Source organism: Postechiella marina (assembly GCF_039538365.1).
GTDB lineage: Bacteria > Bacteroidota > Bacteroidia > Flavobacteriales > Flavobacteriaceae > Postechiella > Postechiella marina.
Window position 1 is genome coordinate 634,385 of sequence record NZ_BAABCA010000001.1, and the last position, 57,671, is coordinate 692,055.

The 57,671-nt window shown below is 30.9% G+C and carries 50 protein-coding genes (2 of these 50 running past the window's edge); 25 read left to right on the forward strand and 25 right to left on the reverse strand.

The window, feature by feature from the left end:
• The 5 genes from ABD715_RS02570 to ABD715_RS02590 form a co-directional block, all read right to left on the reverse strand.
• Positions 1 to 2,109, reverse strand: the 5' portion of a protein-coding gene (locus ABD715_RS02570; protein ID WP_344786503.1) for a TonB-dependent receptor. The gene continues 309 nt to the left of window position 1, outside the view; 2,109 of the gene's 2,418 nt are visible here — the first part of the coding sequence; its start codon is at positions 2,107 to 2,109; its stop codon lies beyond the left edge, outside the window.
• Positions 2,110 to 2,192: 83 nt separating this feature from the next.
• The gene (gene arsC, locus ABD715_RS02575; protein WP_344786504.1) at positions 2,193 to 2,534 is read right to left on the reverse strand and encodes an arsenate reductase (glutaredoxin); all 342 of its coding nucleotides are present in this window, start codon (positions 2,532 to 2,534) and stop codon (positions 2,193 to 2,195) included.
• Positions 2,534 to 3,151, reverse strand: coding sequence for an HAD family hydrolase (locus tag ABD715_RS02580; protein ID WP_344786505.1), 618 nt, complete (start codon positions 3,149 to 3,151; stop codon positions 2,534 to 2,536). Before ABD715_RS02580 ends, arsC begins: the two co-directional genes overlap by 1 nt.
• Positions 3,148 to 4,254, reverse strand: coding sequence for a peptide chain release factor 2 (gene prfB / locus ABD715_RS02585; RefSeq protein ID WP_344786506.1), 1,107 nt, complete (start codon positions 4,252 to 4,254; stop codon positions 3,148 to 3,150). Before prfB ends, ABD715_RS02580 begins: the two co-directional genes overlap by 4 nt.
• Before the next feature lie 37 nt (positions 4,255 to 4,291).
• Positions 4,292 to 6,766 (reverse strand): TonB-dependent receptor, encoded by a 2,475-nt coding sequence (locus tag ABD715_RS02590; RefSeq protein ID WP_344786507.1) that lies wholly within the window; start codon positions 6,764 to 6,766, stop codon positions 4,292 to 4,294.
• A 145-nt stretch (positions 6,767 to 6,911) separates the two neighbouring features.
• On the opposite strand from ABD715_RS02590, the gene ABD715_RS02595 reads away from it, so the two are divergent.
• Positions 6,912 to 7,928 carry a threonine aldolase family protein gene (locus tag ABD715_RS02595; RefSeq protein WP_344786508.1) on the forward strand — a complete coding sequence of 339 codons (1,017 nt, stop codon included), beginning with the start codon at positions 6,912 to 6,914 and terminating at the stop codon, positions 7,926 to 7,928.
• A 3-nt stretch (positions 7,929 to 7,931) separates the two neighbouring features.
• Here the strand turns inward: ABD715_RS02595 and ABD715_RS02600 are convergent, their stop codons facing one another.
• Entirely contained in the window at positions 7,932 to 8,243 is a 312-nt protein-coding gene (locus ABD715_RS02600; protein WP_344786509.1) for a YbaB/EbfC family nucleoid-associated protein, read from the reverse strand.
• A gap of 160 nt (positions 8,244 to 8,403) precedes the next feature.
• Between ABD715_RS02600 and ABD715_RS02605 the strand changes: the two genes are divergently transcribed.
• From ABD715_RS02605 to capB, 3 genes are all read left to right on the forward strand, one after another.
• Positions 8,404 to 10,461, forward strand: coding sequence for a S9 family peptidase (locus tag ABD715_RS02605; RefSeq protein ID WP_344786510.1), 2,058 nt, complete (start codon positions 8,404 to 8,406; stop codon positions 10,459 to 10,461).
• A gap of 79 nt (positions 10,462 to 10,540) precedes the next feature.
• Positions 10,541 to 11,581 carry a cysteate synthase gene (gene capA / locus ABD715_RS02610; RefSeq protein WP_344786511.1) on the forward strand — a complete coding sequence of 347 codons (1,041 nt, stop codon included), beginning with the start codon at positions 10,541 to 10,543 and terminating at the stop codon, positions 11,579 to 11,581.
• A gap of 230 nt (positions 11,582 to 11,811) precedes the next feature.
• Positions 11,812 to 13,071: a cysteate-C-fatty acyltransferase gene (gene capB, locus ABD715_RS02615; RefSeq protein WP_344786512.1), complete on the forward strand. Its 1,260-nt coding sequence runs from the start codon at positions 11,812 to 11,814 to the stop codon at positions 13,069 to 13,071.
• Positions 13,072 to 13,162: 91 nt separating this feature from the next.
• On the opposite strand, the gene ABD715_RS02620 is transcribed toward capB, so the two are convergent.
• On the reverse strand, positions 13,163 to 14,284 hold the full coding sequence (locus ABD715_RS02620) for a GTP cyclohydrolase (protein ID WP_344786513.1): 1,122 nt from the start codon (positions 14,282 to 14,284) through the stop codon (positions 13,163 to 13,165).
• A 32-nt stretch (positions 14,285 to 14,316) separates the two neighbouring features.
• Positions 14,317 to 15,339 (reverse strand): transporter, encoded by a 1,023-nt coding sequence (locus ABD715_RS02625; protein WP_344786514.1) that lies wholly within the window; start codon positions 15,337 to 15,339, stop codon positions 14,317 to 14,319.
• A gap of 159 nt (positions 15,340 to 15,498) precedes the next feature.
• Between ABD715_RS02625 and ABD715_RS02630 the strand changes: the two genes are divergently transcribed.
• The 4 genes from ABD715_RS02630 (at position 15,499) to ABD715_RS02645 (ending at position 21,025) form a co-directional block, all read left to right on the forward strand.
• On the forward strand, positions 15,499 to 15,780 hold the full coding sequence (locus tag ABD715_RS02630) for a DUF4834 family protein (RefSeq protein ID WP_344786515.1): 282 nt from the start codon (positions 15,499 to 15,501) through the stop codon (positions 15,778 to 15,780).
• Positions 15,781 to 15,857: 77 nt separating this feature from the next.
• A complete protein-coding gene (locus ABD715_RS02635; RefSeq protein WP_344786516.1) occupies positions 15,858 to 18,266 on the forward strand; it encodes a YfhO family protein in 2,409 nt (802 codons plus the stop codon).
• A gap of 24 nt (positions 18,267 to 18,290) precedes the next feature.
• Entirely contained in the window at positions 18,291 to 19,571 is a 1,281-nt protein-coding gene (locus ABD715_RS02640) for a glycosyltransferase family 4 protein (RefSeq protein ID WP_344786517.1), read from the forward strand.
• A complete protein-coding gene (locus ABD715_RS02645) occupies positions 19,571 to 21,025 on the forward strand; it encodes a lipopolysaccharide biosynthesis protein (protein ID WP_344786518.1) in 1,455 nt (484 codons plus the stop codon). The genes ABD715_RS02640 and ABD715_RS02645 overlap by 1 nt, the downstream gene beginning before the upstream one ends.
• Positions 21,026 to 21,107: 82 nt before the next feature.
• Here ABD715_RS02645 and ABD715_RS02650 read toward each other — a convergent pair whose 3' ends face one another.
• On the reverse strand, positions 21,108 to 22,271 hold the full coding sequence (locus tag ABD715_RS02650; protein ID WP_344786519.1) for a hypothetical protein: 1,164 nt from the start codon (positions 22,269 to 22,271) through the stop codon (positions 21,108 to 21,110).
• A 354-nt stretch (positions 22,272 to 22,625) separates the two neighbouring features.
• Between ABD715_RS02650 and ABD715_RS02655 the strand changes: the two genes are divergently transcribed.
• Together ABD715_RS02655 and ABD715_RS02660 are read left to right on the forward strand one after the other, a co-directional pair.
• A complete protein-coding gene (locus tag ABD715_RS02655) occupies positions 22,626 to 23,300 on the forward strand; it encodes a hypothetical protein (protein ID WP_344786520.1) in 675 nt (224 codons plus the stop codon).
• Positions 23,301 to 23,395: 95 nt separating this feature from the next.
• The gene (locus ABD715_RS02660) at positions 23,396 to 24,874 is read left to right on the forward strand and encodes an FG-GAP repeat domain-containing protein (RefSeq protein ID WP_344786521.1); all 1,479 of its coding nucleotides are present in this window, start codon (positions 23,396 to 23,398) and stop codon (positions 24,872 to 24,874) included.
• 1 nt (position 24,875) lies between these two features.
• Here the strand turns inward: ABD715_RS02660 and uvrA are convergent, their stop codons facing one another.
• Positions 24,876 to 27,659: an excinuclease ABC subunit UvrA gene (uvrA, locus tag ABD715_RS02665; RefSeq protein WP_344786522.1), complete on the reverse strand. Its 2,784-nt coding sequence runs from the start codon at positions 27,657 to 27,659 to the stop codon at positions 24,876 to 24,878.
• A 297-nt stretch (positions 27,660 to 27,956) separates the two neighbouring features.
• On the opposite strand from uvrA, the gene ABD715_RS02670 reads away from it, so the two are divergent.
• Complete coding sequence (locus ABD715_RS02670; protein WP_344786523.1) at positions 27,957 to 28,541, forward strand: RNA polymerase sigma factor; 585 nt, start codon at positions 27,957 to 27,959, stop codon at positions 28,539 to 28,541.
• Between the two features lie 56 nt (positions 28,542 to 28,597).
• Entirely contained in the window at positions 28,598 to 28,744 is a 147-nt protein-coding gene (locus ABD715_RS02675) for a hypothetical protein (protein ID WP_344786524.1), read from the forward strand.
• Between the two features lie 29 nt (positions 28,745 to 28,773).
• On the opposite strand, the gene ABD715_RS02680 is transcribed toward ABD715_RS02675, so the two are convergent.
• On the reverse strand, positions 28,774 to 29,433 hold the full coding sequence (locus ABD715_RS02680) for an endonuclease III domain-containing protein (RefSeq protein ID WP_344786525.1): 660 nt from the start codon (positions 29,431 to 29,433) through the stop codon (positions 28,774 to 28,776).
• Between the two features lie 34 nt (positions 29,434 to 29,467).
• Here ABD715_RS02680 and bcp point away from each other — a divergent pair, with 34 nt between their 5' ends.
• Positions 29,468 to 29,920: a thioredoxin-dependent thiol peroxidase gene (gene bcp / locus ABD715_RS02685; protein WP_344786526.1), complete on the forward strand. Its 453-nt coding sequence runs from the start codon at positions 29,468 to 29,470 to the stop codon at positions 29,918 to 29,920.
• 59 nt (positions 29,921 to 29,979) lie between these two features.
• Here the strand turns inward: bcp and ABD715_RS02690 are convergent, their stop codons facing one another.
• Positions 29,980 to 31,455 carry a TonB-dependent receptor gene (locus ABD715_RS02690; protein WP_344786527.1) on the reverse strand — a complete coding sequence of 492 codons (1,476 nt, stop codon included), beginning with the start codon at positions 31,453 to 31,455 and terminating at the stop codon, positions 29,980 to 29,982.
• A 96-nt stretch (positions 31,456 to 31,551) separates the two neighbouring features.
• On the opposite strand from ABD715_RS02690, the gene ABD715_RS02695 reads away from it, so the two are divergent.
• Complete coding sequence (locus tag ABD715_RS02695; protein WP_344786528.1) at positions 31,552 to 32,313, forward strand: MBL fold metallo-hydrolase; 762 nt, start codon at positions 31,552 to 31,554, stop codon at positions 32,311 to 32,313.
• Between the two features lie 11 nt (positions 32,314 to 32,324).
• Positions 32,325 to 32,825, forward strand: a complete 501-nt coding sequence (locus ABD715_RS02700) for a hydrolase (protein ID WP_344786529.1) — start codon at positions 32,325 to 32,327, stop codon at positions 32,823 to 32,825.
• A 3-nt stretch (positions 32,826 to 32,828) separates the two neighbouring features.
• Here the strand turns inward: ABD715_RS02700 and ABD715_RS02705 are convergent, their stop codons facing one another.
• Together ABD715_RS02705 and ABD715_RS02710 are read right to left on the reverse strand one after the other, a co-directional pair.
• Positions 32,829 to 33,200, reverse strand: coding sequence for a DNA topoisomerase IV (locus tag ABD715_RS02705; protein WP_344786530.1), 372 nt, complete (start codon positions 33,198 to 33,200; stop codon positions 32,829 to 32,831).
• A gap of 37 nt (positions 33,201 to 33,237) precedes the next feature.
• Complete coding sequence (locus tag ABD715_RS02710) at positions 33,238 to 33,624, reverse strand: helix-turn-helix domain-containing protein (protein WP_344786531.1); 387 nt, start codon at positions 33,622 to 33,624, stop codon at positions 33,238 to 33,240.
• A gap of 301 nt (positions 33,625 to 33,925) precedes the next feature.
• Between ABD715_RS02710 and ABD715_RS02715 the strand changes: the two genes are divergently transcribed.
• The 7 genes from ABD715_RS02715 to ABD715_RS02745 all read left to right on the forward strand — a co-directional run bounded on the left by ABD715_RS02715 (position 33,926) and on the right by ABD715_RS02745 (position 40,840).
• Complete coding sequence (locus ABD715_RS02715) at positions 33,926 to 35,083, forward strand: M14 family zinc carboxypeptidase (RefSeq protein ID WP_344786532.1); 1,158 nt, start codon at positions 33,926 to 33,928, stop codon at positions 35,081 to 35,083.
• Positions 35,084 to 35,140: 57 nt separating this feature from the next.
• Complete coding sequence (locus ABD715_RS02720) at positions 35,141 to 35,620, forward strand: Lrp/AsnC family transcriptional regulator (RefSeq protein WP_344786533.1); 480 nt, start codon at positions 35,141 to 35,143, stop codon at positions 35,618 to 35,620.
• Between the two features lie 274 nt (positions 35,621 to 35,894).
• Positions 35,895 to 37,583 (forward strand): carbamoyltransferase family protein, encoded by a 1,689-nt coding sequence (locus ABD715_RS02725; RefSeq protein WP_344786534.1) that lies wholly within the window; start codon positions 35,895 to 35,897, stop codon positions 37,581 to 37,583.
• 26 nt (positions 37,584 to 37,609) lie between these two features.
• On the forward strand, positions 37,610 to 38,329 hold the full coding sequence (locus ABD715_RS02730) for a class I SAM-dependent methyltransferase (protein WP_344786535.1): 720 nt from the start codon (positions 37,610 to 37,612) through the stop codon (positions 38,327 to 38,329).
• A gap of 21 nt (positions 38,330 to 38,350) precedes the next feature.
• Positions 38,351 to 39,082, forward strand: coding sequence for a class I SAM-dependent methyltransferase (locus tag ABD715_RS02735; protein WP_344786536.1), 732 nt, complete (start codon positions 38,351 to 38,353; stop codon positions 39,080 to 39,082).
• 104 nt (positions 39,083 to 39,186) lie between these two features.
• Positions 39,187 to 40,152, forward strand: a complete 966-nt coding sequence (locus ABD715_RS02740; RefSeq protein ID WP_344786537.1) for an ATP-grasp domain-containing protein — start codon at positions 39,187 to 39,189, stop codon at positions 40,150 to 40,152.
• The gene (locus ABD715_RS02745) at positions 40,145 to 40,840 is read left to right on the forward strand and encodes an HAD family hydrolase (protein WP_344786538.1); all 696 of its coding nucleotides are present in this window, start codon (positions 40,145 to 40,147) and stop codon (positions 40,838 to 40,840) included. The genes ABD715_RS02740 and ABD715_RS02745 overlap by 8 nt, the downstream gene beginning before the upstream one ends.
• On the opposite strand, the gene ABD715_RS02750 is transcribed toward ABD715_RS02745, so the two are convergent.
• Positions 40,837 to 41,499 (reverse strand): acetyltransferase, encoded by a 663-nt coding sequence (locus ABD715_RS02750; protein ID WP_344786539.1) that lies wholly within the window; start codon positions 41,497 to 41,499, stop codon positions 40,837 to 40,839. The two genes, ABD715_RS02745 and ABD715_RS02750, sit on opposite strands and share 4 nt — an antisense overlap.
• 63 nt (positions 41,500 to 41,562) lie before the next feature.
• Positions 41,563 to 42,696: an acyl-CoA synthetase family protein gene (locus tag ABD715_RS02755; RefSeq protein ID WP_344786540.1), complete on the reverse strand. Its 1,134-nt coding sequence runs from the start codon at positions 42,694 to 42,696 to the stop codon at positions 41,563 to 41,565.
• A 429-nt stretch (positions 42,697 to 43,125) separates the two neighbouring features.
• On the opposite strand from ABD715_RS02755, the gene ABD715_RS02760 reads away from it, so the two are divergent.
• Positions 43,126 to 44,577, forward strand: coding sequence for an MBOAT family O-acyltransferase (locus tag ABD715_RS02760; protein ID WP_344786541.1), 1,452 nt, complete (start codon positions 43,126 to 43,128; stop codon positions 44,575 to 44,577).
• A 3-nt stretch (positions 44,578 to 44,580) separates the two neighbouring features.
• On the forward strand, positions 44,581 to 45,546 hold the full coding sequence (locus ABD715_RS02765; protein WP_344786542.1) for a hypothetical protein: 966 nt from the start codon (positions 44,581 to 44,583) through the stop codon (positions 45,544 to 45,546).
• A gap of 54 nt (positions 45,547 to 45,600) precedes the next feature.
• Here ABD715_RS02765 and ABD715_RS02770 read toward each other — a convergent pair whose 3' ends face one another.
• Both ABD715_RS02770 and ABD715_RS02775 read right to left on the reverse strand, forming a co-directional pair.
• Positions 45,601 to 47,364, reverse strand: a complete 1,764-nt coding sequence (locus ABD715_RS02770; protein WP_344786543.1) for a NeuD/PglB/VioB family sugar acetyltransferase — start codon at positions 47,362 to 47,364, stop codon at positions 45,601 to 45,603.
• Positions 47,354 to 47,962, reverse strand: a complete 609-nt coding sequence (locus ABD715_RS02775) for a sugar transferase (RefSeq protein ID WP_344786544.1) — start codon at positions 47,960 to 47,962, stop codon at positions 47,354 to 47,356. Before ABD715_RS02775 ends, ABD715_RS02770 begins: the two co-directional genes overlap by 11 nt.
• 624 nt (positions 47,963 to 48,586) lie before the next feature.
• Between ABD715_RS02775 and ABD715_RS02780 the strand changes: the two genes are divergently transcribed.
• Positions 48,587 to 50,473, forward strand: a complete 1,887-nt coding sequence (locus ABD715_RS02780; RefSeq protein ID WP_344786545.1) for a right-handed parallel beta-helix repeat-containing protein — start codon at positions 48,587 to 48,589, stop codon at positions 50,471 to 50,473.
• A gap of 411 nt (positions 50,474 to 50,884) precedes the next feature.
• Here the strand turns inward: ABD715_RS02780 and ABD715_RS02785 are convergent, their stop codons facing one another.
• The 7 genes from ABD715_RS02785 to ABD715_RS02815 all read right to left on the reverse strand — a co-directional run.
• Positions 50,885 to 51,934: an acyltransferase family protein gene (locus tag ABD715_RS02785; protein WP_344786546.1), complete on the reverse strand. Its 1,050-nt coding sequence runs from the start codon at positions 51,932 to 51,934 to the stop codon at positions 50,885 to 50,887.
• Between the two features lie 104 nt (positions 51,935 to 52,038).
• Positions 52,039 to 53,157 carry a glycosyltransferase gene (locus ABD715_RS02790; RefSeq protein WP_344786547.1) on the reverse strand — a complete coding sequence of 373 codons (1,119 nt, stop codon included), beginning with the start codon at positions 53,155 to 53,157 and terminating at the stop codon, positions 52,039 to 52,041.
• 324 nt (positions 53,158 to 53,481) lie between these two features.
• A complete protein-coding gene (locus ABD715_RS02795; protein WP_344786548.1) occupies positions 53,482 to 54,636 on the reverse strand; it encodes an EpsG family protein in 1,155 nt (384 codons plus the stop codon).
• A 17-nt stretch (positions 54,637 to 54,653) separates the two neighbouring features.
• Positions 54,654 to 55,535 (reverse strand): glycosyltransferase family 2 protein, encoded by an 882-nt coding sequence (locus tag ABD715_RS02800; RefSeq protein ID WP_344786549.1) that lies wholly within the window; start codon positions 55,533 to 55,535, stop codon positions 54,654 to 54,656.
• The gene (locus ABD715_RS02805; RefSeq protein ID WP_344786550.1) at positions 55,528 to 56,658 is read right to left on the reverse strand and encodes a glycosyltransferase; all 1,131 of its coding nucleotides are present in this window, start codon (positions 56,656 to 56,658) and stop codon (positions 55,528 to 55,530) included. The genes ABD715_RS02800 and ABD715_RS02805 overlap by 8 nt, the downstream gene beginning before the upstream one ends.
• A gap of 2 nt (positions 56,659 to 56,660) precedes the next feature.
• The gene (locus tag ABD715_RS02810) at positions 56,661 to 57,632 is read right to left on the reverse strand and encodes a glycosyltransferase (RefSeq protein WP_344786551.1); all 972 of its coding nucleotides are present in this window, start codon (positions 57,630 to 57,632) and stop codon (positions 56,661 to 56,663) included.
• A 3-nt stretch (positions 57,633 to 57,635) separates the two neighbouring features.
• Positions 57,636 to 57,671: the end of a polysaccharide pyruvyl transferase family protein gene (locus ABD715_RS02815; RefSeq protein ID WP_344786552.1), read on the reverse strand. Its footprint extends 1,035 nt past the window's final position; only the last 36 of its 1,071 coding nucleotides appear in the window; its start codon lies beyond the right edge, outside the window; it ends in the stop codon at positions 57,636 to 57,638.

The following is a 57,671-nucleotide window of genomic DNA, read 5'->3' on the forward strand; positions in this document are numbered from 1 at the left end:
TTGCCAATCTATAGCGCCAGGTAAGGTTAGTTTATTACTAAAACGTAACCTCCAAGTCATATTTTCAGAATCAAAACTAGTGCCTTGGTAATCACCATCTATAATGGCATTAAATAAATTAAAATCGGTATTCATTCGCCATTTCCTAATAGGGGTGTAAGTTAGGTTAAACTCAAAACCATAACGCTGCTCTGATGCTATATTTGAAGGGCCTCTTTGTAGTATAGGCACCTCTTGTCCGTCTATATTTACGGTTTCTTGAGTATCTTCACTAACAAAGCGAATAACATCGTTTGATTCTTGATAGTATAGAGAAGAACTAAGAATAAATTTTCCAAATCTATTTAAATACCCTAAATCAATTTTACCAGAGTAAGTAGGGTTAAGGCCAGGATTTCCTTGAAAAATATTAGTTAAACTGCTTCTAGAAGGAAAAGGATTTAAGTAATAAGATCTTGGTCTGCTTAACCTTCTATTATATCCAAGTGTTATATTTTCAGAATCGCTAAACTCATAGCTTAAATTTATGGTAGGGAATAGGCCAGTAAAGTTTCTTTTTTCGAAATCGTTAGAGGTTGGTTGGTCTAGGGTTAACTGCGTGTTTTCCATTCTAAGCCCTAATAGGTAGGAGAACTTATTAATTTTATTGCCATATTGTGTATAAAGAGCATGAATATAATTTCTAAAATTAAAAAGATTAGTTAGGTTGTTATCAACTTCAAAAACATTGGTGTTTGTATTTAAAAGTTCTACTTTATAGTCTGTAGATTTATTACTAAAATCTCCACGATAACCCATTTCTATTTGGCTATTTTCGCCTATTGGTAAAACATAGTCTGTACGAAGTAATATTTTAGATTCGTCTTCTAATTGTGTTAAAATATCTGTGTTTTGACCGTCTACATTAATTAAAGATTTTAAATTTTGTTCGTTATCTTCATGCTGAAAATCGAAGGTTAATTTATGGCCACTCTTTTTAAAGTTTTTAGTAAAATTAAAGGCATATTGTAATGTATTATTGTCTCCTTTTTCAGGATCTAACCTAAGGCTATTTCCTATTAAATTATTATTAGCATCGTATTGATTTAAATGGTTTGTAGAGTTATTATTTAAATCGTTGTTATTATATACAACAGATGTGGTTATAGATGCCGAATCGTTAATATACCATTCTATACCTATATTATTTGTTAAGCCTTTATTAGTTCTTTCCCAGTCTCTTTTTTCGTCAAAAATATTACCATTAGCTTTATATTCTGTATAGGTATACCAATAGCCAGGACGCTCTTTATAATTGTAAGATAAGGTGTTAAATATATTAATGTTACCTGTTCTGTAATTAATGTTTCCAGAAATACCTGCTGCATTTGGGTGTCCTACGTTTGTAGTTATTGCGCCATTTAAACCTTGTAACTTACTGCGTCTTAAAATAATATTTAAAATACCAGCAGTGCCTTCGGCTTCGTACCTAGCAGATGGCGATGTAATAACCTCAACTTTTTCTATAGCTTCGGCTGGTAGTTGTTGTAAAGCATCGCTAGAATCTAAACCAACCAAGCCAGAAGGTTTACCGTTAATTAATATTCTAACATTTTCGTTTCCTCTTAAAGCCACAGTACCTTCGGCATCTACAGATACAGATGGCACATTATCTAAAACATCACTAACGTTTCCACCTCTTACGGTTAAATCTTTACCTACGTTATATATTTTTTTATCAAGTCTAACTTCAACAGTCGTTTTTTCTGCTATTATTTCTATTTCTCCTAACGATTCTAAATCTATTTCTAAAGAAAAGCTACCAATATTTTCTGATTTAGTAATTTTTTTATTTGGAATTGTTATCGTTTTAAACGATATATATTCTAAAGTGATGTCGTAAAGCCCAGTATCTACAGGAATATTAAACATACCTTTAGTATCTGTTATGCCTCCTGTAACTACTTTGTTTGTGCGTTTATTAAAAAATGCTATGGTAGCGTATTCTAAAGGTTGTTGGGTTTCTTTATCTATAATTTTTCCAGAAATACGGACTTCTTTTTTTATTGGTCTTTGTGCTTGTAAATTAGAAATACTAAAAACTAAAATGAATAGTATGATTTTGTGCATCTTGCTAAAAGGTTGGTTGATGCTCAAAAATAAACCATGACGTTGCTTGCCATGGTTAAAACTTTGTTAAAAAGAAAGTGGTGTTAGATTATGTCTAGTATAGCTTCGGGTGGTCTGCCTATTACAGCTTTTTTTCCATTAATTACAATAGGCCTTTCTATTAATTTTGGATGGGCTATCATGGCACTTATAATCTCGTCGTCGCTTAACGTTTTGCCTTTATAATTACTTTTCCAAATGGCTTCGTTTTTTCTAACTAATGCTATGGGGTCTATGTTAAGTAACGCAATAATATTTTTAAGTTCTTTAAAAGTTGGTACGTTTTCAAGATATTTTACAACCTCGTATGGTTTGCCAGCGTTTTCTAAAATTTCTAAACCAGTTCTAGATTTACTGCAACGGTTATTGTGATATATTTTTATCATTATAAATGGATATTATATGGTGTTAATTGTTGAATAAGTTTTTCTGGTGATTTAAAATGTATACCATTAAAACCTAGGTTATTTGAAGCTTCAATGTTTCTTATGTTATCGTCAATAAAAATTGAATTTTCTGCTTTAATATTAAAACGATTTAAAGTAATATTGAATATATCTTTATAGGGTTTTCTTGTTTTTTCGTCTCCAGAAACTACAATGCCTTCAAACCATTGTAAAAAATCGAAACGTTTTTGCGCAATAGGAAAAGTTTCGTTACTCCAATTGGTTAACGCTATAATTTTATATTTTTTTTCTTCAATTAGAGCTTTTAATATGTTTACAGTTCCAGAAAATTCCCCGCCAAGCATTTGTTCCCATTGCCCATAATACATTTCTATGTAGTTTTTGTATTCTGGATATTGGTTTACTAAATCTTTAGTTGCTTGTTTAATAGGGTAACCAGCATCCTGGTTCTCGTTCCAATGCATGGTACAAATGTTATCTAAAAACCATCGCATTTTTTCGTTATTACCATTAAAAGCTTTTAAAAAAACATATTCAGGGTTCCAATCGATTAAAACACCACCTAAATCGAAAATAATAGTATCTATAGTTTTCATAATTGGTTATTTTCCTCTTGTTGTCCCATCATCATTAAGTACGCTTTTAAAAAGGGTGTAATATCACCATTCATAACAGCATCAACATTTCCTGTTTCGTGTGCAGAGCGTACATCTTTAACCAATTTATATGGATGCATTACGTAATTACGAATTTGGCTTCCCCATTCAATCTTCATTTTACCAGCTTCTATATCTTCGCGTTGTGCCATTTGTTTTTGAAGCTCTATTTCGTAAAGTTGTGATTTAAGCATTTGCATGGCTCTAGATCTATTGTCGTGTTGCGATCTCGTTTCTGAACAAGAAATTTGTATGCCACTAGGTTTGTGAGTAAGTTGCACTTTAGTTTCTACTTTATTTACATTTTGACCACCAGCACCACTAGAACGTGCGGTTGTAATTTCGATGTCTGCAGGGTTAATGTCAATTTCTATAGAATCATCAACCAACGGGTATACGTAAACAGAGGCGAAGCTAGTATGTCGTTTTGCGTTACTATCAAACGGAGATATGCGTACTAAACGGTGTACTCCATTTTCGCCCTTTAACCATCCAAAAGCAAAATCGCCTTCAATTTCTAAGGTAACGGTTTTAATTCCTGCAACGTCTCCTTCTTGAAAGTTTAATTCTTTAACTTTAAATCCATTTTTTTCGGCATACATTAAATACATGCGCATTAGCATATTTGCCCAATCGCAACTTTCTGTACCACCAGCGCCAGCTGTTATTTGCAGAACAGCACTAAGGTTATCACCTTCTTCAGAAAGCATATTTCTAAATTCTACTTCTTCTAAAAGTGTAACTAATTTATTGTAAACAAGGTCTATATCGTCTTCTGTAGCCTCACCTTCTTTATAATATTCTAATAAAATTTCTAATTCTTCTATTTGAGAAATAATATCTTTATAATCTTGCACCCATTTTTTTAATGAGCGTAGATTTTTCATGGTAGCTTCTGCGTCTTTAGGATTGTTCCAAAAATCTGGATTTGCAATTTTTTCTTCTTCATTTTGAATAAGAATTTGCTTTTTATCAATCTCTAAATAATCTTTAAGTTTTTTTCCTCTATTTGTAAGCTGTGTTAGCTGATCGTTTGTAATCATAAAAACAAAAATACACTTTAACTGTATGTAATAACAATTAGTTTACAGAAAAAGTGCTAATAGCATGTAGTGGGATACCTGTTTCTGAAATTCCTTCGACTTCAATTAAATAATCGCCTTCTGAGTCTGAACTAAAAAAGGATATTTCTTGACCTCCATTTTCTGTTATTCTTATTTTGGGTTCCCAGTGCAATGTTGTACGTACATCTGCTTTGGCGAGTTCTTCAAAACCGTACATATGGTCTGGCGCATAAAACTCTCTAGCGTTATAAAATCCTTGGGCAGCAAAATCAATAATACCTGGTTTTCTTTTAACATTTCTGGTGGTACTAATATTTCCTGTTTTGGAGTATACAGCAATAACACCATTACCACTACCAGCATACATAGCAGCATCTGCTCCTTTAAGCACGTCTATAAAAGAAACCTCTGTAGCTTGTAAAGTGGTTAAAAACTCAACATCTATAGGGAAATTATCTAAAAGCACTACAGGGCTTCCGGTACTACCTCGAATAGAAATGCTGTCGTTATAAGCATTTACTCCCGGCACGGTAGATAGTAAATCGAAAATGGTTTCGCCTCCATAACTATAATCGGTTTCTAAATCAATTCTATTATTAGCGTAGCCATAATCTGTTCTATCGTTCATTTCTTGCTTGCGCTTAGATAGTTCGTCTTTTTTGTTGGCAATAATAGTAACTTCTTCTAATCTTTGAGTTTGTTGATCGAATTCAAAATTTATTTTCTTAATGTACTCAGACATTTTTAGAAAATTTTCTAATTGTTTGTCGCTATCTATATCATTTTTTAAAATGATGTTTCTAGTAACCTCAGGACTTTTTTCTTCTTTATTATCTAAAAGAATTAATACTTTCCTGTCTCTTGGTGAATCTGATTTAAAATTGGTTAATCTAGATTCTATAATGGTTTGCACCGAGTCGAAAAATATAAATGGCCCATAACTAAAGCGCCCATTAGCATCTGTAGCTTGTATAGGTTCTTGTGCTACAGATTTGCCAAAAAAGGTTAGTCTTGTTTGTGTTGTTGTTGCCGAATATGGTTTTTTTAGAAACTTTGTAGTTCCAGAAATGGTTATGCCTTTTTCTGGCGAGAATTCGTTATGGTTTTTATTGTTATGTAAAAGATCTTTCCATGTAAAACGTCTCCATCCATGTGTTTGCATAACTAAATCTAGTAAATAATGTCTTCTAGGTTCGTTTTCTTTTTCGAAAAAGTAACCAGGGTCTTCAATTTCTCCTCTTAAATCTGAGTTAAGTAATAACCATGTTTTTATATTTTTAGATCTTGTGTTGTAAGGAAAAGCACTTAAGTCTCTAACACTCATAGATAGGTGACTAGGAAGGTTTTTACCATTATTATCTTTAACATCTATGTTTACCTTAATTTGTTTTCGCTTATTTATAACCTCTTTATCTTTTGCTATATCTACAGTTGTTTTGTTTTCGGGGTTAGTAACAAATGTAAGGCGTTCGCAAACTGGGTTACCATTAGCGTCGAATAATGTAACGTGAGCAACGCCATCTTTTAATTCTTTAACAGGAAGCTTTATAGAATATTCTTTTTTGTTTTCTGATTCGTATTTGCTGTAAATTAGTTTTCCGCGTTGGTGCACAACTAAATATGAAGCGCTAAGTTTGTTAATGGCGGTTGATTTTGCATCAATTAATAAGTAGTTACCAGAATTAATTACACTTAAAGCATACCCATTTGGTAAAGCTTTAGGTAATTTATAGGTGTATTCTACACCATTAACATTTAAAGTAGCTGTATATGTTTTGTTAGGTTCTGGACTAAGTGTAAAGGTGCCTAAGCCAAAATCGGCAGTTTTAAACTCAGACACAACATGGTTTTTGTTGTCTGTAATAACACCTTTTAGCTCAGTTTTGCTGTATATGTTATTTTTAACTTTTACAGCAATTTTACTTCTTATATTTTCTATTAAATAACCACCTTCTGGATAAAAATTTAAATCGGGTTTTGTAACTGCTACAGGCTCTGTTTTTATATTGGTAAGAGTTGTATTTGTTTTTAAACTATCATTTTCTTTATCTGTTCCTAATATAGAAATCTCTTTTTGAAAAAAGTAATCAGGATTACCATTTCTCATATAATTGGTATACGCTCTTAGTAGGTAATTACCCGTTTGCCAATCTTTTTCTATTTTAAAATCGCCAGCAACACTTATATTATTAGTAAAAAGTTTTCTCTTAGCAACTATACTGTCTTTATTGTTTATTAATTCAACATGTAATACCCAACTTTTAGTTGTTTTTTGGTGTGTAATACCATTTACTAAATAACCCGTATACCAAATGCTTTCATCTAAGGCGTAATAAGGTTTGTCTGTATGAATGTATATTTTTTCTGGAGCATTTATTAAGGCATAGTTTTTTAGTTTTTCATTAACCAATTCAGAAAAATGGTTTTTGTTAAATACAGTAAAAGAGATAAAAACGGTACTTAAGACACAGAATAAGACTATTTTTTTCATAAATGTTAGCAGGGTTGTTTTTAGTTAACGTAAATGTAAATTAATAATTGAAAATTACATCAAAAATTAAGCCGCATTTTTTTATAATTAGACTTTGTTAAATGATAAAAGTTTAGTTTATATTCGTTTTTTTAATATTTTTTTGATGCGAATAGACTTAAGAAGCGATACAGTTACAAAACCAACAAAATCTATGTTGGAATTTATGATGCAAGCCCAGGTGGGAGACGATGTTTTTAGAGAGGATGCTACAGTAAATTTATTAGAAGAAAAAATAGCAAAAATGTTTGGAAAAAGTTCTGCATTATTTTTTCCAAGTGGCACTATGGCTAATCAAACAGCACTAAAACTGCATACTAACCCCGGAGATCAGGTAATTTGCGATAAATATGCGCATATTTATAATTACGAGTCTGGAGGCGCATCATTTAACAGTGGTATTTCTTGTAAGTTGCTAGATGGTAATCGAGGTATGTTTACAGCTAACCAAGTAAAGGAAGCTATAAATCCAGAGGCGTATTATTATAGTAAAACTAGTTTAGTAGAAGTAGAGAATACAACAAATAAAGGAGGTGGCGCTTGTTGGGATTTTGATGAGATAAAAAAAATTAGAACGGTTTGCGATAATAACGATTTAGGTTTTCATTTAGATGGAGCACGTTTATGGAATGCTTTGGTGTATAAAAATGAAAGAGCTTTGCAATATGGAGAGGTTTTCGATACTATTTCGGTGTGTTTAAGTAAAGGTTTAGGGTGTCCAATAGGTTCGGTTTTGGTTGGCGACGATGCTATAATGAAAGAAGCTATTAGAATTAGAAAAATATTTGGAGGCAATATGCGTCAAGCAGGGTATTTGGCAGCAGCAGGTATATATGCTCTCGATAACAATATAGATAGACTAAAAAACGACCACGATAAGGCTAAAGAAATAGGAGTGGAGTTAACTAAACTATCTATAATTAAAGCTGTAGAGCCAATAGAAACTAATATTGTTATTTTTGAGTTGAACAGCAGTATTAGCGATAAAGAATTTACTAATAAATTGGCGCAAAAAGACATCCATATTATTAGTATGGGCGGAGGTAAATTGCGAATGGTTACCCATTTAGATTATACAGATGCTATGCATAATAAGTTTTTAGAAACACTAAAGACCTTATAGATATTACAATCCAGGAATTCCTGGCATACCATCTTTAGCAGCAGCTGCAAGCTCAGCTTCATTAATATCCGATGCTTTTTTTATGGCTTTATTTAATGTAAGAATTAAATAGTCTTCAAGTTGCTCTTTATCTTCAAGTAATTCATCATCAATTTCAAGAGATTTAATAACTCTGTTTGCAGTTAAAGTAACTTTTAGTTTATTATCGTTGCTAGCTTCATCAACTAAAACGGTTTCTAACCTTTTTTTAGTTTCATCTACTTTCTTTTTAGCTTCTTGTAATTTGGCCATCATGCCCATCATATCTCCAAACATAAATTTATCGTTTTTAAGTGATTTAGGGCAAAATTAGAAAATATTAAGAGAGATAAAAATCTAAATCTTATTAAAATTGAAAATTAAGGTGGTATTACTATACTATGCATTATTTTTGCTTACTCGTATTTTAGAAAATGTAATAGAATTATTGATTAAGATGAAAGAGAACCAAATTCCTGTAGCTAATAAAATTCCGAAGGTATTAGAAACCCATGGAGATGTTAGAATAGACAATTATTATTGGCTAAACGATAGAGAAAACCTGGATGTTATAGAGTATTTAAACTCAGAAAACACGTATACTAAAAAAGTAATGGCGCATACTGAGGGTTTTCAAAAATCTCTTTTTAAAGAAATGAAAGGGCGTATAAAAGAAGACGACACTTCGGTGCCATATAAACTTAATGGTTATTGGTATATAACACGTTACGAAACCGGAAAAGATTACCCTATTTACTTAAGAAAAAAGGAGCATTTAGGTGCAAACGAAGACATTTTGTTTGATTGTAACGATATGGCAAAAGCACACAGCTATTTTGCTATGGGAGGTATTGCTATTAGCCCCGATAATACAATGGCAGCCTTTACTACAGATACGGTGAGTAGAAGGCAATATACGCTACAAATTAAAAATCTTGTTACAGGCGAGGTTTATACAGATACTATAAAAAATACAACAGGAAGTGCTACCTGGGCAAACGATAATAAAACTTTATTTTACTCGGTTAAAGATGAGGTAACGTTGCGTTCTCATAAAATAAAAAAACATACATTATTTACAGATGCCTCGAAAGATGTAGAGGTTTATCATGAAAAAGATGAAACCTTCAATACCTTTGTATATAAAACAAAATCTAAAAAATATTTGGTTATAGGTTCTTCAAGTACTTTAACAACAGAATATCGTATTTTAAAAGCAGATAATCCAGAAGGTGAATTTAATGTTTTTCAAGAGCGTATTCGCGAACTAGATTACAACATAGCACATTATAACAATAGCTTTTATATTATAACTAATAAAGATGGTGCTACTAATTTTAAACTATTAAAAACAACGGAGCATACAACAACCAAAGAGCATTGGACAGAGGTTATTCCGCATAGAGAGAATGTACTACTAGAAGATATTGAGATTTTTAAAGATTATCTCGTTGTAAACGAAAGAGAAAATGGCCTTAATAAGTTAAGAATAATAAGTTGGAATGGTGATGAAGATTATTTTTTACCTTTTAAAAGTGAAACCTACACCGCTTATATAGGTAATAATCCAGACTTTAACAGTAACATTTTACGTTATGGATATAATGGATTAACCTCGCCAAGCGCTGTAATAGATTATAATTTTAAAACTAAAACAAGCGAAATTAAAAAAGAACAAGAGGTTTTAGGAGGAAAATTTAATAAAGAAAATTACGAATCTAAACGGGTTTGGGCTACAGCTCGAGATGGTGTAAAGGTGCCAATTTCTTTAGTATATAAAAAAGGATTAAAATTAGATGGTACAAATCCTTTATTACAATATGCTTACGGGTCCTACGGTTCTACAATAGACCCATCGTTTTCTACCATTCGTTTAAGTTTGTTAGATCGAGGTTTTGTATATGCTATTGCTCATGTTAGAGGAGGAGAATATTTGGGAAGACATTGGTACGAAACAGGAAAATTACTAACAAAAAAGAACACCTTTACAGATTTTATAGATTGTTCAAAGTTTTTAATAGAGCAAAATTATACATCTAACAAACACTTATACGCCTATGGTGGATCTGCTGGCGGATTATTAATGGGAACTATTATTAATATGAATCCGGAGTTATATAATGGTGTATTAGCAGCAGTTCCTTTTGTAGATGTGGTTACTACTATGCTAGACGACACTATTCCGTTAACAACAGGAGAGTACGACGAGTGGGGAAACCCTAACGATAAATTGTATTATGATTATATGAAATCGTATTCGCCATACGATAATGTTGAAGCGAAAGCATATCCAAATATGCTGGTAACAACAGGTTTACACGATTCGCAAGTGCAATATTGGGAACCTGCTAAATGGGTAGCTAAGTTAAGAGATTTAAAAAAGGACAATAATATATTGTTATTGCAAACCGATATGGAATCAGGTCATGGTGGGGCTTCAGGTCGTTTTGAAAGTCTAAAAGAAGTCGCTTTAGAGTATGCCTTTTTATTAGATTTGGAAGGAATTACCTCTTAATAAAAAAAAATGTCTTATTTTTGTCAGGTTTTTAAGTTGTATAATGATTTTTAAGTTATATAGCTAGTAATACGCATTTATGAAACATAATAATCAAGTTTTTGATAATGTATTAGATTTAGTAGGAAACACACCTCTTATTAAACTTAATAGAATTACATCTAATTTTGAAGGAGACTTTTATGCTAAAGTCGAATCTTTTAATCCAGGTAATTCATCAAAAGACAGAATAGCTCTTTATATTATAGAAGAAGCAGAAAGGCGTGGTGTATTAAAACCAGGTGATACTATTATAGAAACTACTTCAGGTAATACAGGGTTTAGTATAGCTATGGTGAGTATAATTAAAGGATACGATTGTATTTTAGCAGTAAGCTCTAAAGCTTCGGCCGATAAGATTGATATGCTAAAAACAATGGGAGCCAAGGTATACGTTTGTCCTGCTCATGTTAAGGCAGACGATCCAAGATCTTATTACCAAGTTGCAAAGCGTTTGCATGAAGATATGAAAGGTTCGGTTTATATTAATCAATATTTTAACCAACTAAATACAGACGCTCATTACAACTCTACTGGGCCAGAAATTTGGAAACAAACTGAAGGTAAGATAACACATTTAGTAGCTTGTAGCGGTACAGGTGGTACTATTTCTGGTACAGCCAAATATTTAAAAGAACAAAACCCAAATATAAAAATTATAGGTGTTGATGCTTTTGGGTCGGTGTTAAAAAAGTACCACGAAACCAGAGAGTTCGACGAAAAAGAGATATACCCATACAGAATAGAAGGTTTGGGTAAAAACTTAATACCAACAGCAACAGATTTTGATGTTATAGACGAGTTTGTTAAAGTTACAGACGAAGAAAGTGCGCATACCGCTAGAGAAATAGCAAAAACAGAAGGTATGTTTGTTGGTTACACATCTGGAGCAGCAACTCAAGCTTTAAAGCAATTAGGCGAAGAAGGTAGATTTAAAAAAGGAGATAAAGTTGTAGTTATTTATCCAGATCATGGTTCGCGTTATATGGGTAAAGTATATAGCGATAAGTGGATGAACGATCAAGGTTTTTTCGATAGCGTAAACGCAGAAGCGTCGCAGAGTATTCAATACGTAAAATAACCAATTAATAACATAAATATAAAGAGGTTGCTATTGTTGTTGTAACAAAAAGCAATCTCTTTTTTTATTTTATTAGTAATTTGGAGGTTAAAAATTATGTTCAAACCATATAAATAATTAATTTTGCAAAAATAATTAATAGCAAAAGCTTCGTTTAAATACATTTATTATTCGTATTTAATTAATAATCGATGCCCTATTGCTTTTAATAGATTTAAGATTTATAGTAGATGAAAGATTTATTTGAAAAAATTTATAAAGACAAAGGACCATTAGGTAAATGGGCGTCTCAAGCTGAAGGGTATTTTGTGTTTCCTAAATTAGAAGGAGAGATTTCTAATAGAATGAAATTTCAAGGGAAAGATGTTATTACCTGGAGTATTAACGATTACTTAGGTTTGGCTAATCATCCAGAGGTTCGTAAAGTAGATGCTCAAGCTGCTGCCGATTATGGTTCTGCTTACCCAATGGGAGCTAGAATGATGTCTGGGCATACAGATTTACACGAAAGACTTCAAAATGAGTTGGCAGAATTTGTAAGTAAAGATGCTGCTTATCTTTTAAATTTTGGATATCAAGGTATGGTGTCTACTATTGATGCTCTAGTTTCTAAAGATGATATTATAGTTTACGATGTAGATGCTCACGCCTGTATTATTGATGGTGTGCGTTTACATATGGGTAAACGTTTTACATACAAACATAACGATGTAGTTAGTTTAGAGAAAAACTTAGAACGTGCTACAAAAATGGCAGAGCAAACTGGCGGAGGAATTTTAGTTATCTCTGAAGGTGTTTTTGGTATGCGAGGAGAACAAGGACGATTAAAAGAAATTGTTGCTCTTAAAAAGAAATTTAACTTTAGATTATTTGTTGATGATGCTCATGGTTTTGGTACATTAGGTGCAACAGGAGCAGGAGCAGGAGAAGAGCAAGGTGTACAAGACGATATTGATGTATATTTTGCAACATTTGCAAAATCGTTAGCAAGTACAGGTGCCTTTATAGCGGGAGATCAAGAAATAATTGATTATTTAAAATATAATTTACGTTCTCAAATGTTTGCAAAATCTTTGCAAATGCAATTAGTAGTTGGAGCGCTTAAGCGTTTAGACATGCTTAGAACTATGCCAGAATTAAAGGCTAAGTTATGGGAGAATGTAACAGCATTACAGTCTGGTTTAAAAGAGCGTGGTTTCGATATTGGTACTACGCAAAGTTGTGTAACACCTGTATACTTAAAAGGAAGTATTCCTGAAGCTATGGCTTTAGTTAGAGATTTACGCGAAAACTATGGTATATTTTGTTCTATAGTAGTATACCCAGTAATACCTAAAGGATTAATTTTGTTAAGATTAATACCTACAGCAACACATACTTTAGAAGATGTAGCAGAAACTTTAGCTGCTTTTGAAGCTATTAGAGATAGATTAGAAAACGGAACTTATAAGCGTCTTTCTGCTGCTGTTATGGCTGCAATGGGAGAGTAGATTTAAGTTTTATACCTATAAAAAAAATCCGATTCATTTTGAATCGGATTTTTTTTGCATTTTATCTTTTAAGTAAGATGTATACTTTATATTAAATAATATCTTTTCTAAACGTTTTTCTTCTCCTGTAAACACTAGGGCTAAAGTGTTTCCATATTTGATGAATAGCATGATTATCTTCCAACTCTGGAGTTCTAAAACAATTCTCTATCCCTTTATCTTTAAAAGTATTGTAATATTCATTAAAAATTACTGCATGCACTCCTTTGTTTTGATAATCTGGATGTATACCAATTAAATAAAAAATAACGTCTTTACTGTTTTTCTTTGCGTTTAGAATGTGGCGAAACCCAAACGGAAATAATTTACCATTCATCTTTTTTAATGCATTGGCAAATGCAGGCATAACAATAGCAAAACCAACAAGCTCGTTGTTTTTGTCTATAACAAACTTTATATATTCTGGATTCACAAAACTTATAAACTTCTTTTTAAAATATGCTTTTTGGATGTCGTTTATAGCAACAAAAGACGAAAGAGAAGCGTAGCTTGCATTAAATAAATCGAACATTTTATCTACGTAAGGCATAACTTCACTTGTTTTAGTAAATTGCAAAGCCTTTAATTGATATCGTTTTTTTATAACCTCCTGAGCTTTAAAAAAGAATTCTGGTTTTACATTACTAAACGGGAAACTACTTTCGGAGTATTCTTTTTCAATTTTAAAACCTGCTACTTCGTAATGTTTTATGTAATAAGGATGATTATACCAAGTAACCATTGGTGTAAATGCTTCATACCCTTCTGTAACTGCACCAACTTTATCTAAATTTGAAAAACCTACAGGACCTTCTGTATATTCTAAATTGCGAGATTTACCTATTTTTATAACTTGATTAAAAAGTGCTTTGGAAACATCTAAATCATCAATAAAATCAAACCAACCAAAGCGCATTTTGTTTAAATGCTGGTTTTTTATTTCTAGATGATTCACTATGCCTGCTATTCTTCCTACAATTTCGTTGTTTTTATATGCTAAAAATAGCCAAGCTTCTGCGTCTTTAAAAACAGGGTTTTCGTTTTTATCAAATGTTTTTATTTCCTGGCTAATAATAGGTGGTGTCCAATACGGATTGTCTTTGTATAGCTTAAAAGGAAACTTTACAAATGCTTTTAAGTCTTTTTTAGTTTTAACTTCTTTTATTTCAATCATATTAAAATGACTACGCGTAATTTTATTGGTTATTAATTAAAATCTATGTCGTCTTTTTTACGTTTAGTTTTCTTTTCTTCGGTGGCTCCTTTTCTCTTTTTCTTTATTTTACCTCCTTTTTTGTTTTGTCTTCTTACTCCTTCTTCCATAGCAGATGTTCCGTTGTCTTCGCCTTTAGGCTCTTTGTCTTTATGAAAATCTAATCGGTAAGACATGCCAAAGTTAACACTAAAAACAGAAGGAGTGTCTTTTGTATTAAATGTAAGCGCGGTGTCTAATTGGAAATTTTTAGACCATAAGTATGCGCCACCAAATCTAAATAGATTATCGGCATAAAAATCACTTTTAATACCTTGAGTTTCTCCAAAAACTACCCATTTAGGATTAAAAGAATGTGTTAGGGTTAATATATAAGAGAAATCAGATTGATCTGTTCCTATTCTATCTTTTATTAAATTCATTACAAAAACCCATCCGCCAGAAAAATTATTTTGAGTAGCTATCATTATTTTTGGACTAAAACCTTCAATGCCTTGATCTGTGTACGGGTTGTCTCTAGTATCAAAGTTAGCGCCTGCATATATGGCTACTGCTGGGATTAAAGATTTCCATTTAAACCTCTGATTAGCTTTCCAGCTGTATAGGTTGGGTTTGTCTTCTTCAGCATTTTTATAAGGGTCGTAAACCAAGTACTTAGCGCCTAAAGCAAGAGTTTTAAAGTTAGAACGTTTGTCTTCTACATTAAAATTATTAGTGTATTTCTTTTTATCGTTTTGGTATGTGCCTTCAATGTTTAGTTCTAATTCTTCCCAAACAAGGCCATAACGTGCAGCAAAATCAACACCAAAACCATCTACTTTGTATGCTGTTTCTGGTGTACGCTTTTCATTTAAAATATAAGGGCCAACTTCAAATTGTGCTACCTTAGTGCCTACAGAGAAAGCACTTCTAGAAACTCCTGGTCTGTTAGAGTTAATTACATCTGTGTATTGTGCATAATTATTGGTGCATAGTAAACAGAAAATTACAAATAGGGCAGATTTTATTGGGGTCATAATAAACATTTTAGATTATTTGCTAGCAGTAAAACGGTTATGTGCTGTAAATATAAACGGTTTAAGGGTTATCAAATATAGATATTTTATACTTTTTTTATCATTTTTGAGCGTTTTTTAAGTGTATAGAATTGTATTTTTGTTAAAAATACTTTTTTTATGATACAGTATGCGTCTGTAATTGGACTCTTTAGAACCATATTAATCATTGCGTTAATCTATTTTGGTGTTAAAATTTTAGCGCGTTTATTTGCGCCTTTTCTGCTAAAGTTTGTAGCTAAAAAGGCTGAACAGCAGTTTGGTGGCCAATTTAAACAGCAACAAAGACAACAAAAGCAATCTTCTAGTCGAGAAGGAGAGGTTACTATTGATAAAATGCCTAATATTAAAACGTCTAACAATAATGTAGGCGATTATGTAGATTACGAAGAAATTGAATAATTAATTTGATAAGTTCAATTCAGGTAATTCTCAAAAAATATAGCTAATTTCACAGTCTTAGTTATTAATTCAATTTCATGCAATTTTCAGTAAAAAAAATACTTCCACATATTGTAGTTCTAGTAGGTTTCGTGGTTTTATCTTTAGCTTATTTTAGTCCAGTTTTAAAGGGTAAGCAAATTTTTCAGAGCGATATTAAGCAATATATCGGAATGTCTAAACAGCAAAAAGACTTTAAAGCAAATACGGGCGAAGAAACATATTGGACAAATAGCGCCTTTGGTGGTATGCCTACTTATCAATTAGGTGCTAGATATCCGCATAATTATATTAAAAAGTTAGATTTAGCTTTACGTTTTCTACCTAGACCAGCAGATTATTTATTTTTGTATTTGCTAAGTTTTTATGTGCTTTTATTAGTTTTAAAAGTAGACTTTAAGCTCGCTGCTTTAGGGGCTTTAGCTTTTGGTTTTTCAACTTATTTAATAATAATTTTAGGTGTTGGGCACAATAGTAAAGCGCATGCCATTGCTTATATGCCTTTAGTTTTAAGTGGAATTTTACTTGTTTTTCAAAAAAAATATATTGGTGGTTTTTTGCTAACAGTGGTGGCTATGGGCTTAGAGTTGGTTTCAAATCATTTTCAAATGACGTATTATTTATTGTTATTGGTTGTGGTTTTAGGTGTTGCTTATTTAATTGATGCCTATAAAAAACAAGTGTTGCCACATTATTTTAAGTCTGTTGGCATCTTACTAGCTGCTGTTATTCTATCTATAGCATTAAACGCCACGAGTATAATGGCTACGCAAGAATATGTTAAAGAAAGTACGCGTGGTAAAAGTGAACTAACAATAAATGCAGATGGATCGCCTAAGGAGGTAACCTCTGGTTTAGATAGGGCATATATAACACAATTTAGTTATGGTATTTTAGAAACGTTTAATTTATTTATTCCTCGATTTATGGGGGGAGGAAATGGAGAAGATGTTGGTAAAGACTCTAATACCTACAATGCGTTTAGAAAAATAGGAGCAACAACTACGCAGGCAGCAGAACAGGCAAAACATGCGCCTATGTATTGGGGAGATCAGCCTATAGTAGAGGCTCCTGCTTATATAGGCGCGGTTATTATATTTTTATTCGTTTTTGCTTTGTTTTTGGTTAAAGGACGATTAAAATGGTGGGTTGTTGGTGGTACGCTTTTATCTCTATTATTGTCTTACGGTAAAAATTTAGGTTTTTTAACCAATTTTTTTATCGATTATGTGCCTATGTATAACAAATTTAGAGCAGTAAGTTCTATTCAGGTTATTCTAGAATTATGTATACCATTATTGGCTATATTCGGTTTGTCAAGGTTATTTAACGATTTTGAGAGTAAAGATGATAAGCTTAAAGCGTTAAAATACGCTACAGGAATAACAGCAGGCTTAGCTGTGCTGTTTTTAATATTTAAATCTTCGTTTGATTTTGTAGGGGTTAATGATGGGTATTATCGTCAAAATTACGGTCCAGATTTTATTGATGCTGTAAAAGCAGATAGAAAGGCTATTTTTACTACAGATACTTTAAGAACATTAATTTTAGTATTGCTTTCTGCGGGAGCTATTTTTATGTTTTTAAAAGGTAAATTAAAAGAGCATTTAGTAATTGTAGCTATAGCTGTACTTATTTTATTCGATTTGATAGGAGTAGATAGACGCTATGTAGATAACGACGATTTTGTGTCTGCAATACAGGTTAATAAGCCATTTCAAGCAAATGCAGCCGATAAGGCTATAATGCAAGATAAAAGTCATTTTAGAGTGTTTGACATGACAGCGGGTTCGTCTACCAAACCTTCATATTTTCATAATTCTTTAAACGGATATAATGCAGCAGAGTTAAAACGTTATAGAGAAGTGTTCGATTTTTATGTGGCAAATAATAATATGAATGTGCTAAATATGTTAAACACAAAATATTTTATTGCCCAAGATAAAGAAGGGAAAATTTTTCCATACACAAATGCAGATGCTAATGGCAATGCTTGGTTTGTTTCAGAATTGCAAAAAGTAAACTCTGCCAACGAAGAAATAAAAGCTCTAGATAGTTTAGATAATAAGCGTAAAGCTGTTTACGTTGCCAAAGACGCTAATTTTAAAAGTAAGTTTACAGTAGATTCTTTAGCGCAAATTAAATTACTGGATGTAAAACCTAATTATCTTAAATACGAAACCAACAATAAAAATGATGGTTTTGCTGTGTTTTCAGAAATTTATTATGGTAACGGATGGAAAGTTTTAATAGATGGTCAAGAAGCTAACTATGTACGTGTAAATTATACATTACGTGGTATGGAGGTTCCTGCAGGAAAGCATCAAGTAGAATTTAAATTCGATCCAGATGTTGTTAAAAACGGAAGTAAAATAGCACTAGCAAGTTCTTTGCTTTTTGGTGTTTTACTTATTTTGGGTTTGTTTTTTGAATTAAAAAAGAAATAATTGGTTCTTTTATTTTAGTGAAGCATGAGTAGAAAAAAAGTGCTTATTATAACTTATTATTGGCCACCTGCTGGCGGGCCAGGAGTACAACGGTGGTTAAAATTTGTTAAGTATTTGCCAGAGTTTAATATAGAGCCTATTGTTTATATTCCAGAAAATGCAAATTATCCTTTAACTGATTCTAGTTTAATAGATGAAGTATCTCCCGATATAAAAATTATAAAGCAGCCTATAAAAGAACCTTATAAGTTAGCAGGGCTTTTGTCAAAAAAATCATCTAAAACAATAAGTAAGGGTATAATTTCTGAAAGTAAGACGCAAAGTATTGTAGAAAAATTAATGCTTTATGTGCGTGGTAATTTTTTTATACCAGACGCTCGTAAAAATTGGGTAAGTCCCTCTGTTCGTTTTTTATATAGCTTTCTTCTTGAACAAAAAATTGAAACAATAATAACTACTGGTCCGCCACATAGTTTGCATTTAATAGGTTTAAAGTTAAAAGAAAAACTAGGGGTAAAGTGGTTGGCAGACTTTAGGGACCCATGGACAACTATAGGATATCATAAACAACTAAAATTAACTAGAAAATCTAAGCAAAAGCATCTAGATTTAGAGCGTCAAGTTTTAAATACAGCAGACCAAATAATTGTTACAAGTTTTGTTACTAAAAAAGAATTTGAAAGGTTAACACCTAAGCCTATAGAAGTTATTACTAACGGTTTTGATAGCGAAGCGACTAAAGAAGTTAAGCTTAATTCTGATTTTTCTATAGCGCATATTGGGTCTTTATTATCTAAAAGAAATCCAGAATTGTTATGGAAAGTTTTGGCAGAGTTGATTGAAGAAGTTGATGGTTTTGCAGAAGTTTTTAAGTTAAAATTTATTGGTGCGGTAAGTGAAGATGTGTTAAAATTAATTGATGATAATAATTTAAGTGATTATGTAGATAAGATAGGTTATGTTTCGCATAAAGAAGCAATTGAATATCAGAAAAAATCGCAAATTTTATTACTTATAGAGATAGATTCAGAAGAAACAAAATGTATAATTCCCGGAAAACTATTTGAGTATATGGTTTCGAACAGACCAATTGTAAGTATAGGACCAAAAGATTCTGATGTCGAAAAGATTATTAAAGAAACTAATACAGGGAGTTATTTTTATTATGAAGATTCTAAATTGCTAAAAACAGCTATCTTGTCGTATTATAAAGCTTTTCAGGATAAAACATTAAAGTCGCATCCTATCGGACTTCAAAAATATCATAGAAGAGCTTTGACAGAATCACTATCTAAATTATTATAATGGGAATAGTAGCTTCGCAATCTTTTAAAAACATTGTATCTACATATTTAGGTTTTTTTGTGGGTGCTATAAACACTTTGTTTCTTTACACAGAGTTTTTAAGCGACGAATATTATGGTATGGTAGGGTATATGCTATCTTTGGCTTATGTGGTTATGCCTATAATGGCTTTTGGTGTTAACAATACTTTGGTTAAGTTTTATTCATCATTTAAAACACGCTTAGCATTAAATGGTTTTTTAACATTAATGCTTTTTTTGCCAATTTTTATAATAGTTCCAATAACGGTTATTGTGCATTTTGGATATGATGTAATTACGGGTTTTCTGTCTCAAAGAAATGCTATTATTAAAGATTATTTGTGGCATACTATTGTTGTAGCGGTGTCTTTAGCGTATTTCGAGGTGTTTTTTGCTTGGGCTAAAGTGCAAATGCAAACAGTTTTTGGTAATTTTATGAAAGAGGTGTTTCATCGAGTAGGTGTTATGCTGTTGCTTTTTACTTTGTTTTTTGAATGGATTAATGTTGATCAATTTATGGTTGGTCTTGTATTAGTATATGTTTTACGTATGCTCGTTATGACAATTTATGCTTTTACTATACGGTTTCCGGTTATTGTATTTCGAAGCCCAGGGAATTTAAAAGATATTTTAAAATATTCTTTTCTAATAATTATAGCTGGCTCTATAGCAACAGTACTTTTAGATATAGATAAAGTTATGCTTGGTTATTATATATCTATTAAAGAAATAGCGTATTATAATGTGGCTATTTTTATATCTGCTGTTATTGCTGTACCACAGCGATCTATGCACCAATTATTAATGCCTTTGTCTGCTAAATATTTAAACGAAAGAGATTTTGATGCTTTAGAAAAATTGTATAAGCAGAGCTCTATAAACTTATTTATAGTTAGTGGTTTGGTTTTTTTGTTAATTGTATTAAATATAAATCAGTTGTATTTAATTATTCCTGAGGAATTTAGTGGCGGAATTTCGGTTGTTTTTATAATTAGTGTTATAAAACTTTACGATTCGCTACTGGGGAGTAATAATGCTATTTTATTTAATAGCGATTATTATAGAATAGTACTTGTATTAGGTGTTGTGCTAGTTGTTTTAATGGTGTGTCTTAATATGGTTTTTATTCCTTTATTAGGTATTAATGGGGCTGGTTTAGCAACATTCATAGCTGTTTTTATGTACAATTCTATTAAGCTGTTTTTTGTTTATAAGAAGTTTAAAATATTGCCTTTTTCGAATAAAACATTAAGAATAGGGGTGTTTTTACTGCTTTTTATAGCTGTGTTTTATTTTTGGGATTTTCCATTTAATCCTTTTGTTAATATAGGTTTAAAATCTATTTTAATTGGGTTGCTTTACGCTTTCGTTGTTTATTACTTTAATTTTTCTGAGGATATTAGTATTCTTATTAAACGATATTTAAAATTATAGTAATTGTGTAAAATGAGAAAACCCCGCAATGTTGCTTTGAGGCATACATACTGCAGGGCTTTCTACTAACCAACCAAAATTTTTAAATCCTTCTAGTTCTAGATGATGTAGATGATTGTTTTCTGCTTTTAGAAGCGCTGCTTCTGTTGGTAGTAGAGCTTCTTTGTGGCGATTTTCTAATCGTAGATGTTGTTCTTTGTTGTGTTCTGGTTGCTACTTGAGGCGACTTTCTAGTTGTTGTTTTGCTTTTGTAGTTACGAGTATTGTTTGTTGCGCTTGGTTTTCTTGAAACTATATTTCTGTTGTTTTTATTTACACTTCTTGAGTTGTTAGAAGAAGTTGTGGGTCTTTTAGTAATATCTCTAGAAATGTTACTATTGTTCCTAGTTGTATTTATTCTAGAAGTTGTGGCGTTTCTATTGTAAACGCTTCTATTTTTAGAGCTGCTAGATACCATTCTATTAGTGTTCTTAATGCTATTTTTTCTAGAAATATGTGTATTACCTTTATTGCTTCTTGAGGCGTTATTATTTATTCTTGTAACGTTTCTTTTGTTTCTATATGCTGTGGCGTAGCTTTTATTTCTCGAAACAGAATATCCTCTTCTACTAGCTACAGCTGTTTTTGGTCTATAATTGTTATAAAACGGTCTGTTGTATATATATCGAATAGGTTTGTAATATTGTCTATAAGGTCTGTTGTATACCACGCAATGGTTAAGAGTAGGTACGCTATAGTATCTGTGCCATGGTCTAGCTATATAGCGTCTATTATGTATGTTTATATAGCCAGAATGGTGAGAAAATCTATTGTATCTGTCGTAATACACATATAAACCGCCAACTCTAGCAATGCGTCCGTAATTATTATAATTAATGTTTATGTTGCCTACTTGGCTAATTCGTCCGTAGTAATCGTAGTAAATTGGAGTGTTTTCAATTTGAATAATAGCACCAAATTCATCATATTGTACATATGCATTATAGTTGTATCCAGAGTTAAAACTGATGTTTAAGTTTGGAGATCCAATAGATACGTTAACATTGGATGCGTAGCGGGGTATGTTAAAATCGAATTGACCATCTGGAAAAACAGAAAATTCAATACCGTTTTCTACAAAAATATATCTATCGCCATAACCATTATAATATGTTGAAGTTAAATTTTTGTTGGTTTCTATGTTGCTGGCTGTAGCAGGAAGTCCGATAAGAACTAAAGCTGCTAATAAAAATAGAGTCTTTTTCATAATTCATGATTTAAATGCTTAAAATAAATTCTCGGCATATGTTATACGTTTAGATAATTACAAACAGCGTGCCAAAAAAATAAATGAGATTTATTGGTTTTTCTTTTGATTGATTAATAAATAGGAATAGCTATGCTTTGTAGTTTAGTTAAAAAGCAGGATGAGAAAGAATAGGTAGGTAATGCTTTGGTTTCTGTTTTTATTTGAGTTTTTTAATAGCTTATGGATCAGTTAAATGATTTGGCTTTTGTTTTGAAGTTATGTTGATTTTAATTTTAAATTTATTTTATTTTTTTTTATATTCGAAACAAGTTTCAATAATGAAACTAACTAATCTAAAAACTAATTACTATTATGAAAAAAATTACTTTATTATTGTTATTATGTATAGCTAGTTTTGGCTATGCTCAAACAACTATGCTTAGTATAACCCATATAAATGGGGAAACTCCTGCAGATTTTAAGGCAACCTTAGATGGTGGTAACCTTGTAGAAGGATCTACTCTAGCTATAACAGTAAATTATACCAATGTTCAGCCTCATCCTAATTGGGGATGTACTTGTATTCGTGTTAGACTGTTAAATAATTATGGTTTAATACCTGAGTTTGTTAATGTTGATGAAACTGTTACAACAAGTACAAGTGAGCAAACAGTAGTTGTAAATATTGTGGTTCCAGACGTTTCTGATGATGTTAGTCCTGGGCCAATTAGAATACAAGCTATAGCTAGAGATGAAACTGGAGGAGCAAATGAGTTTGCTTATGCTTCAGAGACATTTTCTTTAAAAGACTTAACAACGTTGTCATCAGGAAGCCTTGAGAAAAATAAATTATCAGCATTTTACAATGCGTCAAAAGATGTTATTTCTATTGGAGATACTACAGTTACTGGAGATTATAATATATTTGACTTAGCAGGGAAATCAATTTTAAAAGGTGAAGTGTCTAAAGAGATTAATGTTGAGACTTTAAAATCTGGTATGTACATTTTAGCAACAGATAAGGGGAGCTTAAAATTTGTAAAATAAAAATTTTAAACTTCAATAATTAATAAAAGACATCCTGTAAAGGGTGTCTTTTTTGTTTACATTTACTTCAATATATAACTTACATTTAATTTATTGTGATTAATAAAAAAGTAGGATTGTTTTATAAGTACATGTTGTGGGCGGGACTATATATGTTATTTTATGGTTGTAAAAAAGGAGAGGAGCCTTCTAAAGGAGAGCTATTGGCTAGAAATTATTGTGCTTCTTGTCACTTGTTTCCAGGTCCTGATTTGTTGTCTAAAGATGTTTGGATGACTGAAACAATTCCTGAAATGGGGTTAAGGTTGGGGATGTCTCATCATGGTCCTGAATATTATGATAACGGATTTAATAAAGCAATTTATCCAGAAAACATGATGCTGTCTCAAGAAGATTGGGAACGTTTGGTTATGTATTATAAAATTATGGCACCTCAAGAAATTACGCTTTATAAACAAGAAAAATTGAAGGAGAGTAATGTTTTTGAGGCTAAGGCATATGCTTACAATGGTAAAAACTCGTCTATAGTAACAATGATAGAGTATAACGTAAAAGATGAAAAATTGTATTTGGGAGATGGTGAGAAAGCTTCATTAATAACGTTAAATACAGATGGCGATGTTTTAGCTGTTAAAAAGCTTAAAAGTCCGCCAGTTAAAATTCAGTTTAAAGACACTTCTAGCGTTATGCTTTCAATAGGGTCTTTATATCCTTCAGATGTGAAAAAAGGTGTTTTAAATATAGGTGTTCATAGAATAGATAGCTTAATAAGGCCGGTTGATTTTATTATTAAAGATGTAGATAAGGATGGCTTTGAAGATGTTTTGATTTCAGAATTTGGTAATACCGTAGGGAATTTGGTGTGGTATAAAAATAATGCCAATAATAATTATAGCAGGCGTGTTATTTATCCTTTTTCTGGTAGTATTAAAATGGAGTATGGAGATCTTGATGGTGATGGTAACGAAGAGTTGGTAGCTATGTTAGCTCAAGAAAGTGAATCTATAATTGTATTTTCTTTTGAAGATGGCAAATTTTATTCAAGAAAAATAAAGCAATTTCACCCTGCTTTTGGTTTGAATGATTTTCAATTAGTTGATTTTAATAATGATGATTTACTAGATATTGTTTTTAGTAATGGAGACAATGCAGATTATTCATCTGTTTTGAAAAACTATCATGGTGTTCGAGTTTATTTAAATAATGGGGATTTTGAGTTTACAGAATCTTATTTTTATCCATATCACGGAGCGAGCAAAGTAGAGGTGGCAGATTTTAATTTAGATGGAAAACTAGATATTTTAACAATTTCTAATTTTGGAGATTTAACCGATAGTAATTTCGAAAGCCTTGTTTTGTTAACTAATATTGGAGATTTAAATTTTAATGCTAATAAAATTAAAAACATACCAAGAACAGGTTGGCAGACAATAGATGTAAAAGACTTTGATAACGATGGCGATAAAGATGTGTTTATTGGTGCTTTTGGTATAAAGTTAGGGCCTAAAGAATCTATTAAAGATAACGAAGCTAAGATGTCATGGATCAAGCTAATAAATAATACATTGTATTAAATTATACTTTGTCTTTAAGGAATTTGCCAATCTCAGATTTTTTATTTTTTACAATATCTTCAGGTGTTCCAGATGCTACTAAATAGCCTCCGGTTTCTCCTCCTTTAGGACCTAGATCTATAATGTAATCGGCACATTTAATAAGTTCCAAATTGTGCTCTACAACAATAATAGAGTGTCCTTTTTCAATTAAAGCATTAAAAGATTTTAGAAGTTTTTGTATATCATGAAAATGTAGGCCAGTAGTAGGTTCGTCAAATATAAAAAGTGCCTTGTCTTTATTATTGCCTTTGCCTAAAAAGGTGGCAAGTTTAATACGTTGTGCTTCTCCGCCAGATAAGGTTGACGAGCTTTGTCCTAAAGTAACATAGCCTAAACCAACATCTTGCAAAGGTTGTAGTTTGTTCTTGATTTTTGTTTGTGCATGCGCCTCAAAAAAAGTAATGGCATCATCTATTGTTAGGTTTAAAACATCGTCTATGCTTTTGTTTCCAAAGGTAACTTCTAGTACTTCTTTTTTAAAGCGTTTACCTTTGCAGGTTTCGCATTCTAAATGTACATCAGCCATAAATTGCATTTCAATAGTTACTTCACCTTCTCCTTTGCAAGTCTCACAGCGACCGCCATCTACGTTAAAAGAAAAATGCTTTGCTTGGTAGTTTCTTATGGTGCTTAATTTTTGCTTAGAAAACAAAGACCTAATATCGTCATAGGCTTTTATGTAAGTAACAGGGTTGGATCTAGACGAGCGTCCAATTGGGTTTTGATCTACAAATTCTATGGTCTTTATATTGCTGTAATTACCATCTAATTTGGTGAACTGTCCGGGTTTGTTTCCAAAATCGGTTAATTTTTTCTGTAATGCAGGGTGTAGTATTTTCTTTACTAGGGTGCTTTTTCCACTTCCAGAAACTCCGGTTATAACGGTTAGCATGCCTAACGGAAATGTAACATCTATATTTTTTAGATTATTTTCTCTAGCTCCAATTATGTCTACGTGGTATTTAGAAGTGCGTCTTTTTGTAGGGACTTCTATTTTTAGAGTTTCGTTTAAGTATTGTGCTGTTAACGAGTTTGATGCTAAAATAGATTTATAGTCTCCATTAGCAACTACATTGCCACCGTAAGTACCTGCTTCTGGACCTATATCTATAATACCGTCTGCAGCTTTCATAATATCTTCGTCGTGCTCTACAACAATAACTGTATTGCCTAGATCTCTTAGAGATTTTAAAACTAAAATTAAACGCTCTGTATCTTTTGGGTGTAAGCCAATACTTGGCTCGTCAAGTATATACATAGAGCCAACTAAACTACTACCTAAAGATGTTGCAAGGTTTATACGTTGGCTTTCGCCTCCAGAAAGTGTGTTCGATTTTCTGTTTAATGTAAGATAATCTAAGCCAACATTGGCTAAGAACTCTAGGCGATTGTTTATTTCCTTTAACAGGCGGTTTGCAATAGTGGTATCGTGGTCGTTAAGCTCAAGTTGTTTAAAGAAATTAGTAAGTTTGTCTAATGGCATTTCTACCAGATCTGTAATAGTCGACCCGTTAATTTTCACATAGTTTGCTTCTTTTCTTAATCGTTTACCGTTACAGGTTTTGCATTTTGTTTTTCCGCGGTAACGCGACAGCATAACTCTGTTTTGTATTTTGTATGCTTTAGCTTCAAGTTCTGCAAAAAATGAGGTTAAGCCTTCAAAATATTGATTACCATCCCATATTAGTTGTTTTTGCTCAGCACTTAGTTCAAAATAAGGCTTGTGAATAGGGAAATCAAATTTATGTGAATTATTTACCAATTGGTCTTTATACCAGCTCATGCTTTCTCCTTTCCAGGGAAAAATAGCATTTTCGTATATAGATAAGCCAGAGTTAGGGATAACTAAATCTTCATCAATACCTATAATATCTCCGTAGCCTTCGCATTTTGGGCAAGCACCATAAGGATTGTTAAAGCTAAAAAGATGAACATTAGGCTCTAAGAAGTTAATATTGTCTAATTCAAATTTATTACTAAAAGGTCTTTGTTTGTTGTTGCTTAAAGTTTCTATTAAGCATTTTCCTTTGCCTTCAAAAAAAGCAGTTTGTACAGCGTCAGCGAGTCTATTAAAAAAATCTTCTTCTTTTTTTATAATAATTCGATCTACCACCAATAAAATGCTGTCTTTGGCTTTAATGTTAGTGGCTTCGTCAATTCTAACAACATCATTATTTATTTTAATTCTAGCGTAACCTTGTTGTTGTAAAGCGCTTAGTTTGTCTTTAATAGAGCGTCCTTCTTCAAGTAGAATAGGAGCTAGAAGTAGTAGTTTTTCTCTTTCGTCAAATGTTTTTAAGTAATTTAAAACATCTGTAACCGTATCTTTTTTTACTTCTAAATTAGAAACAGGTGAGTAGGTGCGTCCAATTCTAGCAAATAAAAGCTTTAGGTAGTCGTAAATCTCTGTTGTTGTTCCAACAGTAGATCTTGGGTTTGTAGAGTTTACCTTTTGCTCTATAGCAATAGCAGGAGCAATACCTTTTATGTAATCTACTTTTGGTTTATTAAGTCTGCCTAAGAATTGTCGTGCATAACTAGATAGGCTTTCTACATAGCGTCTTTGTCCTTCTGCATAAAGCGTGTCAAAAGCTAAGCTAGATTTTCCAGAGCCAGACAAGCCAGTTATAACAACAAGTTTATTTCTTGGTATTACTACGTCAATATTTTTTAAATTATGAAGTTTAGCACCTTTTATAATGATGTTTTTTTTCGGGTTAACGTTGACAATGTTACTAATCATAAGCTTTGTAAGGAAATGAGTTTGCAAAGATACTATTTTGTTACTCAAAAATTAAAACATATACTTTTATTGAGGGGTAAGCTTAGTTAAAAAAATATTTACTAGTGCTTTTTGTCTTAAATTATATGATTAATATTGAAAAAAAATATGTTTTTTTTGTTTTTTAGGAACGATTGTTGTTATATTTGAAACTCTTAACCTCTTAAAAATCAAATTGCCTATAGCATAATATTACTTTTAAACTATTAACAACCCCAAGACATTGAATCTCTATTCGGTGTTATAAAAGTAATTATTATGAAACAGAACCTTACCTTAGACGCAACCTTGGTATCTAGTTATATTAAAGGAGACGAAAGTGCTTTAGAAGTTTTAATATCTAGGCATAAGCAAAAAATTTACAGTTTTATTTATTCTAAAGTTTATGACAAAGATGTTGCTGAAGATATTTTTCAAGATACGTTTATTAAGGTGATTAAAACCTTAAAAAGAGGTAAGTATAATGAAGAAGGTAAGTTTTTACCTTGGGTTATGCGTATAGCACATAATTTGGTTATTGACTTTTTTAGAAAAAACAGTAGAATGCCTAAATTTGATAATACTGGCGAGTTTAGTATATTTTCTGTTTTAAGTGATTCGAGTTTAAATGCAGAAAAGCAAATTATTAAAGAGCAAGTAGAGACTGATGTTAGACGCTTGGTTGATGAGTTGCCAGAAGACCAAAAAGAAGTATTGTTAATGCGTATTTATAATGATATGAGTTTTAAAGAAATATCTGAAAGAACAGGGGTTAGTATAAATACAGCGTTAGGAAGGATGCGATACGCTTTAATTAATCTTAGAAAAATAATAGATAAGCATAATATTGTTTTAACCAATTAGTACAATAAAGTAAATTTTGCTGCGTTAACATATAACCTTAACATAAAATGCAAGACATGGCAAAACTTTACCCTAACAAATTTATTAAAGAATCTAATGATCTAAAACCGAAAGAAGAAACGGTTCATTTTCTTTTAAATTACTCCAAAGCTTTAAGCGTTACAAAATATAAAAATATGGAGTTTGAATCGCTTTTAAACTAGTATCAAAAAAAGCATGATTATTTAAATAATCATGCTTTTTTTGATTTATAATATTCATTTAAAACTGTTTTTCGTCCAATAGTTTTAGTAATAATATCTTTTTCAATATCCCAGCCTCTGGCAGGCGAGTATTCGCGACCATACCATATAATTTGTAAATGTAAATCGTTCCATAATTCTTTAGGGAATAATCGTTTTGCGTCTTTTTCTGTTTGAATCACATTTTTGCCATTGGTTAAGTTCCATCTATACATCAAGCGGTGTATATGTGTATCTACAGGAAAAGCAGGAATACCAAATGCTTGCGATAAAACAACAGCTGCAGTTTTGTGGCCAACAGCAGGAAGAGCCTCTAGGGCTTCGTACGTTTTTGGGACTTTTCCTTGGTGCTTGTCAATAAGAATTTGAGATAGCCCATGTATTCCTTTACTTTTCATTGGCGACAAACCTACAGGTTTTATAATTTCTCTTATCTCTTCTACAGATAATTTAATCATGTCATATGGGTTATCGGCTCTTTCAAAAAGCAAAGGTGTAATTTTATTTACACGTACGTCTGTGCTTTGTGCAGACATTAAAACAGCTATTAAAAGGGTGTAAGGGTCTTTATGGTCTAAAGGGATTGGAATTTCTGGATATAATTCGTTTAACTTATTTATAACAAAAGTTACACTATCTTGTTTGTTCATTAATTGTATTTTAGCAAAAACAAAGTTAATAAATATGAATACATTGCAAGTAGGAGATAAGGCTCCAAATTTTAAAGCTTTAGATGAAGCAGGTAATACTGTTCAATTATCTGATTTTGCAGGAAAAAAACTAGTTGTTTTCTTTTATCCTAAGGCTAGCACGCCTGGTTGTACAAACGAAGCCTGTAATTTAAGAGATAATTACGAGGTTTTAAAAGAAAAAGGCTATGCGCTTATTGGTGTTAGTGCAGATTCTGCCAAAAGGCAATCTAACTTTAAAAATAAATATGAATTCCCTTTTCCATTATTAGCAGACGAAGATAAGGCAGTAATTAACGCTTTTGGTGTTTGGGGAGAGAAGAAGTTTATGGGGCGCACTTACGACGGTATCCATAGAAAAACATTTGTAGTAAATGAAGAAGGTGTTGTAGAGCGCGTTATAGATAAGGTAAAAACTAAAGATCATGCTGCGCAGATTTTAGAATAAAAAAAGAAAGTCCATACTTTTTAAACAGTATGGACTTTTTTTTATGTAAATAAAAGGGTTTATTTTTTTGTTCTTTTCTTTATAGAGATAGAACCTAGGGGTTTTCTAGAGTATCCAAATAGGCGATAATCTTTAATTAAATCTGCGGTTCCTTCAGGAAGTTTATCTTCCCATCCGCGTTCTCCGTTATCAATCATTTGAAGAATTTCTCTAGAGAAAACGCTCATTATACTCGTGTCGTAATCTTCAATATCTATAACTTTTCCATTGTATTTAAAGAATTTATATAATTCTTTCATTCTAGGATAGACTTTAAGGTTTTCGCTAGTTAAAAGCTCACCTGTTTCTGGATCTATCATTGGGTATAGGTATACTTTTAAATCTTTAAAGAATAGTTTACCAAAAGCTTCAAGAATACCTCCGCTTAAATGGCGGTAATATTTTTCATCAAATATATCAACCATGTTATTTACACCCATCGCTAATCCCATTCTTGCTTTGGTAAAATTAGAGAAGTATTCTACAACTTTGTAATATTCTTGAAAGTTAGAAATCATAACGGTTTGTCCAAGAGAACAGAGTAAATCGGCTCTATCCATAAAATCTTGTTCGTCAATTTCTCCTTCTGCTCTTAGGTTAGACAGGGTAATTTCGAAAACTACAACGGTTTTTTTCTCGTCTACCTTGTTTTCTTTAACAAACATTTCGTACGATTTTTTATACATCGCCATATTTACCTTTGTTACGGGTCTAAAGCTACCTCTTAAAGCTAATATGTTTTTCTTGTAAAAAATTCTAGCAGGTAAAATATTAGTACCATCTGGGCCAAAAACAACAGCGTCTGTCATGTTATTTTTTACCAGTTGTAAACTCATTAATCTGTTGTCAATATCTTTAAATACAGGGCCAGAAAAGTTAATGGTGTCAATTTCTAATTGGTCTTTATCTAAATGGTCGTATAAGTATTTAAGTAAGCTCTTTGGTTTGTTATATTTGTAAAAAGCTCCGTATATAAGGTTTGTACCTAAAACACCTAAGGTTTCTTGTTGTAGTCTAGCGTCGGTTTCTTTAAATCTTAGGTGTAAAATAATTTCGTTATACTCTTGTCCTGCTTCTACCTGGTACTTAATGCCAACCCAGCCATGACCTTTAAATTGTTTAGCAAAATCTATAGTAGCAACAGTATTAGCGTAGGTAAAAAATATTTTATCAGGATGCTCGTCTCTTGTAATGCGCTTTTCCATCAAATTCATTTCATGCGAAAGCATTTTACGTAGTCGCGCTTCTGTAACATATCTTCCGTCGTCTTCTACGCCATATATAGCATCACTAAAGCTTTTGTCGTAAGCAGACATTGCTTTTGCGATTGTGCCAGATGCACCTCCAGCTCTAAAAAAATGACGACAAGTTTCTTGTCCTGCTCCAATTTCGGCAAAAGAACCGTAAATATTTTCGTTTAAATTTATACGAAGTGCTTTGGACTTTAATGACGGAACGTCATCAAATTCTTTATCTCCTTTGATGGTTATTTCCATAAAAAATAGGTTTAGTGTCTAGGTGTGTAAAGGTATTAAATAAGTGAAGTGTAACAAATAAAAAAATAAGCTATTTTTGTATTAAAATAAAGGGTTTTGAAAATAACATTTCTTGGTACTGGTACATCTCAAGGCATTCCTGTAATAGGTAGTACACATCCTGTTTGTTTAAGTGAAGACGAAAAAGACAAGCGATTAAGGGTGTCGGTTTTAATAGAGTGGGGTAATTTTAGTTATGTAATAGATTGTGGTCCAGATTTTAGGCAGCAAATGTTACGAGCAAATTGTACTAAGGTTGATGGTATTTTGTTTACTCACGAGCATTCGGATCATGTTCTTGGCTTAGATGATATTAGGCCTTTTTATTTTAAACAAGGGGCTATTTCAATTTTTGCACACAAACGAGTTTTGAAATCGTTAAAAAAGCGTTTTGATTATATTTTTAAAAAAAAGAATAAATATCCTGGTGCTCCGTCGGTTTCTATTAATAAAGTAAAAAATAAACCTTTTGAAATAGGAGGTGTACAAGTTGTGCCTGTTAGTGGTTTGCATTTTAAGTTGCAGGTGTTTGGGTATCGATTTAATGATTTTGCTTATTTAACCGATATGAAAACAGTTGAAGATAAAGAAATTGATAAGATTAAAAACGTAAAAGTTCTTGTTGTTAATGCATTGCGCGAAGCGCCTCATTATTCTCATTTTAATTTAGAAGAAGCGCTTAGTTTTATAAAAAAAGTAAACCCAGAGAAGGCTTATTTAACGCATGTTAGTCATTTACTTGGTTTTCATGAAGAAGTTCAGAAAAAGTTACCAAAAAATGTATTTCTAGCTTTCGATAATTTACAAATCACTATTTAAAAATTTAAGAGATGAAACAGAAAATATTTATGTACTTGTTTATTTTTTCAATGCTATTAGTGTTGTTTCAGTATGTTAGTGCTAAAAGAATATTTGAAGATCAAGATATTAAACTAACTAATTACAGAGCTAAATTAAAAACCTTTAAAGACTCTATAGTTGCTTTAAATGATGATATGGTTAATCAGTCTCATTTTAATTTGAATAGAAATGAAGATGCTATTTCTTATTTTGAAAAAGAAGGTTTAGATGTAGCTACTTTAATTCCTTTTATAAAAGATGAGCTGTATAGGCTTAACGAGGTAAAAGGGCAGCATCCAATAGTGCCCTATGCGTCGGGAGAAGGTAGACGTATGATGATAAATACTGTTAAAATTTTAAATCATAAATGGATTATTGCAGATTTTTCTGATGGCGAATATTGGGGAGAGGTGTTTTTAACTTACGAAGTTACAAAGCAAAGGCAGTTAAGCTTTAATTTAGTGGAATCTTTCCTTTATCCTTTTAACTAGGTTTTATTTGCTTTTGTAAGCAATGCCTTTTTGTTTTTTTGTTTCGCCTACGTACGAGTATTCGTAGGTGTAAGACGAATCTGTGGTGGTTAATATTTTTAAATGAATATCCTTGTGGTCTGCCATGCTTTTAGGGTTAATGGTTTTAAAAATAACTTCGCAATCATTTATCCATCTCAAGCTGGAGGAGTCTACTTTATTGTTGTAGATTTCAATTTGCAGGGTTTTGCTTCTTTTAAATGTAGATTTATATAGTACATCATCAATGGTAACTTCGCTATAAAAGACACCTGTTTTAAAATCTTTACAGTCTCTTGCTTTTTCGTAGCAGTTAGTAAATAATAAAACCGATAAGCAAATAAGAAAAACTCTCATAAAATTGTTTTTGTGCAAAACTAATTAAATAGTTGCATTAATTCTCGAAATTTTTAAAACTACCATCAGAATAAAATATAACAATGCGTTCTATAGTTTTGTCTTCTTCTTTTTTTGTGTTTTCTAAAGCTCTTGCAATTTCTTTTTGAGGAGGAGTTGGTTGCTCCATTTTTTTTAAGGGGGTAGAGTGGGTTTCTGTTTTTGGAAAATGTCCTTTTCCGTTTAATAACCAATACAATTCTACTTCAGGAAAAGAGGATAGTACTTTTAAAACAAACTCTAAACTTGGTTTGTTTCTTCCCGATAAAATATGAGATATACTAGAGCGTTGTACGTTTATTTTTTCGGCAAAAGAAGACGCAGATTCTCCGTAATACTCTATTACTTTTTTTAATCTTTTAGCAAAATCGGCATTGTTTATCATTGTAAACTAAATAGGGTTTCAAATGGTTTTACAAATGTAACAATAATACTTAATACGGGCTACATGTCAACTGTTAAAATTCATTTATGTTGATTTTTTACTTCATGTAATGTATTTTAATTATCTGAAAATAAAGTATTTGCATGTTTATCTATTTGTATTACCACATCTAAAAGTTTATCTTGCGTATAGCGCAGTTAATTTTAAATATTTTTGTTTACAAAAATAAACAATCAGTTTCAAAATCATGTTTACATTTGTAAAATTGTAATTGTTTACATTTGTATCATAAAATAATTCAATGGAAATTAAAGAGATTCAATCGCAGTTTAAAGTATGTAAAGAAACTAGTCTTTATCACAGATATATTACCAACACACACATAGAACCTTTGCTGGAAAAGTTGAGTTCTAAAATGGAAATAAAAGTTATTGGCACGTCTGTTTTAAATCAACCCATTCATTCTATTAAAATAGGACAAGGCGATAAAAAAGTTTTAATGTGGTCGCAAATGCATGGCAACGAATCGACAACCACAAAAGCTATTTTCGATTTATTAAACACTTTAACAGCTAATAAAACAGCCTCTAAATCTATATTAGAGCATTGTACCTTATATATCATACCTATTTTAAATCCAGATGGAGCTAAGGCTTATACTAGAATTAATGCAAATAAAGTCGATTTAAATAGAGATGCTCAAGCTTTATCACAGCCAGAAAGTAAAGTGTTAAGAGCTGTTTTTAATGAGTTTAAGCCTCATTTTTGTTTAAATCTGCATGGGCAACGTACTATTTTTAGTGCTGGCGAAACAAATAATATAGCAACGGTATCATTTTTATCTCCAGCTCAAGATAAAGCTTGTACTATAACTGCTAATAGAAAGGTGGCTATGGAGGTTATAGCAGAGATGAATAGTACGCTTCAGTATGTTATACCTAACCAGGTAGGGGTATACGATGATGCTTTTAATATAAACTGCGTAGGAGACACGTTTCAAAGTGAAAATGTACCTACAATTTTGTTTGAAGCTGGGCATTTTAAAGACGATTATGGGCGCGAAGTAACTAGAGAGTATATATACATGTCTTTATGGTCTGCTTTAAAATATATAGCCAATAATGATGTTTCTGGAGCTAAATATGAGCCATATTTAAATATTCCTGAAAACGGAAAGTGTTTTTTAGATGTTATTATACGTAATGCTAGTATAAAAGGAAAAATTACCGATGTAGGCTTTCTGTTTAAAGAAACATTAATTAACAACAAAATAGAATTTATACCTAAAGTAGAACGCTTAGGTAATCTAAATAACTTATTTGGGCATAAAGAAATTGATGCTAAAAAGGAGTCGGTGTTATGTGGAGATGGATTGGAATTGGAAATAGGCAGCGAAAACGTTTGCGTAAGTATTAATAATGCGAAAATCGCACTTTTTCAAAATAAATCGCATGAATAATGCAGATTTATTAAATAAAATGTATTAATTTTGATTTATACTTAGGAATAATTAATTATGGGGAAAATTAAATTAGACGAAATCGATCATCAAATTCTTGATATGTTAATCGATAACACAAGAATACCTTTTACAGATATTGCAAAAAAACTTTTAATATCGGCAGGAACAGTACACGTTCGTGTAAAAAAAATGGAAGAATCTGGAATTATTAGAGGTTCATCATTAACTTTAGACTACAAAAAATTAGGATATTCATTTATAGCATACGTTGGTGTGTATTTAAATAATACCTCTCAAACTAAATTTGTATTGGAGCGTGTAAACGAAATACCATTTGTTACTGTAGCGCACATTACAACAGGTAAGTTTAATATCTTCTGTAAAATTAGAGCAAGAAGTACAGAACACGCTAAAGAAGTTATCTTCAAGTTAGACGATATTGAAGGTGTGTATAGAACAGAAACAATGATATCTCTTGAAGAAAGTATAAATGACAAAAAACGTTTAATGCATTCTATTTTTAACGAGATGTAATGTAAAAACAGTATATTTTACAAGTAAAAAACCGCTTTTTAGCGGTTTTTTTGTTTTTTAAACAGTGCTAAATACATTTTATGGTTATTTTAAGTATTTCAAAGAATAATTTTGATATATAATATTGCATAATAGATATTTACTACCAATAAGAATTATGTTAATCATATCCCTAATATACATAGTTTTATTTTTTTAGTATAAAAAATAGACTTTTTATTAAACTAAATTAAAGCGCAAAAGAACAGTTTGAATTAATTTTAAAGAATATTAAATGGTTATTTTAGGTTTAAATTATTACTTCCATGATTCTACAGCTTGCCTAGTTAAAGACGGAATACTTGTAGCTGCAATAGAAGAAGAAAGATTAAATAGAGATAAGCACACAAGAAATTTTCCTATGCTAGCAATAGATAGGTGTTTAAAAATAGCAGGTTTATCTTATAAAGATATAGATCATATTGCAGTTTCCATTAAACCAACACATAACATAGGTAAAAAAATAGGTCATAGTTTAAAAAATTTAAAAACAATAAAACCATTTATTAATCATGAGTTAGTTCACGGTTATAACAAACAAAAAAGTTTTTGGAATTGGTTTGGTTACCATTGGGATAGTAAAGAAGAAGGACCAGAGGTACACTTTATACAACATCATCTTAGTCATGCAGCAGGTTCTTTTTTTGTATCTCCCTATAAGGAGGCTGCGCTTTTAGGCATAGACGGGTCTGGTGAATGGGCTACAACATGGTTAGGTCATGGTAAAGATAATAATGTAGAGTGCATAGGTCAAAGTTATTTTCCACATTCTTTAGGGTCTTTTTACGAGGCTGTAACCCAATTTTGTGGCTTTAGAACCACTTATGATGAAGGGAAAACAATGGGGCTTGCTCCAATGGGAGATCCAGAAGTATTTCTTGAAGAAGTTGAAAAAATTGTTACAGTAACAGACGACGGACAATTATCTTTTGATTTAAGTTATTTTAATTATCAGAATATGAGCTGGAAAAGGTGCTCAGATAAATTTTTTAAAATTTTTGGAGAACCTAGACAAAAAAATGAAGACTTTAAAAAACATCATATGGATGTTGCTGCTGCTTTTCAGCGTGTTTTAGAAAATAAGGCTTTAGAAATATGTGATATTTTACACAAAAAAACAAATGCAAAATACTTGGTAATCTCTGGAGGAGTTGCTTTAAACAGTGTAATGAATGGGCGAATAGTAAGAGAAAGCCCGTTTGAAGATGTTTATGTTATGCCAGCAGCAGGAGATAACGGTACTGCTATAGGTGCAGCTTATTACCTATATAATGGTATTTTTAAAAAAGAGCGAAACTTTGTGCATTCAAATCCCTATGTAGGAACAGAATATACAAACGATGATATAGAAAAAGTACTTAAAGGTGCAAAATTAAAATATGAAACCTTTGACGATATTTGTGAGGTTGCTGCAGGACTTTTGGAAGAAGGAAATATTATAGGATGGTTTCAATATGCCATGGAAATAGGACCAAGGGCCTTGGGAAGCAGAAGTATTTTAGCTAATCCAGCATTTCCACAAATGAAGGATAAGATAAATTCTGAAGTAAAATTTAGAGAAGCTTACAGACCATTTGCTCCTTCAACTATTCTAGAGGCTAAAAATGACTTTTTCGATTTAGAAGTAGAAGCTCCTTTTATGTTAAAAGTGTGTAACGTACTTAAAGAAAAACAAGATATTATACCAGCAGTAACCCACGTAGATGGTAGTGCTAGACTGCAAACTGTAACTAAAGAATCGCATGCCCTTTATTATGATTTAATTAAAAAACTAGGAGAAAAAACAGGAGTGCCTGTTGTTCTTAATACGAGTTTTAATATTCAAGGAGAACCAGTAGTAGAGTCTCCTCAGGATGCTATTCGATGCTTCTTCTCTACAGGGTTAGACTACCTAGTTATTGGTAACTTTTTACTTAGAAAATAATAAACTCATAAAATACATTTATAATAATGAATAGTTTTTCTAAGGAATTTGAAGAAGAAGTTTTCAAGGGTTGGTCTCAAAGTCCAATATACTTAACAAAGGCAGAGCGATATATCTTTACTAAATACTTAAACAATCAAAGCAAGACTTTAGAAGCAGGAACAGGAGGAGGACGAATTTCTTTTTCATTAGAAGAGGACTTAGAGTTTACTAATATTGTTGCTTTCGATTTGGTAGCAAAGCTAATAGAGCATTGTAAATCTACAGGACTCAAGAGAAAATCTAAAATTGAATTTTCACAAGCCGATGTTTCTAATTTAGAAGTCTATAAATCAGAGCAATTTAAAAATATTTTATACACAGGTCAGGTTTTATGTATGGTTCCAGAAAAGGTTTTAGATGAAGCTGTTACCGAAGCATATAAATTAGGGCAAAACGACAGCACCTTTATATTTAGCTTTATGGACTGGGATTCTAGATGGTATAATTCCATTCTAAGTATATTAATTAATTCTTCAAGATTAGTAAAGTTTCAAAAAATACAGAAATATTATCTTCCAGAAGTAAATGATACCAACGGTATTAATAAAAATTTTTTTAATAAAAAGGGGTACAGTATACTGTGGGCTAAAAAAAATAAGGTTAAAAAGAAGTTGATAGACAAAGGCTTTAAAATAGAAGCTTTTCACAGTGAAAAGGAATTTAGTAAAAAAGGAAAAGTAATGTTTTTTGTTTGTAAAAAGTAAAACCTACTTAATTATATAATTATGAGTAATAAGAGATTTCACGAAAAATTTAAAAAAGATGTAGTAGACAGGTGGAGTTGTAGGTCTAGTATTAGTGATATCGAGAAATATTTATTCTCAACATACTTAACAAATAATAAATTAGAAGTTATAGAGGCAGGCACTGCAGCTGGTATTTTTTGTTTTTATTTAGAAGACGAGTTAGGTTTCTCTAAAATTAATGCTTTTGATATCATACCAGAAATGATACAGATAGCTAAAGATAAAGCTAAGAAAAAACAATCTAAAGTAGATTTTAAACAAGGTGATGCTGCAGATTTAAAAGGCTTTGAATCTAATAAATTTGATTATTTAATTTACTTAGGACAAGTTCTTTCTATGGTGCCTAAAGATCTTTTTGACCAATCTATAAAAGAAGCTCATAGAATAGGTAAAAAAGATGCTACTTATATTTTTAGCTTTTTAGATTGGAATTCTAGGTGGTACAATCCAATTTTAAGTTTTTTTATAAACTTTGTGCGTTTAGTTACAGGTAGAAAGGTTCAGAAATATTATTTACCCGAAGTAAAAAAAGTAGACAACTCATTTAATTGGTTGTTTTTTAGAAAAGAACAGCATGGTATTTTATGGGGAAAGAAAGCTAAAATTTTAAAAAAATTAAAAGATTCAGGATTTCAAATCCAAAAAGTATATAATGAAGAAGAAATTACTAATAGAAAAGGCAAAATATTTTATGTAATTTGCACTAAATAAAATATCAAAGATTATAATAAGATAAATTCTACCCTAAATTTACTTTTATACGCTTAATAATTAAGCTATTTAATATCATATTTTTGATGTGATAACGAATTTAAATGATGAACATATTAATAACCTCGGCTGGTAGTCGCGTTTCTTTAGTTAAAATATTTCAAAAAGAATTAAAAAACATATGGCCAGAGTCTAAAGTTATGACTACAGATTATAATACTAATTTATCTGCAGCGTGTAATATATCAGACAAAGCCTTTAAATTACCATTAATTAGTCATAAAGACTATTTTAATAGTCTGCTTAATGTTTGTAAAGCGAACAATATAAAACTTATAATTCCTACCATAGACACCGAGTTGTTGTTGTTAGCAAATAAAAAAGAAGTATTGTTAAGCCATGGCATAACAGCTGTTATTTCTTCTGAAAAATTTGTAAATGCATGTCGTAACAAACGTTCTATTCATCGTTTTTTCGAGCAAAAAGATATTCAAATAGCCAAAGAGTATTCTAAAACTAATTACGAACTTCCTGTTTTTATTAAACCAATACATGGTAGTAGGAGTATAGATACTTATACAATAACTAAACAAGAAGATTTTATCGATTATCATTTTAAAAATGACGATTTAATGTTTTTAAAATATTTAGATCATAATTATTACAAGGAATATACTTGCGACTTATACTACGATAAGAATAGCAATTTAAAATGTGTTGTACCTAGAAAACGTATTGAAGTTAGAAATGGCGAAGTAAGTAAGGGTGTCACAGAGAAAGGCGTGTTGGTAAGTTATATAAAAGAAAAATTAGGCTATATAGATGGTGCCATAGGCTGCTTAACAGCTCAGTTTTTTAAGCATTTAGAAACAGATGAAATATTTGGAATCGAAATAAATGCACGTTTTGGTGGAGGTTTTCCTTTAACATACTTTTCTGGCGCTAATTATCCTAAATGGTTAATTCAAGAGTATTTGTTAAATGAAACCCCTCTTGATAATTTCTATGAAGATTGGGAAGATAATCTATTGATGCTGCGTTACGATAAAGAAGTTTTAGTACATGGATAAAAAAATTGTATTTGTATTTGATTTAGATGATACGCTGTATAATGAAATTGATTATTTAAAATCTGCTTATAGAGCGATTGCAAGTTTGATAGCTTCTAAAACTAAATTAAAGGCAGAAGCTATTTTTGATAGTATGATATTAGCCTATCACTCAAACGAAAACCCATTCGAAAAAGTAATTACAGAAACTAAAGTTGAAGATGTTACAATTGCAGATTTATTAGCACTTTATAGAAATCACACACCAGATATTACGTTAACAGCTTCTCACAAAAAATTACTTAACGATTTAAGAAAAATCGTTTTTAAAATGGGATTAATAACAGACGGTCGCAGTGTACAACAGCGCAATAAACTCAAAGCTCTAGGACTTGATGACTATTTTGATGATATTATAATTTCAGAAGAATTTGGTTCAGAAAAACCAAACATTAATAACTTTAAATATTACGAAAATAAATATGGTAAAGATCATATTTATGCATATGTTGGCGATAATACTACAAAAGATTTTATAGGGCCTAATGCGTTAGGATGGTGTACCATATGTGTTGTTAATAATGGTAAAAACATACATAAGCAGTCTTTTAAAGTTTCAAAAGAAGCCTCACCACGTCATATTATAAAAAAATTACCCGAAGTTTTACTAGTGTTACAAGACGTAACTAAAATAAAACACAATAATTAAAAATAACTTTCATTAATTTCTCTATCTCTAATTTCTATTGTAGGGTTTCCATAAGCTAATTTAAAGGCATTTATGTTTTTTAAAACAACAGAACCTGCTCCAACAACACTATGTTTTTCTATCGTAATACCTCCAGTAATGCAGGCTCCAATACAAATGGCAGAGCTTGTTTTTATAGTAACGTGTCCTCCTGTATTCGACCCAGGTCCTAAACTAGAAAAGTTTTCCATTATAGAATCATGACCTAAGGACGATTGCGTATTTACAATGCAATGCGATCCAACTTTAGAGTTAGCATTAACTGTTGCATAAGGCATTAAAACGGTACCTATACCAATAAGCGTATCTTTGCCTATTATGGCACTAGGATGAATGGCGTTTATGTACTCGAAATTCACACAAGTTTTACTCAATTTTAAAAACATTTGGTAGCGTTGGTAGTTATCTCCAATAGCTATAATACCTCCAACAATGGTTTTGCTTTTAATTAAATCTGGGATAGCATCTTCTGTTCCTATAACTTTGTAGTTAAATAAACTCTCACCAATAGTTTTGTAGCTATCAATTAGGCCTATAATTTTTAAGTCTTCTTGGCGCTCAATAATGTCAATAATCATTCTTGCGTGGCCAGAAGCACCTATTATAACAATGTTTTTCATTGGGGATTGGCTATTAATTAACAGTTTTTATAAGTTTAATACTGCAGTAATTAAGCAGTAAATTTATGAAATTAATTTATTTAAAGTCATTTTTCTTTTACCAGAATTTAAAAGAGGAATTCCTTTGGTGTATTTAATAGTTATTTCTGCGTCTTGTCCTAGTGCAGATTTAAAAAACAGAATTAAATCTTCTTGTTTATCAAATTGTTGACTACAATTAAGTTTTATGGTGTATGTTTTTAAGCCTTCTTGTATTAGTTGTATTTGCTTTATGCCAATAAAATTTATAACACTAGTCATCATAAAAGGCGATGTAATGTTTCCCTTCGTATTATATATAACATCTGTTTTTCTACCTTCAATATGTTTTAAAAACGGGGGAGACGCACTGTAATCCATAATGCCAATATCTCCTGTGTCGTAACGTATCATTGGTGTAGCGTAGTTAAATAAATCAGTAATTACAATACGTCCATATTCATTTAACTCAGCTGGTTTATCAGAATCTATTTTTAATATTTCAACAAAAAAACTAGCCCAATTAATTACAAAATGAGTACTATTTTTCATTTGCTGTGCTATAATTCCGTTTTCCATATTAGAATATCTAGAAACCATTGGGGTGTTAAAATAATACTGCATACGCGATTTGGTATAAGTATTAACACCTTCTGCTATACCAATAATAGATGCTATATTCGCTTTAATGGGAGCCGATTTTGTTTTATCTAAATATTTACATATTTGCTCGAATCCAGAAGGGAAACCTAGCCAGGCTTTTTTACTTTTATCTTTTTCAATAGCTTTAAGTAAGTTGTTTATATCATTATCATTCATATTAACCACTTCAATAGGAGTGGTGTTTTGCAACCAGTTTATAAGCTTAGATTTTCTATAAATAGGATTCCAATGTCTTAAAAAAAGTAATTTATAGCCTACTTTATAGCCAGCTAATTCAGAGAAATAAATCGTATCAGCAGTATTTCTAAGTATTTTGTTTTTGTTTTGAATTATTTTTAAAGGTGTTCCTGTAGACCCGCTAGTCGAAACTATTCTAGTTCCTTCATTATGGGGTGTTTTAGATATAAAATGATTATAGTTTGCATTTATAATGTTTTTATTAATTACAGGAAAATCTTCAAGACGCTTGGCTGCATTATAGGTTTTATAAAAAGTTATATGTTCTATACTATGCATTAAGAGCTTGTTTAGCTGTTTATTAGAGCCTGCTTTATATACAGTCGGGGTACTGTGCTCAATAATCTCTTGTATTTCTTTTAAGTGCTTTTTTATTTTCGAGCCTTTAATGCCATCTAAAAACCAAAATAATTTGTAGCGAATATGTTGTAACATTTATAATTTACCTGTTATTAATTATTTTACTAAATTAACTAAAGCGCTTTGCAAAGCGTATGATTTTTTTAGATGAAAATTATTTTTTCATCTAATTTAATTTAAAATATTATGTTTTAATAATAGAATCTTTCTTTAGTTTTGTTGAAGGTGATATTCAAAGGATATTTTAGTATTTCAAAGACTAATTTTGATTTTAAAATGCGCTTATGTCATATTTACACAGTAATAGCATTTTAATAATAACACTTCTTTTAGCCAATACATTTTAATATGTTATTTAATTCTTTAGAGTTTTTTGTTTTTCTAATAGTAGTTTATCTTTTACACTGGATTATTTTAAGAAAAAGCTTAAAATTTCAAAATATACTACTGTTATTAGCAAGTTATTTTTTTTATGGCCTGTGGGATTGGAGGTTTCTATCTTTAATTTTACTAAGTACTATAGTCGATTATTATGTAGGGATACAAATATTTTCTAGCTCCAAAGCATCAGTTAAAAAAGCTTGGTTGCTAGTAAGTGTTATATTTAATATAGGGCTCTTAGGTTTTTTTAAATATTACAACTTTTTTATAGACTCTTGGGTCGATTTGGTTGCTATGTTAGGTTATAATATAACAAACACATGGACACTCAAGGTTATTCTTCCTGTAGGTATTTCGTTTTATACCTTTCAAACTATGTCGTATTCTTTAGACATTTATTATAAAAAATTAAAGCCAACCATCCATTTTTTATCTTTTGCAACATTTGTTAGTTTTTTTCCTCAGTTGGTAGCAGGTCCAATAGAAAGAGCTTCAAATTTATTATCTCAAATAGATAGCAAACGAGATTTTAATTATAAGCAACAGGTAGATGGTATAAAATTAATAGTATGGGGGCTTTTTAAAAAAGTGGTTATAGCAGATGCTGTAGCACCTATAGTAGACGATATTTTTTCTAATTACCAAAACTATTCAAGTTCTACATTGGTATTAGGCGCTATATTTTTTGGATTTCAAATTTACGGAGATTTTAGTGGCTATTCAGATATAGCAATAGGCACCGCAAAACTATTTGGGGTAGAGTTAATGTCTAACTTTAAATTCCCATTCTTTTCAAGAAACATTGCAGAGTTTTGGAGGCGTTGGCACATATCGTTATCTTCTTGGTTTCAAGCTTATGTTTATATTCCTCTTGGTGGGTCTAGACAATCCAAAGTAATAACAATAAGAAATGTTTTAATTGTTTTTTTAATAAGCGGGTTTTGGCATGGAGCCAATTGGACTTTTGTTGTTTGGGGACTTTTACATGCTTTATTTTTTATACCAGTTTTGTTATTGGGTAAAAATAACACGTATAAAACAGGTATTATAGCTCAAAACACTTTGCTGCCTTCTGTTAAAGAGCTTTTAAAAGTGTGTTATGTTTTTAGCTTAGTTACATTATCTTGGGTGTTTTTTAGAGCAGAAAGTATTAAAGATGCTTTTGGTTATTTATATAGAATATTTGGAAACTTTAGTTTTGAAGCTTATTTGCATCCTAGTGGATATAGAATGATAGATTATTATGTACTTATATTAGTTTTTGTTTTATATGAATATGTTATTAGAAAAAATGAAAGAGCGCCTTTTCAATTTAAAAATAAGTTTTTAAGGTTTTTTGTATACGCTGTTGTTGTTTTTGCAATGCTGCTTTTTTACGATTCTGGAGTCGATAGATCGTTTATTTATTTTCAATTTTAATTTATGGTCAAGTTACTATTTAAAACAGGCGTTTACATTATTTTAATTCTAATATGTTTAGAGTTATTTGTGCGTGTATTGCATTTAGGTAAAGATAATCCGTCGCGATTTGTAGATGCGCTAAAGGTCGAGAAATGGAAACCAAATCAAACAGGGTTTTCTGTAACAGGTAATAGAAGGCAAAATTTTTCAGAATATCATATTAATAATTCTGGTTTTAATTCTTACAGAGAATATACACCAAGTTATGATAGGGTAGAAGTCGCTTTGGTAGGCGATTCTTTTATACAAGGCTTTCATCAAGATTATTATAACTCTTTAGGTAAAAAAATTGAAAACAACATGAATAATAATGTTGATGTGTATGAATATGGTTATGCGGGTTACGACTTTGCAGACCAAATACACCTTGTAAATGCCTACAAAGAAGATTTTGATAAAATAGATCATGTTATTTTAGGGCTTAGGTATAGAGACGATTTATTGCGTGGAGATTATAAAGTTGTAAACGATAGAATGAAGTTAGAGGCGCCTTTATATCAAAACTTAAGGAAAATAAAATTATTAGGTTATGCTTCAAATATTGGAATTTTAGATCCTGTTAAAAAGTTTCCGGGTAAAATAATTTCTTTTTTTAAAAATAAAAAAGGATCAGGAGCAGAAAAAAAGAAAACAAATCAGGTAGATAATCATGCGCGATATCTTAAAAATTTTAAAAGTTTAATTAGTCGTTATGGTTACGATAAATCGCGATTTGTATTGCTTATTAGTGTCAGTGAAACACCTCCCTTTTTCATGGACTATCTTAAAGATAATAATTTTGAATATATCGATTTTGGTGCAGTACTAAATAAGTCTAAAACACCAACAACATTAATTTACGATCAACACTGGAACAATCATGGCAGAACGTTAATAGCTCAATCAATAAGCGATTATCTTATAAAAAAAATAAACACACCGCATTAAATGTGCTTTAATTTAATACAGCAATAATTTAAGAAAACAACTGCTAGGTCTTAATTAGCAAGGCTTTTTGTATAACGGGAAATATATGCTTTTGTTTTCTAGAGACTTCCCAACGCATTCTGGGTTAATAGCACTTATTAAAGTTTCGTAAATCTTAGGATTTACAATTTTTCTACCCGTGTAAAAGGTAACATCTTCATCCTTTGGAAAAAACGATTTTTTGTATTGGTATAACCCATCACAATTTTCTCTTCCGCCACCAAGTACATAAAACTTTATATTTTCGTTAATAGCCCATTTCATAACTTCTATTTTTAAAAAATCATTTGGGCGATAGCTAAAGTATTCTGCTAGCGTGCCACCAAGGTAGGAGTAAAGGGTATCGTTACTTACAATAATAAGCTCTGCAGAAATAGCAACATCATCTTTATAAACAATAGCAATAACTAAATGGTTTGGGTTGCCTTTAATCAAGTTTATAAAATACTCGACAGGAAAAAAGTAAATGTCGCTAGCAACATTACGTTTCATTGTACTTATATAAATATTATAAAAGGACATTATAATATCTTCTGTAATATTGTCGTCTTTATAAAATGCTATAGATAAATTGCTTTTTTCAGATTTTCTATAGTTATTTCTAGATTTTTGTTTAAAGTTAGACCACAATTCATCAAAAGGTTTAATAACCCCTTTAATATTATCTAAAGTAGGCATTAAATGCCCTGTGTATTGCTTGTAATTATTTTCTAAATTAAACCTAACAAACTCGGTAACCACATTGTTTTTCTTATACCAACTATCTACATGGTTCCAAAAAAACTTTAAACCCTCGCTTGTAACCTTATCTTTAATTAAGGGGCCACTATAACCGTAAGGCGAAATGGCATCGTAATAATCCTCATTCAAAAGAGTACTTTTTATTTTACTCAGGTAAACAGGCATTAAAATTAAGGGCTTGTCGTTTTGTTTTAAAACAAAATAAAATAACTTTTTAGAGTCTTTGTTGCTATTAAAATACTCTAGAGAGTAAAAAACACTTTGGTTTTTAAAGGTGTCTTTTATTTTATTATATTTTATGATATCTGTAGCATTATCAATTTTATATAAACATAAATCGTATGTTTTACCTTTAAAACAATTTATTAACCCTAAATATTTTTCGTTTTCTTTTCTATCCCTTATTTCTTTGGCAGGTATACCATAGGCCACTTTAAAATCGCCAATATGCTTATTAACTAAAGCACCAGCTCCAACTATGCTATGCTTACCAATTTTAACTCCTTCTATAACATTAGCACCTAAAGATATGGCTGTGTTATGGTTTATACTAACATTACCAGCTAGAGTAACGCTAGGCGCTATGCTGCAAAAGTCTCCAATTTTATTTTCGTGCTCTACAATACATCCTGTATTTAAAATGCAATGTTTACCAATTTCAGACTTTGCGTTAACAATAACTCCTGGCATTACCACAGTGCCTTCGCCTAGAGTAACTCCTTTACCAATAATGGCATTTGGGTGAATAGCAGTTATAAAAGATAAGTCTGGTTGCACCAAAGTTATTTTCTCTTTAACTTGGTTTCTTGTCCAATTATCTCCAATGGCAATAATGCATCCATGAATATCAAAGGCTTTAACCAGTTTCGGAATATCAGAAATTTTTCCAAGTACAAGGTATTTAAAAAGCTTTGTTTTATTTTGTTTAAAAGAATCTACCAGGCCAACAATTTTATATGTGTTCTGTTGCTCAATAATGTCTATAACAACTTTTGCGTGCCCCGATGCTCCAATAATAAGAATGTTTTTACTGCTCATTTTCTCCAATAAAGGGATACATAGTTGTACTATCAGAGTTATTAACTCCTTCTGGAATAATAATTTTCTTTATGGTAAGTAAAATAATTTTTATGTCAAGCAGTAAAGAAATGTTATTTACGTACCATACATCATACTCAAATTTCTGTTTCCACGAAATAGAATTACGTCCTTTAACCTGTGCCCAACCTGTTATGCCTGGTCTTACATTATGTCGCTTTTTTTGTTCACTATTATAATGTTGCAAGTATTCTGGTAATAAAGGTCTAGGGCCTACAATACTCATATCGCCTTTAATAACATTTATTAATTGCGGAATCTCGTCTAGCGAATAATTTCTAACAAATAACCCCAGTTTAGTTATTCTTTCGTTATCAGGTAAAAACTCTCCATTAGCATCCTTTTTATCGTTCATAGACTTAAACTTAATAATGCTAAATATTTTTCCGTGTAAACCCGGACGCTTTTGAAAAAAGAAAGCTTTACCATTATTAGATATTAATAAACAAATAAAAACAATAAAAAATATAGGAAACAATAGTATTAAAGCAGTTACTGCTGCTAAAAAATCAAAAAGGCGTTTTACAATTTTATACATATTAATAGGGCAATATTATTTAAAAAGTAAATGTATTGCATTTCAATTTTTATAAAGATTAAATACGATTATAGTTGCCTTTTTATCGATTATTTGATTTTTTTTAAAATCGGTTAAAAACTATTTATACATGCATAAATAGTTTTTAGCCCATACGTTTATTTATAAACTAAGTTTTTTAACAGAAATAGGTATTTATATCTGGTTTATGCTATTAGTTTAAAAATGTTTTATACCCTATTTTATGCTTAATTTTAATATTATAATTAGACTTAGATTGTGGTGTGTTGTCAGCCTAAAAATTATGTTAATATGTATAGCTAATTAATTATTAAACAATAGTTTGTTATTTTTTATTAACAATATTTTATAACATGGTTTTTTCTACTATTTTTGCCCCGATAATTAAAAAACGATCTCGAAGTCCAAAGTGTTATTTGTAACGTATATACTGTTTTTAATGTTAATGATAAAAACATTTTAACGGTAAAATCAAACACTTAATCGATTTTTTAAATTATCACATTGTGTTTCATCGAAAAAAGTGCTCATTTAAACGGTTTTATTTAAAATGTTTTTTAATCTTGTAAGTATATTATGAACCCCAGATCAAAATTTTATTTTATGAAACCTACTTTCAACACGTTTGTTTTTGTGTTTCTTTTTGTTTTTTCTATTAGTTCTTGTAATAAAGAGGATATTTTTGTAGAAGAAATTGAAGAAGTAATTGCAGAAGAAGAACCCGTAAACAAAGAAGATGCTTCTAGCGAAGTAACTATTGACCCTACAGCGCCATGCGATTTTAATTTTAGCGACGCAGTTGCCAACAGTACCATTATTATTAACTGTGTTATGGACCTTGGTAACCAAACCATAAATTTACCAGAAAATGTAACTATTGTTTACGAAGGAGGCGATATTATTAATGGATCGTTAAATTTTTCTAGCAACAGTATTATTTCTGGACAATTATTAAATTCTAGCTTAACTATAGGTGGTACAAAACCACAATTAAAAGACGCTAACTTTGTTTTTGACCCAGAACGTTGGGGTATTGTAGAGGGTAAGGTGGCAGACGATGTGGCTTTAAAAAATAAAGAGATTTTACAAACGGTTATTAACCAAGCAAAAAAATTAGGGATTTCGGTTTTTGAAATTGATGCATTAGATGCTTTTTTTAAAGTAGATTTATATAGAATGAATAGAGATGCTAATGCCAGAGCTTCTATTAGATTACCAGAAGATTTTCATTTAAAAATGACAGATAAAACCTTTTTAAGAGTGCAACCTAATCCGGCACCGTTTTATACCTTGTTAAGTACCTTTCTTGTAGATAATGTAACCATTACAGGTGGTAATTTAATAGGAGACCGTTACGAGCACGATTACAGTTCTGTTTTTGATGAGCATGGAGTTAATCGTGATACACACGAATGGGGATCTTTGCTATACATTATAGGTACAGAAAATATTGTAGTAGAAGATGTTTTTTTTAGCAACCCTAGTGGTGATGGTATTATGTTGCATGAAGAAACCTTTAGACAGGCAGATGGAACGCTATATCCTGGAAAAAAAGAAACAAACAATGCGTTAATTAAAAATTGTGTGGTTTCTGGAGCAAGACGTAATGGTATTAGTTTTTTAGATGGCAGAAATATTGTTATAGATAATTGCATTATTAAAGATACAGGTAATGGATCTCAGGCTTATAACAATACAGGAACTAAAATATACAGTAGCACAGGAGTAGAGCCAAGGTTTGGTATCGATTTGGAAGCTATTAGGTACAGAAATGATGATGGTACATTAAGGCAAACAGCGCTAAATGAAGATATAACCATAAAAAACTCAACTTTTGAAAATAACCATGATGGAGACGTTCTTTTATATACATGTAACGATGTAGTTATAGAAAATAATAATTTTGATTCGTGGATAGGTAATATAGCTGCCTATAATATAACTATACGCCACAATAATTTTAAAGCAAGAGTTAACAATGGCAAATCTTACCCTAGAGCCATACATATAACCCAAAGGAAAGATCCATTTGGGGACGAAATGAATTTTAATTATAACATTTATGGTAATAAAATAGCAGGTTATCAAAATGGAATATCATTTTCAGGTGAAGATTTTAATGTTTATAATAACGAAGTTTTAGACTGCGAAGCTGGTATGTGGATAGGTAATTTAGTGGATACAGAAATACACGATAATACATTTACTTCTTCTAAAACCTACAGCTATGGTTTGCGTTCGCGCGGAGGCTCTAGTAAAAACGTATCTGTGTACAACGAGACTTATAATGTAAATTACAGACCTATTGATTTTCAAGGTTACAATACTAATTCAACTGGTTATTTAAAAATTTATGATTGCACCTTTAATTCTGCCAATAGCGGAAATACAATTTATTTAAAAAATGCTAATTATATAGAGTTTAGCAAAATAACATCCAATGTAAAAATGGAGTTAATAAGCAGTAATAATATTTTGAAAATCAATTAAGTTATATAACTATACTATACATAGTAAGTAGTTAACATACCAAAAAAAAGCTTCATAATTTAAAAAATTATGAAGCTTTTTTTACATTTAATAACGTCATAGCGATTAGCACTTAATAGGTTAACAGAATCTAAAGAATTAATTAATTAGTGTTATGCACAGAAAACGACATTAATCAATTTTTTAGACCAGATAAGAGGAAACTTTACATGTCTAAACCGCCAATTCTCCAATTTCTGCCAATAAAAGAATAACTTTAATAAATACTTGGCGTCAAATATGTATATACTCATTTCTTAAAATCAGATTAGAAGTCTTTGTAGCACACAAAGAAAAAACAATCTTGAATTTGATAAAAAATATTGAGGTTTATAGAATTGGTCTTTGCTTAATTTTGTATTATTTTTTTAACTAATATTTAGGTTTATAAAATAGTTTTTCAAAATATTTATAAGACAAATGCGATATATAAATGGCTGCAGCAATGCATACTGCGTTTATCAAAATAATTACAGAGGTGTCGTTTAAATAGTTCTCAATATCTATTTTCTTTAAAAAGTACAAAATAACAACCAACGCAATCATATGGTACATGTATATGCCATAAGATATTTTTCCAAAATAATTTAAAGGCTTCGATTTTATAATAAATAGAGGATGGTAAGCTATTAAAGAAATAAATAAAGCACTTAAAACCATATTAAATATTAACGTGAATTTTACTGATTCGAAAATTAAATAATTGGTTAAAAACGAAATAATAAATAAGCCATAGACTGTTATATGTATTATTTTATTTTTAAAAAAATCGAGTTTAAATTTTTCGAATAATACAGCAAATAGGCCACCACAAACAAAATAGAAATAATAATTTTTAAAGGCATAAAAATCAAAGTAAAACAGAGCAATACCTACTAATATAGTAAGCAATATGCTTAGTGTTAAAATAATGTGGCGTCTGCCTAAATAGATTAAAAATGGAGCAAATAAATAAAATTGTTCTTCTACACCAATACTCCAAAGTATATTAAGTATACCACCAACCTTATAGTAATGTGCAATAACATTGGGAGCCAAAAACACATAACCAATAAAAAATTCATCCCAAGGGTATTCAATGTTGTAAGGAATGCCCGCAGCGGGCAAAATAAAATTGTAAAAGGTAAAACCAATAATTAATACCAGATAATATACAGGGTATAACCTTTGTACTCTTCTTAAATAAAAGTTTTTAAAGTCAAATGATTTTTTTGTAGACAGTTCTAAATAGATAAGTCTTATAATTAAAAAACCAGATAAAGTAAAAAAATAGAGCACAGCAAGCTTTCCCTTGTGGAATAAAGGCAAGCCATCAAAAGACGGTAGACTTACATTGTTTGATGTTTCTGGAATGTGATGTATAACTACTAATATAGCTAGTATAAATCTTATTGCATATAAATTTGGTAATTGTTTTCCCATTGTTGCTATGTTAAACTGACTTATTTTATGTTAACATTATTTGTTATCTTTTTTTCTTCGTACTAAGCTTGTTTTGTTTTTTATAAAATGATAAGCTAGTCTTATTACAGGTAATTTTTGTAAATATTAGTTACTGCTTTTAGACTGCTAGATAGTTCAAATTTTTTGACTTTTATAACTCCATTTTTCGAGAATGATTCAGATAATTTCTCGTCAGTATTTAATTTATATATCGCGTTAGCGAAGGCTTTTTTATCGTTTTGAGGAAATAAAAAGCCATTATCGCCATGGTCTATAATCTCTTTATGTCCTCGCTCTACAGGTGCAACAAGCGGTAATGCACACATCATTTCTTCAACAAGATTTATGGGTAGACCTTCTTGTTTACTAGCCGATATACCAATGTCTGATAGTTTATAAATTTCGTGAATATCGGTTCTAAAGCCAATAAATTTTATAGTGTCGCTAAGCTTTAAATTTTCAGTATATGTTTTTAATTGCGCTTCGTCTCTACCACTTCCTGCAAACATAATAAAGGTATTTGCAAACAATTCTGGATATTGCAACACGCTATCTATAATAAATTTATGGTTTTTTCTAGGAATAAATTCTGCTGCGTAAACCAATATTTTTTTATCTAACGGAAAATCTTTAGCTGTTCTTAATGCCATTTTGGTATTTTTATCTACCGGATGAAACGAGGCTTTGTTTACGCCAATACCAGGAATTAAGTAATAATCTGTGCTTTTTGCGCCATTTTTTTTAATTAACTCATAATCTTCAGAGTTTATGGTAATAATGGCGTCTGTTATCTTAGATAATAAGAGTTCTACAGGGTAAAACAAAGCCCAATACACAAATGGTGCACCTTTATAAAAATGAAACCCATGCGCTGTATAAATTAAAGTGGTCTCTTTTTTTCTTGCTTTTAAACTTGCTAAACGCGTAACCACACTAGCCGATGGGGTATGGCAATTTATTAGGCTATAATTTTCTGTGTTTATTATATGCTTTAATCGTTTGTATGCTTTAATGTTTTTTGAAGAAAACGGATTTCTAGCAAAATCAATATGCCAAATTTTATCTACATATGGTAAATCGATAACATCGTTACAAGCCACATGGGTTTCGTAACCTTGTTCTTGTAACCATTGTAAATATGGTAAATGGAAAGCTTTAAAATGATGTGCTATAGAAGCAGTAAAAAGAATTTTACGAGACATTTATTTTGGTGTTTTAATTTGCTCAAGAACCTTGTTATAGGTTTCTCTTTGATTATAATTAATAGGGCTATTTAGTGTTTCAAAAAACAAGGTATGTTTGATTTGTAATTATCTGTATTTTTTGTTTTGTAATCACGTACAACTTTTGGTAAAGTATTAAATATACTCAGCTAAAATAATAATACTCGGTTTAAACTAAATGATTTATTCGTTGAAACTTCATATAATCAAGTTATTAAATATTTAAAAAAAATCTTGTTTGTTATTGGTGTTTGCTTATAGATTAGCTTGTTCTTTTTTTAGGTATCATTTTTATAACATATGTTAGTGATGGTGTGGAGGTCCATCGCTACTTCCGCTACCAGATATAAGGGGTAAAATAATATGGTTGAAGGTGTAGTAAAAAATTGTAACCCATGCCATAATAGTATATTTGTTTCTAGGGAAACTGCTATTAACAGTACTAAATAATAATAGGGGAATAGCCAACCAGCTATACCCACCAATACGGTCTGAATATGGAATATTAAAATTAAAATAAAACACGACAGACGACACGATAAAATACTTAATTAAAAAGACATTCAATCTGCTATTTAAATTGCCAAACTTTACAAACAAAAACAAAAACATAGAGTTATAAAACACAAAATCTATTCTAAAACCTACCCTATAGGTCGTTTCTCCTGTAAAGGCTAAATTTTGAACATCTTCGCCACCTAGAGAAGCTAAAAATGCGAGTTTATCGAACCCAAAGCCTAAAAATGCCAAGCCTATTGCCATAACATAAGCTATAATAAAATATTTTATTTTTACATTTTCGCCAATTAAAACCATTATTAAACAGCCTATGGGAATTAAAGAGGTTCTATGAAAAAAGAAAGAGGTAATAAGGTATAGCGCAGCTATTTTATATTGCTTTTGTATTAGGTAGAGCAAACCAAATAGAACAAAAGGAATGGCCAAACCATTTCTTATAATATTAATTTCGTAGTTTAGAAACACAAACGAGCAGGTAATCATAAGAAAAAGAAGCAAGCTGCTCCCAGATTCGCCATAATTGGTATACTTTCTAACAAAGCGATAAAAACTAATATTCATAATGATTGCTACGGTTAGCAAAAAAAATGAGAAGCTTTTTAGTTTAAAGGTTAAAAACATAATTACAGAAAAGAAAAAATCGGTATCTAACCTTTCTATAAAATCAAAGAAATTGGAAATGTGTATACCTTTTAAAAAACCATAGTTATAATAATTGGAAGTATCTGTACCAATATTTACAGCTCGGGTACCTGCAAATAGTATGAGTATGGTAATTAGAAAAATAAGAATATTTCTATCGTTTCTTATAAGCGAAATGGTTGGTTTATTTTGTAAAGCTAAAAGAATTAAAGAACCAAAAATTACAAAACAACCTATTAGCCATACATAAAAGTTATTGTAATCGTTGTTTGTTAAATTTTCTAAAATAGAATTCATACTAAATTTATAACAGCCTAGCGCTTATAATTTGCAATATTAAAAATATTTTTTTTGTAATATATTAAACTTTTTTCATCTAAGTCTTGAGACCGTCTTGCAATTAGCACAGGAGTTTGACCAAATAACCAAAATAAAATGTATATATTTAACTTTATAAAGCTAGTAATAGTTATTTTTAAAGCAGAAAAAAAACCTAAAATACTAACGTTTTTCCAAATTAAGTTAATAAAATGCTGTACTGCAACAAAATGTTTTTTTATGGTAGAGGTACTAGCTTCTCTATAATAAAGATAGGGTTCTTTTAATTTTGCAAAACAACTTTTTTGTACCGTACGTAACCATAAATCGTAGTCTTGCGCTCTTTTTAAAGACACATCGTATCTGTTTTCTTTAAACCATTTAGTTTTTCCCATAATACTGGGGTGTAACACCCAAGCCCCTTTAAAAACTTCGTGTAGTTGTACTTTCTTGTTGGCTTCACCTTTTCTTAAACCAAGAATTTGGTTATTATTATCTATGGCTATAGCGCCCGTACCTAATAAATCGGTTTCGGGATGTGCCCTAAAATAGGCGAGTTGTATTTCTAAACGGTTATTAAACATCATATCATCGGCATCCATTCTGCAATAATAACTTCCTGTAGCCAAATCAGATAATTCATTAAGTCTGGTAGGCAAACCTTTATTTTTACCATCGCTTATAACGTGTATTCTAGGCTCGTTTTTGGCATATTCTTTTGCGATTTCTAAAGAATTATCTGTGCTGCCATCATCCATTAAAAAAAGTTCCCAATGGCTTATGGTTTGCATTAAAACAGAGTTAATGGCAAAGCCCAAGTAAGCTTCAGAATTATAAAACGGTATGCCTATACTAATTAAAGTTTTTTGGTTATTCATTAGATGTGTTTTTTTTATTATAGATGTTTTCTAAAGTCTTAACGCTTACCTCAATATCAAACCCTTTTTCTTTTAAAACATGATGCCTTTTCGAGTTATCGTAACACTCAGACTTATTTAAAATGTCTTGTAGAGCGATTTCCCAGGTTTCAAAATTGGCTTTAAGAGCTTGAAAATTAATTAAGTTAAGTCCAAGATCTACTTCTTTAGATATAGCATCAGAAATAAGAGCAGGAACACCAGCGGTTTGCGATTCTACAAGTATTACAGGAAATCCTTCATGAAAAGAGGGCATAAGCAATACATCTGTATGTCCTAGTATTAAATCGATATCAGACCGAACTCCTAAAAAGGTAATGTGGTCTGTAAGGTTATTTTGAGCGACTAAATTTTCTAATTTTGATTGTAATTTTCCTTGTCCAACAATAAAGAAATGAAAATCAATATTTTTTTGTTTTAAAAACGACATAAAATCTATGGAGAATTCTACGTTTTTTACGGGCATAAGTCTGCCAATTTGAGATAGTATTATCGTGTTTTTAGTAATGCTTTCGTTTTTAAAAAACGTATGTGCTCTTTTAGATTTAACATCGAGAAATTTATGAATATCGACAGCGTTGGGAATAAATACAATGTTTTTGCTCTTTGGAAACAGGTATTTTCCAGCTAGATCGCCACAGGCAATATAGTTTGTGGTTACTAAGCGTATAAGTTTTCTAGAAAAGTTTTGATATAGCCTACCAAACAGGCTTTTACTATTAGCATCACTGGTATTGTGAGAATGTGCTATTCTCATGTCTATACCTGCAAAATAAGCAGCTAGTAAATGAAAAGCATTGCTAAATAATTGATGAGCATGTACCGCATGAAAGGGTTTATTGTTTTTTATAAGCCGATACAATTGGTAGGTTCTAGCAAGAGCTTTATTCGAGTATTTATCGGGAATTCTATATATTTTTCCGCCTAAGGCTATAATTTCATCATCAAAATCGCAAGTTTTATCTGTAAAGTATACAAAATCGAATTGGTACTGTGTTTTATCAATAACACGATACAAATTCATTACCATAGATTCTGCTCCAGCTCTAGGCATGGCGCCAACAACATGTAATATTCTTTTCATAATTATTTTTTAATAATAGACCTTAGGCTATGGTACATTTTAAATAAAGAGTAATAGGGCTTTGGGTAATTAACCATAAGCTTATAGCTGGTAGACTGTATGCTGCTGCTATAGTTTTTATTCGTTTTAAAAGACTTTACTAGGGTTATAGCATTTGTTGGTAATTTTACATGCGACCTAGACGCCAACCTTATGGTAGAGTCTGCAGTGTGTAATATAACCTTAACGAGTCCTTTTTTAAATAAATCGCTAACGCCAGAGTCTATAAGTGCATTTAATTTATCTAAAATTAAAAAGCGGTGTTCTATATTTTTAGGCTTAACATTGGTAGCAATACTACCAGGCCTTATTAAATAGTGGTAAAAGGTTTTAGAAATTGTAGTACACTTTTTTGCTTTAAGCAAAGCCCTTGGTGTAAACTCTAAATCTTCGTAAAGTATGCCTTCTAGAAAAGTTAAATGGTTGGTATTTAAAAACGACCTGCGGTAAACAAATTTCCAGATATAAAAAAGGTTATCTAAATGATTGGTAAAGAGCGCAGCACCAGATATGGCACCTGCTGTTTGTTTTGGAGTAAAGGTTTTTGTAGCTACACCGTTTTCCCAAACATCGTGACCTAGCCAAATAATATCGGTATCAGTTTGTAATGCATCCACTAAAGATTTTAGGGTCTTTTCTTTTATCCAATCGTCGGAGTCTACAAACCATACATATTTACCAACCGCATGTTTTAAACCTGTGTTTCTGGCACCACTTAAACCTTTGTTTTTTTGACTTATTATTTTTAAGAAATCGAATTCTGCCTTTAATGTTTCGCAAATACTTAAACTGTTATCTGTTGCCCCGTCGTTAACCATAATAATTTCGTATTGGTCGCGTGGTATATCTTGATGTATGCAACTTAATACACATTTTTCTATGTATGGTGCTACATTATAAACAGGAATTACGATGGATAGGATGGGAGTACTCATGGTTTACAAATTAACAGATTTTGTTATTTCGGTGTATAA

Coding starts and splice junctions, on each gene's coding strand:
- arsC (WP_344786504.1), bottom strand. CDS start 2,534: ATGATAAAAATATATCACAATAACCGTTGCAGTAAATCTAGAACTGGT.
- ABD715_RS02580 (WP_344786505.1), bottom strand. CDS start 3,151: ATGAAAACTATAGATACTATTATTTTCGATTTAGGTGGTGTTTTAATC.
- prfB (WP_344786506.1), bottom strand. CDS start 4,254: ATGATTACAAACGATCAGCTAACACAGCTTACAAATAGAGGAAAAAAA.
- ABD715_RS02590 (WP_344786507.1), bottom strand. CDS start 6,766: ATGAAAAAAATAGTCTTATTCTGTGTCTTAAGTACCGTTTTTATCTCT.
- ABD715_RS02595 (WP_344786508.1), top strand. CDS start 6,912: ATGCGAATAGACTTAAGAAGCGATACAGTTACAAAACCAACAAAATCT.
- ABD715_RS02600 (WP_344786509.1), bottom strand. CDS start 8,243: ATGTTTGGAGATATGATGGGCATGATGGCCAAATTACAAGAAGCTAAA.
- ABD715_RS02605 (WP_344786510.1), top strand. CDS start 8,404: ATGAAAGAGAACCAAATTCCTGTAGCTAATAAAATTCCGAAGGTATTA.
- capA (WP_344786511.1), top strand. CDS start 10,541: ATGAAACATAATAATCAAGTTTTTGATAATGTATTAGATTTAGTAGGA.
- capB (WP_344786512.1), top strand. CDS start 11,812: ATGAAAGATTTATTTGAAAAAATTTATAAAGACAAAGGACCATTAGGT.
- ABD715_RS02620 (WP_344786513.1), bottom strand. CDS start 14,284: ATGATTGAAATAAAAGAAGTTAAAACTAAAAAAGACTTAAAAGCATTT.
- ABD715_RS02625 (WP_344786514.1), bottom strand. CDS start 15,339: ATGACCCCAATAAAATCTGCCCTATTTGTAATTTTCTGTTTACTATGC.
- ABD715_RS02630 (WP_344786515.1), top strand. CDS start 15,499: ATGATACAGTATGCGTCTGTAATTGGACTCTTTAGAACCATATTAATC.
- ABD715_RS02635 (WP_344786516.1), top strand. CDS start 15,858: ATGCAATTTTCAGTAAAAAAAATACTTCCACATATTGTAGTTCTAGTA.
- ABD715_RS02640 (WP_344786517.1), top strand. CDS start 18,291: ATGAGTAGAAAAAAAGTGCTTATTATAACTTATTATTGGCCACCTGCT.
- ABD715_RS02645 (WP_344786518.1), top strand. CDS start 19,571: ATGGGAATAGTAGCTTCGCAATCTTTTAAAAACATTGTATCTACATAT.
- ABD715_RS02650 (WP_344786519.1), bottom strand. CDS start 22,271: ATGAAAAAGACTCTATTTTTATTAGCAGCTTTAGTTCTTATCGGACTT.
- ABD715_RS02655 (WP_344786520.1), top strand. CDS start 22,626: ATGAAAAAAATTACTTTATTATTGTTATTATGTATAGCTAGTTTTGGC.
- uvrA (WP_344786522.1), bottom strand. CDS start 27,659: ATGATTAGTAACATTGTCAACGTTAACCCGAAAAAAAACATCATTATA.
- ABD715_RS02670 (WP_344786523.1), top strand. CDS start 27,957: ATGAAACAGAACCTTACCTTAGACGCAACCTTGGTATCTAGTTATATT.
- ABD715_RS02675 (WP_344786524.1), top strand. CDS start 28,598: ATGGCAAAACTTTACCCTAACAAATTTATTAAAGAATCTAATGATCTA.
- ABD715_RS02680 (WP_344786525.1), bottom strand. CDS start 29,433: ATGAACAAACAAGATAGTGTAACTTTTGTTATAAATAAGTTAAACGAA.
- bcp (WP_344786526.1), top strand. CDS start 29,468: ATGAATACATTGCAAGTAGGAGATAAGGCTCCAAATTTTAAAGCTTTA.
- ABD715_RS02690 (WP_344786527.1), bottom strand. CDS start 31,455: ATGGAAATAACCATCAAAGGAGATAAAGAATTTGATGACGTTCCGTCA.
- ABD715_RS02700 (WP_344786529.1), top strand. CDS start 32,325: ATGAAACAGAAAATATTTATGTACTTGTTTATTTTTTCAATGCTATTA.
- ABD715_RS02705 (WP_344786530.1), bottom strand. CDS start 33,200: ATGAGAGTTTTTCTTATTTGCTTATCGGTTTTATTATTTACTAACTGC.
- ABD715_RS02710 (WP_344786531.1), bottom strand. CDS start 33,624: ATGATAAACAATGCCGATTTTGCTAAAAGATTAAAAAAAGTAATAGAG.
- ABD715_RS02715 (WP_344786532.1), top strand. CDS start 33,926: ATGGAAATTAAAGAGATTCAATCGCAGTTTAAAGTATGTAAAGAAACT.
- ABD715_RS02720 (WP_344786533.1), top strand. CDS start 35,141: ATGGGGAAAATTAAATTAGACGAAATCGATCATCAAATTCTTGATATG.
- ABD715_RS02725 (WP_344786534.1), top strand. CDS start 35,895: ATGGTTATTTTAGGTTTAAATTATTACTTCCATGATTCTACAGCTTGC.
- ABD715_RS02730 (WP_344786535.1), top strand. CDS start 37,610: ATGAATAGTTTTTCTAAGGAATTTGAAGAAGAAGTTTTCAAGGGTTGG.
- ABD715_RS02735 (WP_344786536.1), top strand. CDS start 38,351: ATGAGTAATAAGAGATTTCACGAAAAATTTAAAAAAGATGTAGTAGAC.
- ABD715_RS02740 (WP_344786537.1), top strand. CDS start 39,187: ATGATGAACATATTAATAACCTCGGCTGGTAGTCGCGTTTCTTTAGTT.
- ABD715_RS02745 (WP_344786538.1), top strand. CDS start 40,145: ATGGATAAAAAAATTGTATTTGTATTTGATTTAGATGATACGCTGTAT.
- ABD715_RS02750 (WP_344786539.1), bottom strand. CDS start 41,499: ATGAAAAACATTGTTATAATAGGTGCTTCTGGCCACGCAAGAATGATT.
- ABD715_RS02755 (WP_344786540.1), bottom strand. CDS start 42,696: ATGCATAGTATAGAACATATAACTTTTTATAAAACCTATAATGCAGCC.
- ABD715_RS02760 (WP_344786541.1), top strand. CDS start 43,126: ATGTTATTTAATTCTTTAGAGTTTTTTGTTTTTCTAATAGTAGTTTAT.
- ABD715_RS02765 (WP_344786542.1), top strand. CDS start 44,581: ATGGTCAAGTTACTATTTAAAACAGGCGTTTACATTATTTTAATTCTA.
- ABD715_RS02770 (WP_344786543.1), bottom strand. CDS start 47,364: ATGAGCAGTAAAAACATTCTTATTATTGGAGCATCGGGGCACGCAAAA.
- ABD715_RS02775 (WP_344786544.1), bottom strand. CDS start 47,962: ATGTATAAAATTGTAAAACGCCTTTTTGATTTTTTAGCAGCAGTAACT.
- ABD715_RS02780 (WP_344786545.1), top strand. CDS start 48,587: ATGAAACCTACTTTCAACACGTTTGTTTTTGTGTTTCTTTTTGTTTTT.
- ABD715_RS02785 (WP_344786546.1), bottom strand. CDS start 51,934: ATGGGAAAACAATTACCAAATTTATATGCAATAAGATTTATACTAGCT.
- ABD715_RS02790 (WP_344786547.1), bottom strand. CDS start 53,157: ATGTCTCGTAAAATTCTTTTTACTGCTTCTATAGCACATCATTTTAAA.
- ABD715_RS02795 (WP_344786548.1), bottom strand. CDS start 54,636: ATGAATTCTATTTTAGAAAATTTAACAAACAACGATTACAATAACTTT.
- ABD715_RS02800 (WP_344786549.1), bottom strand. CDS start 55,535: ATGAATAACCAAAAAACTTTAATTAGTATAGGCATACCGTTTTATAAT.
- ABD715_RS02805 (WP_344786550.1), bottom strand. CDS start 56,658: ATGAAAAGAATATTACATGTTGTTGGCGCCATGCCTAGAGCTGGAGCA.
- ABD715_RS02810 (WP_344786551.1), bottom strand. CDS start 57,632: ATGAGTACTCCCATCCTATCCATCGTAATTCCTGTTTATAATGTAGCA.